At 61.3% G+C, this 56,823-nt stretch carries 50 protein-coding genes and 1 pseudogene; 29 read left to right on the top strand and 22 right to left on the bottom strand.

From position 1 onward, the window contains the following. Positions 1-204 precede the first annotated feature (204 nt). A complete protein-coding gene (locus tag ACIOMR_RS24275; RefSeq protein ID WP_087694809.1) occupies positions 205-1,065 on the bottom strand; it encodes a Dyp-type peroxidase in 861 nt (286 codons plus the stop codon). Between the two features lie 159 nt (positions 1,066-1,224). On the opposite strand from ACIOMR_RS24275, the gene ACIOMR_RS24270 reads away from it, so the two are divergent. Both ACIOMR_RS24270 and ACIOMR_RS24265 read left to right on the top strand, forming a co-directional pair. Next, complete coding sequence (locus ACIOMR_RS24270; protein ID WP_102369501.1) at positions 1,225-2,850, top strand: NADP-dependent glyceraldehyde-3-phosphate dehydrogenase; 1,626 nt, start codon at positions 1,225-1,227, stop codon at positions 2,848-2,850. A 154-nt stretch (positions 2,851-3,004) separates the two neighbouring features. Beyond that, complete coding sequence (locus ACIOMR_RS24265) at positions 3,005-4,066, top strand: FUSC family protein (RefSeq protein WP_401196806.1); 1,062 nt, start codon at positions 3,005-3,007, stop codon at positions 4,064-4,066. Here the strand turns inward: ACIOMR_RS24265 and ACIOMR_RS24260 are convergent, their stop codons facing one another. Beyond that, a complete protein-coding gene (locus tag ACIOMR_RS24260) occupies positions 4,067-4,666 on the bottom strand; it encodes a LysR family transcriptional regulator substrate-binding protein (RefSeq protein ID WP_256579503.1) in 600 nt (199 codons plus the stop codon). It lies immediately after the preceding gene. A gap of 394 nt (positions 4,667-5,060) precedes the next feature. Further along, a complete protein-coding gene (locus ACIOMR_RS24255) occupies positions 5,061-5,813 on the bottom strand; it encodes a TetR/AcrR family transcriptional regulator (RefSeq protein WP_003211721.1) in 753 nt (250 codons plus the stop codon). Positions 5,814-6,176: 363 nt separating this feature from the next. On the opposite strand from ACIOMR_RS24255, the gene ACIOMR_RS24250 reads away from it, so the two are divergent. From ACIOMR_RS24250 to ACIOMR_RS24235, 4 genes are read left to right on the top strand one after another with little or no spacing between them, the layout of a single operon-like run. Further along, positions 6,177-6,884 (top strand): ABC transporter ATP-binding protein, encoded by a 708-nt coding sequence (locus ACIOMR_RS24250; protein WP_023658970.1) that lies wholly within the window; start codon positions 6,177-6,179, stop codon positions 6,882-6,884. After that, positions 6,881-8,080 carry an ABC transporter permease gene (locus tag ACIOMR_RS24245; protein WP_401196801.1) on the top strand — a complete coding sequence of 400 codons (1,200 nt, stop codon included), beginning with the start codon at positions 6,881-6,883 and terminating at the stop codon, positions 8,078-8,080. Before ACIOMR_RS24250 ends, ACIOMR_RS24245 begins: the two co-directional genes overlap by 4 nt. Further along, a complete protein-coding gene (locus ACIOMR_RS24240; RefSeq protein ID WP_008432459.1) occupies positions 8,073-9,554 on the top strand; it encodes a TolC family protein in 1,482 nt (493 codons plus the stop codon). The genes ACIOMR_RS24245 and ACIOMR_RS24240 overlap by 8 nt, the downstream gene beginning before the upstream one ends. Further along, complete coding sequence (locus ACIOMR_RS24235) at positions 9,544-10,809, top strand: efflux RND transporter periplasmic adaptor subunit (protein ID WP_177068897.1); 1,266 nt, start codon at positions 9,544-9,546, stop codon at positions 10,807-10,809. Before ACIOMR_RS24240 ends, ACIOMR_RS24235 begins: the two co-directional genes overlap by 11 nt. 103 nt (positions 10,810-10,912) lie before the next feature. Here ACIOMR_RS24235 and ACIOMR_RS24230 read toward each other — a convergent pair whose 3' ends face one another. The 7 genes from ACIOMR_RS24230 to ACIOMR_RS24200 form a co-directional block, all read right to left on the bottom strand. Then, positions 10,913-12,331, bottom strand: coding sequence for an FAD/NAD(P)-binding protein (locus ACIOMR_RS24230; protein WP_003211731.1), 1,419 nt, complete (start codon positions 12,329-12,331; stop codon positions 10,913-10,915). An 86-nt stretch (positions 12,332-12,417) separates the two neighbouring features. Beyond that, the gene (locus ACIOMR_RS24225) at positions 12,418-13,005 is read right to left on the bottom strand and encodes an AMP-binding protein (RefSeq protein WP_003211733.1); all 588 of its coding nucleotides are present in this window, start codon (positions 13,003-13,005) and stop codon (positions 12,418-12,420) included. 124 nt (positions 13,006-13,129) lie between these two features. After that, positions 13,130-14,545, bottom strand: a complete 1,416-nt coding sequence (locus ACIOMR_RS24220; RefSeq protein WP_003211735.1) for an LLM class flavin-dependent oxidoreductase — start codon at positions 14,543-14,545, stop codon at positions 13,130-13,132. Further along, positions 14,545-14,886 (bottom strand): hypothetical protein, encoded by a 342-nt coding sequence (locus tag ACIOMR_RS24215; protein WP_003211737.1) that lies wholly within the window; start codon positions 14,884-14,886, stop codon positions 14,545-14,547. Before ACIOMR_RS24215 ends, ACIOMR_RS24220 begins: the two co-directional genes overlap by 1 nt. Before the next feature lie 12 nt (positions 14,887-14,898). Continuing rightward, positions 14,899-16,095, bottom strand: a complete 1,197-nt coding sequence (locus tag ACIOMR_RS24210) for an SfnB family sulfur acquisition oxidoreductase (RefSeq protein ID WP_401196796.1) — start codon at positions 16,093-16,095, stop codon at positions 14,899-14,901. Between the two features lie 237 nt (positions 16,096-16,332). After that, positions 16,333-16,698 carry a hypothetical protein gene (locus ACIOMR_RS24205; protein ID WP_177080514.1) on the bottom strand — a complete coding sequence of 122 codons (366 nt, stop codon included), beginning with the start codon at positions 16,696-16,698 and terminating at the stop codon, positions 16,333-16,335. Positions 16,699-16,850: 152 nt separating this feature from the next. Continuing rightward, a complete protein-coding gene (locus ACIOMR_RS24200; protein ID WP_003211741.1) occupies positions 16,851-17,414 on the bottom strand; it encodes a helix-turn-helix domain-containing protein in 564 nt (187 codons plus the stop codon). Positions 17,415-17,506: 92 nt separating this feature from the next. Here ACIOMR_RS24200 and ACIOMR_RS24195 point away from each other — a divergent pair, with 92 nt between their 5' ends. Further along, positions 17,507-18,427 carry a DMT family transporter gene (locus ACIOMR_RS24195; RefSeq protein ID WP_008432448.1) on the top strand — a complete coding sequence of 307 codons (921 nt, stop codon included), beginning with the start codon at positions 17,507-17,509 and terminating at the stop codon, positions 18,425-18,427. 6 nt (positions 18,428-18,433) lie between these two features. Here ACIOMR_RS24195 and ACIOMR_RS24190 read toward each other — a convergent pair whose 3' ends face one another. Beyond that, on the bottom strand, positions 18,434-20,011 hold the full coding sequence (locus tag ACIOMR_RS24190) for an ABC-F family ATP-binding cassette domain-containing protein (RefSeq protein WP_401196791.1): 1,578 nt from the start codon (positions 20,009-20,011) through the stop codon (positions 18,434-18,436). 186 nt (positions 20,012-20,197) lie between these two features. Between ACIOMR_RS24190 and ACIOMR_RS24185 the strand changes: the two genes are divergently transcribed. From ACIOMR_RS24185 to ACIOMR_RS24140, 10 genes are all read left to right on the top strand, one after another. After that, entirely contained in the window at positions 20,198-23,119 is a 2,922-nt protein-coding gene (locus ACIOMR_RS24185; RefSeq protein WP_003211746.1) for a monovalent cation/H+ antiporter subunit A, read from the top strand. Next, positions 23,119-23,463, top strand: coding sequence for a Na+/H+ antiporter subunit C (locus ACIOMR_RS24180; RefSeq protein WP_003192163.1), 345 nt, complete (start codon positions 23,119-23,121; stop codon positions 23,461-23,463). Before ACIOMR_RS24185 ends, ACIOMR_RS24180 begins: the two co-directional genes overlap by 1 nt. Next, positions 23,460-25,142, top strand: coding sequence for a monovalent cation/H+ antiporter subunit D (locus ACIOMR_RS24175; RefSeq protein WP_177071034.1), 1,683 nt, complete (start codon positions 23,460-23,462; stop codon positions 25,140-25,142). Before ACIOMR_RS24180 ends, ACIOMR_RS24175 begins: the two co-directional genes overlap by 4 nt. Continuing rightward, on the top strand, positions 25,139-25,627 hold the full coding sequence (locus ACIOMR_RS24170) for a Na+/H+ antiporter subunit E (RefSeq protein ID WP_003211750.1): 489 nt from the start codon (positions 25,139-25,141) through the stop codon (positions 25,625-25,627). The genes ACIOMR_RS24175 and ACIOMR_RS24170 overlap by 4 nt, the downstream gene beginning before the upstream one ends. Continuing rightward, positions 25,624-25,902, top strand: a complete 279-nt coding sequence (locus ACIOMR_RS24165; protein ID WP_003211751.1) for a K+/H+ antiporter subunit F — start codon at positions 25,624-25,626, stop codon at positions 25,900-25,902. Before ACIOMR_RS24170 ends, ACIOMR_RS24165 begins: the two co-directional genes overlap by 4 nt. Next, positions 25,899-26,267: a Na+/H+ antiporter subunit G gene (locus ACIOMR_RS24160; RefSeq protein WP_003211753.1), complete on the top strand. Its 369-nt coding sequence runs from the start codon at positions 25,899-25,901 to the stop codon at positions 26,265-26,267. Before ACIOMR_RS24165 ends, ACIOMR_RS24160 begins: the two co-directional genes overlap by 4 nt. 106 nt (positions 26,268-26,373) lie before the next feature. Next, on the top strand, positions 26,374-27,309 hold the full coding sequence (locus ACIOMR_RS24155; RefSeq protein WP_401196786.1) for an alpha/beta hydrolase: 936 nt from the start codon (positions 26,374-26,376) through the stop codon (positions 27,307-27,309). A gap of 115 nt (positions 27,310-27,424) precedes the next feature. Beyond that, complete coding sequence (locus tag ACIOMR_RS24150) at positions 27,425-28,354, top strand: sel1 repeat family protein (RefSeq protein WP_177037196.1); 930 nt, start codon at positions 27,425-27,427, stop codon at positions 28,352-28,354. Between the two features lie 134 nt (positions 28,355-28,488). Further along, positions 28,489-29,241 (top strand): 3-oxoacyl-ACP reductase family protein, encoded by a 753-nt coding sequence (locus tag ACIOMR_RS24145; protein WP_003211759.1) that lies wholly within the window; start codon positions 28,489-28,491, stop codon positions 29,239-29,241. Between the two features lie 31 nt (positions 29,242-29,272). Beyond that, on the top strand, positions 29,273-29,860 hold the full coding sequence (locus ACIOMR_RS24140) for a TetR/AcrR family transcriptional regulator (protein ID WP_023658972.1): 588 nt from the start codon (positions 29,273-29,275) through the stop codon (positions 29,858-29,860). Positions 29,861-29,868: 8 nt separating this feature from the next. Here ACIOMR_RS24140 and lepB read toward each other — a convergent pair whose 3' ends face one another. Continuing rightward, positions 29,869-30,537 (bottom strand): signal peptidase I, encoded by a 669-nt coding sequence (lepB, locus tag ACIOMR_RS24135; protein ID WP_008432435.1) that lies wholly within the window; start codon positions 30,535-30,537, stop codon positions 29,869-29,871. 160 nt (positions 30,538-30,697) lie between these two features. Between lepB and ACIOMR_RS24130 the strand changes: the two genes are divergently transcribed. The 5 genes from ACIOMR_RS24130 to ACIOMR_RS24110 all read left to right on the top strand — a co-directional run bounded on the left by ACIOMR_RS24130 (position 30,698) and on the right by ACIOMR_RS24110 (position 33,337). Then, the gene (locus tag ACIOMR_RS24130; protein WP_401196782.1) at positions 30,698-31,249 is read left to right on the top strand and encodes a dihydrofolate reductase family protein; all 552 of its coding nucleotides are present in this window, start codon (positions 30,698-30,700) and stop codon (positions 31,247-31,249) included. Positions 31,250-31,560: 311 nt separating this feature from the next. Further along, positions 31,561-31,902: a DUF6124 family protein gene (locus ACIOMR_RS24125; protein WP_401196780.1), complete on the top strand. Its 342-nt coding sequence runs from the start codon at positions 31,561-31,563 to the stop codon at positions 31,900-31,902. Positions 31,903-32,066: 164 nt separating this feature from the next. Beyond that, positions 32,067-32,555, top strand: coding sequence for an Hcp family type VI secretion system effector (locus ACIOMR_RS24120; protein WP_003211770.1), 489 nt, complete (start codon positions 32,067-32,069; stop codon positions 32,553-32,555). A gap of 174 nt (positions 32,556-32,729) precedes the next feature. Then, entirely contained in the window at positions 32,730-33,017 is a 288-nt protein-coding gene (locus tag ACIOMR_RS24115) for a DUF4225 domain-containing protein (protein WP_238544216.1), read from the top strand. Continuing rightward, a complete protein-coding gene (locus ACIOMR_RS24110; protein ID WP_003211775.1) occupies positions 33,014-33,337 on the top strand; it encodes a hypothetical protein in 324 nt (107 codons plus the stop codon). Before ACIOMR_RS24115 ends, ACIOMR_RS24110 begins: the two co-directional genes overlap by 4 nt. A 608-nt stretch (positions 33,338-33,945) precedes the next feature. Here the strand turns inward: ACIOMR_RS24110 and cysS are convergent. Next, positions 33,946-35,334, bottom strand: coding sequence for a cysteine--tRNA ligase (gene cysS, locus ACIOMR_RS24105; RefSeq protein ID WP_008432427.1), 1,389 nt, complete (start codon positions 35,332-35,334; stop codon positions 33,946-33,948). A gap of 20 nt (positions 35,335-35,354) precedes the next feature. Continuing rightward, positions 35,355-37,055: pseudogene (locus ACIOMR_RS24100) on the bottom strand (glutamine--tRNA ligase/YqeY domain fusion protein). Between the two features lie 246 nt (positions 37,056-37,301). On the opposite strand from ACIOMR_RS24100, the gene ACIOMR_RS24095 reads away from it, so the two are divergent. Together ACIOMR_RS24095 and lpxH are read left to right on the top strand one after the other, a co-directional pair. Further along, on the top strand, positions 37,302-37,805 hold the full coding sequence (locus ACIOMR_RS24095; protein ID WP_003211783.1) for a peptidylprolyl isomerase: 504 nt from the start codon (positions 37,302-37,304) through the stop codon (positions 37,803-37,805). After that, the gene (lpxH, locus tag ACIOMR_RS24090; protein WP_177028448.1) at positions 37,802-38,551 is read left to right on the top strand and encodes a UDP-2,3-diacylglucosamine diphosphatase; all 750 of its coding nucleotides are present in this window, start codon (positions 37,802-37,804) and stop codon (positions 38,549-38,551) included. The genes ACIOMR_RS24095 and lpxH overlap by 4 nt, the downstream gene beginning before the upstream one ends. Positions 38,552-38,719: 168 nt before the next feature. Here the strand turns inward: lpxH and ACIOMR_RS24085 are convergent, their stop codons facing one another. The 7 genes from ACIOMR_RS24085 to ACIOMR_RS24055 form a co-directional block, all read right to left on the bottom strand. Then, a complete protein-coding gene (locus ACIOMR_RS24085) occupies positions 38,720-40,252 on the bottom strand; it encodes a DHA2 family efflux MFS transporter permease subunit (protein WP_003211786.1) in 1,533 nt (510 codons plus the stop codon). Positions 40,253-40,316: 64 nt separating this feature from the next. Further along, a complete protein-coding gene (locus ACIOMR_RS24080) occupies positions 40,317-41,534 on the bottom strand; it encodes an efflux RND transporter periplasmic adaptor subunit (protein WP_087694799.1) in 1,218 nt (405 codons plus the stop codon). A 15-nt stretch (positions 41,535-41,549) separates the two neighbouring features. After that, entirely contained in the window at positions 41,550-43,013 is a 1,464-nt protein-coding gene (locus ACIOMR_RS24075; protein WP_008432421.1) for an efflux transporter outer membrane subunit, read from the bottom strand. Beyond that, positions 43,010-43,483, bottom strand: a complete 474-nt coding sequence (locus ACIOMR_RS24070) for a MarR family winged helix-turn-helix transcriptional regulator (RefSeq protein ID WP_003211792.1) — start codon at positions 43,481-43,483, stop codon at positions 43,010-43,012. Before ACIOMR_RS24070 ends, ACIOMR_RS24075 begins: the two co-directional genes overlap by 4 nt. 145 nt (positions 43,484-43,628) lie before the next feature. Further along, positions 43,629-47,312 (bottom strand): translocation/assembly module TamB domain-containing protein, encoded by a 3,684-nt coding sequence (locus tag ACIOMR_RS24065; RefSeq protein ID WP_401196772.1) that lies wholly within the window; start codon positions 47,310-47,312, stop codon positions 43,629-43,631. After that, the gene (locus ACIOMR_RS24060) at positions 47,312-49,039 is read right to left on the bottom strand and encodes an autotransporter assembly complex family protein (RefSeq protein WP_023658973.1); all 1,728 of its coding nucleotides are present in this window, start codon (positions 49,037-49,039) and stop codon (positions 47,312-47,314) included. The genes ACIOMR_RS24065 and ACIOMR_RS24060 overlap by 1 nt, the downstream gene beginning before the upstream one ends. A 64-nt stretch (positions 49,040-49,103) precedes the next feature. After that, positions 49,104-49,754 carry an N-acetyltransferase gene (locus ACIOMR_RS24055; RefSeq protein ID WP_003211798.1) on the bottom strand — a complete coding sequence of 217 codons (651 nt, stop codon included), beginning with the start codon at positions 49,752-49,754 and terminating at the stop codon, positions 49,104-49,106. Between the two features lie 203 nt (positions 49,755-49,957). On the opposite strand from ACIOMR_RS24055, the gene xthA reads away from it, so the two are divergent. Continuing rightward, the gene (gene xthA / locus ACIOMR_RS24050; protein WP_102369515.1) at positions 49,958-50,770 is read left to right on the top strand and encodes an exodeoxyribonuclease III; all 813 of its coding nucleotides are present in this window, start codon (positions 49,958-49,960) and stop codon (positions 50,768-50,770) included. A 201-nt stretch (positions 50,771-50,971) separates the two neighbouring features. Beyond that, complete coding sequence (locus tag ACIOMR_RS24045) at positions 50,972-52,312, top strand: substrate-binding domain-containing protein (RefSeq protein ID WP_003211801.1); 1,341 nt, start codon at positions 50,972-50,974, stop codon at positions 52,310-52,312. Between the two features lie 139 nt (positions 52,313-52,451). On the opposite strand, the gene ACIOMR_RS24040 is transcribed toward ACIOMR_RS24045, so the two are convergent. Then, positions 52,452-53,681 (bottom strand): acyl-CoA dehydrogenase, encoded by a 1,230-nt coding sequence (locus tag ACIOMR_RS24040; protein ID WP_003211803.1) that lies wholly within the window; start codon positions 53,679-53,681, stop codon positions 52,452-52,454. Between the two features lie 150 nt (positions 53,682-53,831). Between ACIOMR_RS24040 and ACIOMR_RS24035 the strand changes: the two genes are divergently transcribed. The 3 genes from ACIOMR_RS24035 to ACIOMR_RS24025 all read left to right on the top strand — a co-directional run bounded on the left by ACIOMR_RS24035 (position 53,832) and on the right by ACIOMR_RS24025 (position 56,139). After that, on the top strand, positions 53,832-54,761 hold the full coding sequence (locus ACIOMR_RS24035; protein ID WP_003211805.1) for a LysR family transcriptional regulator: 930 nt from the start codon (positions 53,832-53,834) through the stop codon (positions 54,759-54,761). A gap of 67 nt (positions 54,762-54,828) precedes the next feature. Next, a complete protein-coding gene (locus ACIOMR_RS24030; protein WP_003211806.1) occupies positions 54,829-55,227 on the top strand; it encodes a MerR family DNA-binding transcriptional regulator in 399 nt (132 codons plus the stop codon). Between the two features lie 12 nt (positions 55,228-55,239). Beyond that, positions 55,240-56,139 carry a hydroxymethylglutaryl-CoA lyase gene (locus ACIOMR_RS24025; RefSeq protein WP_003211808.1) on the top strand — a complete coding sequence of 300 codons (900 nt, stop codon included), beginning with the start codon at positions 55,240-55,242 and terminating at the stop codon, positions 56,137-56,139. Positions 56,140-56,823 lie beyond the last annotated feature (684 nt).

Here is a 56,823-nt window from a genome sequence, read left to right as displayed (position 1 = left end):
ATGGCCCGTCGCGGCGGCCCGCGGAACCGGGCCGGAGTGCGGGCATGCCGAGCCTAAGCGAGGCACCGAGTGGTGGGGCAGAGACCTTTTGGTTAATTTTGGCTGGGCCGGCATTCCGGGCGTTTGCCAAAAGTGACCCGCTGTAAGAGCGGAACCATAGGCGGCCGTTACCTAAATAATGGATATGTACCCCGAACAAAAACCTCAGAGCACCAAGCTAAAATCCAACCGCCCATCACGCACCGGCGGACACCAGTAATACCCCCCAGTCAACGGCTTGCTAATGCGATACAACCCATCAACAATCCCATCCTCAAGCCCACTCATCCGCCGCAGTTGGGCTTCAAACGCATCAAACGAATGCCCAAACGCCAGGAACATCAACCCCGCCTGACCATTCTCGGCCCATGGCATCGACCGCCGCACCACAAACGCCTCCGGGGTAAAACTCTCCTGAGCCGTACGCTTGGTGTGCGCCGACTCCGGCGCGTCCTCCAGCTCCTCGTTATCACCATGGCGCCGACCAATAATGTGGTCCCGCTCCAGAGCAGGCAACGCCGCAAACCCATCCAGATCATGCTGCCACTGCTGGATCGCCGCAAAACTCGCACCACCCTGCGCCACCGCAGCCTCCACCGCCGCATCATCATGCGGATTCTCAGTGCCATCCTCATAGTCGGTCAGATCAAACCCGGTCTTGTAGCGAAACCCCTCGGTCATCTGCACCAGACCAAACCCCGGCGCCAGGGCCTTCTCGAACGCCCGGCTGCGCAACAGCAACTCACCGCGATCCACACCGTGCAACCAGACCCACAGCGCCTGCTGGGTCGACGGATTCTCCGCCCCCGGCCCGCTCACATGAGGGAACGCCCGCAACCCGTCAATCCGGGCGCCAAGGGCATTGACCAGCGGCTCACCAAAACCGACCACCGCACTGGCGTCCACCAACTGCACCAGCGCATCCAGTGCGGCAGGCACGGCATCCAGCGACTCAATGGCAAAAAACAGATGGCGTGCCTGCAACGGCACCGGTGCGGCAAGAATGCCCGGCTGGTACTGACTCATGTGAACTCCTTCAAGAAAGCCGCGCAGTTTACCCGGCGAGCTCACGGTTGTGCTCAAGGTTTTCCAAGGTTCGCGGGTTAATGCGTCTAGCCCTTGCCACACGGGCCGTTGATGGGTGAATCTCTAGTCACGTTTTGCAACCATTCCAGGGGTAGCGACATGACCACCGACAACCTGCTCGCCCAGCTGTTTCCCACTGCCGCCGAGATTCCCGAGCAATTCCGGCTCGCGGCGCCCATCGAACAACGTGATTACCTGGTCGGCGGCCAGTTGCATGTTTGGAACGGCCCCTTGGCCGAAGTGCGCAGCCCGGTGCAGTTGCGCGGCACCGACGGTGACACGCCGGTGATCATCGGCAGCACCCCGCTGCTGGACGCCGACACCGCCTTGACCGCCCTCGACGCTGCCGTGGCCGCCTACGACCGTGGCCAGGGCGCGTGGCCGACCATGCGCGTGGTGGATCGCATCCAGCATGTCGAAGCGTTTTTGCGGCGTATGCGCGAACAGCGTGACGCAGTGGTCAAGCTGCTGATGTGGGAGATTGGCAAGAACCTCAAGGACTCGCAGAAAGAGTTCGACCGCACTTGCGACTACATCACCGACACCATCAACGCCCTCAAGGAACTCGACCGCCGCTCCAGCCGCTTCGAGCTGGAACAGGACACCCTGGGGCAGATCCGCCGGGTGCCGCTGGGCGTGGCACTGTGCATGGGCCCCTACAACTACCCGCTGAACGAGACCTTCACCACGCTGATCCCGGCGCTGATCATGGGCAACACCGTGGTGTTCAAGCCCGCCAAGCTCGGCGTGCTGCTGATTCGCCCGTTGCTGGAGGCGTTCCGCGACAGCTTCCCGGCCGGCGTGATCAACGTGATCTACGGCAGCGGTCGCGAGACGGTCAGCGCGCTGATGGCCAGCGGCAAGATCGATATTTTTGCGTTTATCGGCACCAACAAGGCCGCCAGTGATTTGAAGAAACTGCACCCGAAACCGCACCGCCTACGCGCGGCGTTGGGCCTGGATGCAAAGAATCCCGGGATCGTGCTGCCGCAGGTCGACCTGGACAATGCGGTCAACGAAGCCGTCACCGGTTCGCTCTCGTTCAACGGCCAGCGTTGCACCGCGTTGAAGATCCTGTTTGTGCATGAGGATGTGGTCGACAGCTTTATCGAGAAATTCAACCGCAAGCTGGCGACCCTCAAGCCTGGCATGCCGTGGGAAGACGGTGTGTCGCTGACGCCACTGCCCGAGCAGGGCAAGGTGGATTACCTCGGCGGCCTGGTGACCGACGCACTGGCCCATGGCGCCAAGGTGGTGAACGAGAATGGCGGCGCCAGCCGTGGCTCGTTTTTCTACCCGGCGGTGCTGTACCCGGTGAACCCGCAGATGCGCGTGTACCACGAGGAGCAGTTCGGCCCGGTGGTGCCGATCGTGCCTTACCGCGACCTGGAGACGGTGATCGACTACGTGCTGGAGTCGGACTTCGGCCAGCAACTGAGTATCTTCGGCACCAGCCCGAGGGAAGTCGGGCGCCTGGTGGACGCGTTCGCCAACCAGGTGGGCCGGATCAACATCAATGCCCAGTGCCAGCGCGGGCCGGACAGTTTCCCGTTCAACGGGCGCAAGAACTCGGCCGAGGGCACGCTGTCGGTACATGATGCGTTGCGGGTGTTTTCGATCCGTACCCTGGTGGCGACCAAGTTCCAGGCGAGCAACAAGGAACTGGTCAGTGACATCCTGCAGGAACGCACGTCGAGCTTTCTGACCACTGACTATATTTTCTGAGCCCGACACCGATCTAAAAATGTGGGAGTGGGCTTGCTCGCGAAAGCGGTGGTTCAGTCACCGGATGTATTGACTGACACGCCGCCTTCGCGAGCAAGCCCGCTCCCACATTGGAACTGAGTGAAGCCTGAACAACGAGGTTACCCTGATACCAATGAATCTCCCTCTCTTCGCCCGCCGCTTGCTGCGTCCGTTGCTGGACCCGTACCGGCGCTACCGTCACGCCAAGTTGATCCACGCGGTGCGGGTTTCCATTGGGTTGCTCGCAACGATCCTGCTCACCACCGGCATCAACCTGCCCCATGGTGAGTGGGCCTCGGTGACGATGCTGATCGTGATCGGCGGTTTGCAGCACCACGGCAATATCGGCAAGAAAGCCGTCGAGCGCGCCTACGGCACGTTGATCGGCGCCAGCGTCGGTTTGCTGCTGGTGCTGCAACAGGCGTATCTGGGGCAGCCACTTTTGACCTATTTGCTGATGTCGGTGGTGTGCGGGTTCTTTTCCTATCACGCCATCGGCAAGGGCGGATACATCGCGTTGCTGTCGGCCATCACCGTATTTATCGTTGCGGGCCATGGCGATAATCCGATATCGGACGGGTTGTGGCGCACGGTCGACATCCTGATCGGCATCGTCCTGGCCCTGGCGTTTTCCTTCGCCCTGCCGCTGTATGCGGTGTATTCCTGGCGCTACAACCTGGCCAGTGCCTTGCGCGATTGCGCGGCGATTTATAGCCGGATCATCAGCGGCCAATCGGTCACCGATGATGAACACCTCAAGCTGCTGAATCGCCTGAACGCCGCGATGCTGCAACTACGCTCGCTGATGCCATCGGTGTCCAAGGAAGTGCGGATTTCCATGACCGAGCTGGACACCCTGCAGCGGCATTTGCGGATGTGCATCAGCACCCTGGAGATCCTCGGCAACACCCGCCCCGACCCACGGGACAAGGAAGCCCTGGCGCGCATGCAGGTGGCGTTGAAAGCCGAGCACCGGCAGATTCGGGTGCAGTTGATCGGGATGGCGCGGGCGTTGCAATCCGGGGCCACCGACCGGCTGGAACGTCCGAGCACCACGCCGACCCACGAACAGACCTTTGAAGTGCCGGTGGTCAACGCGTTGGACGGTTACCGGTTATTGACCCTGCAACTGGCAGCCAATATTGACGCCATGCGCCAGCGCCTGGCCAAGATCGCCAGCCACTGGAAAATCTGATCAGCCCCGGTGCAGCGCCTGTATCAACAGCTGCTGCAACGCCTGTAACCGAGGCGCGGGGCTGTCCTCGGCAAAGCGCAACACGTTCGCCACTTCGGGCAGCGGCATCCGCTGGTCGAAGGGGCGATACACTTCCACGCGCTTGTCGAGATGGTCACTGCTGAGCAGGCCGATGCCCAACCCGGCGGCGATGGCCGATACCACACCCTCCACCGACCCACATTCCACCACCACCTGCCAGCGAATGCCCAAGGCGCTCAGGCGTTCCTGGGCCAGTTGCCGGTAAAAACAGCCGGGGCCGAAGGTGATCAGCCGCACGCATTCGTCAGGCGCAGGCTGCCAGCCTGGCCGGGCGCACCAGTGCACCTGTTCGGTCCACAGCAATTGGTCCCGCGCTTCGATACGCGGGATGAAATCCTGGTGCAGCGCCAGGTCCAGCTCACGGTCCACCAGGGCCTGGCGAAGCACGTGGCTCTGCTCCACCACAATTCGCACATCCAGCTGGCGGTGTTGCCGGGAAAACTGGCCGAGCAAGTTCGACAACTCGGCCATCGGCACCTGTTCGGTGGCGCCCAGGCGGATGGAACCTTGTAACTGCACCGGATTGAAATGCAGCGCCGCGTCGTGGGCGCCTGCGCAACGACATCCGTGGGGCCGTGCTGCAGGTGGTGCAAAACGCCGGGCACTTTCTGATGGAGGATGCGCCGGAACGGGTGAGTGAGTACCTTGTAGACTTTATCGGCCAGGTTCACAGTAAACGCTGACTGCCATTTGTCGGGATTACACAAGCCAATAGACTTCACACTTTCTCTTACATATTTTTCACGTTTTATTCACATCCAGAGACGTAGGGTAAAGCCTCATCCGTTACAAACGTTGTAGTTAAAAACCCGCCGCCCCAGCGGGTTTTTTTTGCCCGGGATTTGAGTGGCCACACGGTTTCTGGGGAGAGGAGTCGAAGCAAACCGGCTCATTGCGAGCCGGTCTTGATGGGTCAACGAGCCACCTTGTTGACAGGCGACGCCGCTTGCTCACGTATCGCGCGCTGGGTATCGAGCACCCGCGCCAGGGCCGTTTCGGCTTCAGGACTTTGCTGCGGCACACGAATCGCCGCCGACACCAGGGTAATCAGCTTGGCCATGACCTCGGCATCCGTGGCCGGGCGTCCCAGGCTCATGGAGTTCATCAGCAAACGCAGCTCGGTACCGGCCATCACCCCGGAGATCGCCTTGAGGGCAAATTGCAGGCGTACCCCCAGCTCGTTGCGCGGCAAGTCCGGAAGCGCCAGTGCGAAGGCTTCGAAGAAGCGCTGGAACACCGGCTGGTAATGCACCTTGAGGTATTCCTGGATAAACGGCGACGTGTCGCTGTACACCCGCCCCAGGAACCGGATGAATGAACGCCCTTCCCCGCTGGCCGGGTCGCTGCGTTCCAGGCCCATGGCCGGGGCGAACAGCACCCCGAGCAAGGTGTCGCAATCCAGCGGGCCGTCGGATTCGGCTTCGCACCGGGCGAGCAACTCCAGGCGCTGCTCGTTGAGCGGCTCCAGGCGCTGCATCAGCAGGGTTTTCATCAGGGAGTCCTTGTCCCCGAAGTGGTAATTCACCGCAGCGAGATTGACCTGGGCCCTCTCGGTTATCTGCCGCAACAAAACAGCGTCATAGCCGTATTTGATGAAAAGAGCCTCTGTCGCATCCAGCAATCGGGTCTTGGTAACGTTTGGAGCGCTGAGTTTCTTCGCGACCATAGGGATTGGGGTTCCACTGCGGAAATATTGTTTTAAAAATTAATTTGATTTTTTATACCGGGGCCGCTGCCTGAAAGCAAGTAGTGACACAGCGCCATACTATTCAAAGCCAACAGCAACGGGCTCATTGAGGGTAGCTGATGGATTTTTTCAGCGCCGGAAACGTCCCTTTGAAGAATCGTTTCAAAGGGTAAAACCGCTCTATATCCATGGCTGGCGGAACGGCTGGATCGCGGTTAGTATTCAAACAATATTTTAAAAACAAGAAATAAAACCAGTCCGTGACGTGTACCAGGCAGCTCCTGAACTTGTTACAAGGATTTTCGGGGGAAGCACGGCGCTGTCGAGGCTGCAGGCGTAGTCATGATGACAGATACCCCCGCGCACCCAGGCTTTATCTCCTTGCAAGGCATCGGCAAAAGCTATCAGCTGGCCGGTCAACACCTGTCGATTCTCAATGATGTATGCCTGGCCATCGAAACCGGTGACAGCTGCGGCATCCTCGGCGCCTCCGGCTCCGGCAAAAGTACCCTGCTCAATATTCTCGGCCTGCTGGATTTGCCCGACTGCGGCCAGTACCGCTTTGCCGGCCATGACATCTTCAGCGCCAGCCCCGATCAACTGGCGGCGATCCGCAATCAGCAGATCGGTTTCGTCTTCCAGAGTTTCAACCTGCTGCCACGCCTCAGTGCCCTGGACAACGTCGCCCTGCCCCTGAGCTACCGCGGCGTGTCACGCCACGACTCGGTGGAACAGGCCCTGCGCATGCTCGACCAGGTGGGCCTGGCCGAGCGCGCCCACCATCGCCCGGCCGACCTTTCCGGCGGCCAGCGCCAACGGGTCGCCATCGCCCGGGCATTGGTCGGCAACCCGTCGGTGATCCTCGCCGACGAACCCACCGGCAACCTCGACAGCACCACCGCCCAGGAGATCATGGACCTGTTGCTGGCGCTCAATCGCGAGCAGCAGGTGACGCTGATCATCGTCACCCACGACCCGCACATTGCCGAACGCCTGAATCGCAAGATCCTGGTGCGCAATGGCGTGGTGCAAGAGGCCGGGCGCCTATGAGCCTGCGGGTCGAACAAAGCCTGAGCCAATTGCTGCACGAGGCGTTTGTCAGCCTGCGCACCCTGGGCAAGCGCTCGATCCTGGCCTTGCTGGGCATCGTCATCGGCAGTTCCTCGGTGGTGGCGCTGATCAATATCGGGCACAACGCCGCCGAAGACGCGGCGATGATTTTCAAGGACATGGGCACCGACACCCTGGTGGCGCAATTCCCGCCCAGGGGTGCCAGCAGTGCGCAAATGCCCGCCAGCCTGGACTTGGAAGCCGTGCGCCGCAGCGTTCCCGGCATTGCCCATATCGGTGCGGTCTCGCTGTTCAGCGGGCCAGTGGTGTTCCATGGCCGTACCTGGAACGCAAGCCTCGTCGGCAGTACGCCAGACCTCAAGGATGCCATGCGCCTGTCGGTGCGCGACGGGCGCTTCCTGTCGAGTTTCGATGCTGGGGAAACCTATGCGGTCGTCGGTGACCAGGTCGTCCAGGCCTTGAGCGTGCCCGGCGACCCGCTGCAACTGGGCGACCGGGTACGTATCAACGATTACCTGTTCCTGATCGTGGGCATTCTGCACAGCCAGCCCCGGGCAATGCTGATTCCCGTACAGGCCAACGAATCGCTGTTCGTCCCCGCCCCGGGCATGCGCCGGATCTACGCCAGCCCGCAAATCGGCAACGTGATCATCCGTGCCACCCCCGGCCAGGATATGGAACGCCTCGCCCAGGACTCAGCCGTGGCACTGCGAGCCCAGCTCTCCGACCACGATGTCGACATTCAGGTGCCCCAGCAAATGATCGATGGCATGACCCGCCAAAGCCGGACCTTCGCCTACCTGCTGCTGGCCCTGGGCGCGATCTCCCTGGTGGGCGGCGGCGTCGGCGTGATGAACGTGATGCTGATGAACGTCTCGGAGCGGCGCCGGGAAATCGGGATTCGCATGGCCCTCGGGGCGCGCCAGCGCGACATTCGCAACCTGTTCCTGCTGGAAGCCGTGACCCTGACCGCCGTGGGTGCGGTATGCGGCGCGGTACTGGGCATGACCGCCGCGTACCTGTATGCCAGGCTGTCCGGCTGGCAGTTTTCCCTGGCGGTGGCCGCGCTGCCGCTCGGGGTCGGCAGCACGTTGCTGGTGGGGCTGTTTTTCGGGATCTATCCGGCGGTGTCGGCCTCGCGGCTGCAGCCGGTGGAGGCCCTGCGCGATGAATAAACGGCTGCTGTTGTTGACCGCCTTGGTAAGCCTGCACAGCGTGGCCGCCGACGTGGTGATTCGCCCCTCCGCGCCCAGTACCACCCGCAGTGGCTATGAACGCAGCGTGTCGCTGAATGCCCAGTCCACCACCCTGACCCTGGGGGATGCGGTGTACCTGGGCCTGCGCAACAACCCGGCGATTCGCAGCGCGTACCTGCAACGGGTGGCGCAGAAATTCGACCTGCGGGTAGCTGAAGACACGTTCAACCCCAAGCTGACCCTGAACAGCTACTACCGCACGACTAAAGGCACTGAAGACAGCTCCCGCAACGCTAACCTCGCGCCTAATGCCACCTTGCTCGGTGAGTACGGCACGCGCCTGAGCATGAACTGGACCCAACAACTGAACAACGCCGATCGCGCCGGACGCTACCGCAGCGACGGCCTCGACCTGTCACTGATCCAACCGCTGATGCGCGGTGCCGGCTGGGACGCCACCACCGCCCCGCTGCGCCTGTCACGCCTGTCGGAACAGGCCAACCGCCTGAACCTCAAGGCCAACGTGGCGCAAACCATCAGCAACATCATCGCCACCTACCGCGAGTTGCTGCGGGCCCAGGAACAACTGAGCATCGTGCAGGACGCCCTCAAGCGCTCCGGCACCTTGCTTGAAGTGAACAAGGCACTGATCAGTGCCGGGCGCATGGCCGAGTTCGAGATTGTGCAGACCGAAGCCGATATCGCCACCCAGCAACTGGGGGTGGAAGAAGCCCAGAACCAACTGGACACCAGCCGCCTGGCCCTGCTGCGCCTGCTGGCCCTCGACCTGTCGACACCGATCCGCGCCACCGAGGCCCTTGAAGCCAGGCCCATGGACATCGATAAACGCCAGGCTTTCGTGCTGGCGCAGAACCAGCAGCCGGAATACCTCGCCACCCTGCTCGGCAGCCAGCAGGCCGACCTCAACCTGGTGATCGCCAAGGACTCCGGCCGCTGGCAAGTGGACCTGGTGGCCGGTGCCAACCAGATTCGGGCCGCCACCAATGACGATAACGGCTACAACAGCAACCGGCGCTGGGACAGCTACGCGGGCGTGCAGGTGCAGATTCCCATCGGCGACATTAGCACTCGCCAGGCCGAGGTGCACGCGCGGGTCGATGTGGAAAACCAGGAGATCATCATCGCCGACGCCCGCCAGCAACTGGAGCGCGACGTCAACGATGTGGTGCGCGACCTGGGCACTCGCTGGCGCCAGTATGAAATTTCCCAGCGGGCGGTAGAGTTGTCCAAGCGCAAGATCGAAATCGAACGGGAAAAACTCAGCGCCGGGCGCTCCACGAACTTCCAGGTATTGAGTTTCGAAACCGACCTGCGCAACGCCGAGAACTCGCGGCTCAATGCGCTGATTGCCTATTTGAACGCCCAGACTCAGCTCGACTTGACCTTGGGCATGACGCTGGAAAGTTGGGAAATCGCCCTCAATGACTACTAATAAGAAGCGCCTGTTGGGCGCCGTGTTGATTGTGCTGGTGGCTGGCGTCGGCATTTCGCTGCTCAGCCGTCAAAGCCCGGCCGCCAACCAGCCCGGCAACGCCGAGCAGTGGCTGGCGGTGAAGGTCGACCCGCTGGTGCATCAGATCGGCCTGGTGGGCAAGATCGAGCCTGACACCACCATCACCCTCACCGCGCCGTTCGACGGTAATGTGCAGGCCAACCTGGTGGAACAGGGCCAGCGGGTCGAGGCCGGGCAGGTGCTGCTGCGCATGGACCCGGCCACCCTCGAAGTGCAACTGCGCGACGCCCTCTCCGCCCAGCTCAAGGCCCGGCGCACGGTGCAGGAAATGCAGGACTGGGACAGCGGCCAGCAAGTCGGGCGCGCCCGCCGCACCCTGCGCACTGCCGAAATGACCGCCAGCAACACCCAGCGCAAACTCACCGAAAGCGAAAACCTGTTCAAGCGCGGCATCATCCCGCGCAACGAACTCGACGACCTGAAACAACAGGCCACCCAGCAACAACTCGACCTGACGGCCGCCCGCGCTGAGCTGCAACAGGCCGTTGAACAAGGCAAGGGCGAATACCGGCAGATCGCCGATATGGAGCTGACCAACGCCACCGTGAAATATGAAGCCCTGCGCACCCTGCTAGATGGCAAGGAAGTCAAGGCCCCGTTCTCCGGCATTGTGGTGCCGGCGCCGGGCAGTAATTCATCGACCCAGGGCGGCGGGGGCAATAACGCGCCGGTGCAGGCCGGGAGCAAGGTCAGCCAGGGCCAGGTGCTGTTTGGACTGGCGAATATCGAGAAACTGAAAATCGTCGCCAAGGTGTCGGAGCTGGACATCAACCAGTTGCACCAAGGGCAGGCGGTGGAGGTGATGGGCGACGGGTTTGATGGGGAACGGCTGACGGGATCGGTCAGCGTGGTCAGTGGCTTGGCGATTGCCAGCGACAGCCAGGGTAGCGCGCAGTTTCCGGTGACCCTGTCGATTCCCAAGCTGACCCCGCAACAGTTGCAACGGGTAAGGTTGGGGATGAGTGCGCGGTTGACCATTGTGACCTACAACAATGACCAGGCGATTGTCGTACCGGCCCAGGCGATCAGTCGCGGGGATGGGGTGATGACGGTGGAATATCGGGCAGCGATGGATAAACCGGTGGAGCGGGTGACGGTGACCACCGGGCAGTCGACGGCCCAGGGGGTTGAAGTGTTTGGGTTGAAGCCTGGGTTTGTGAAGGTCGGTCCATGAACCCGACCTGTAGGAGCTGGCTTGCCTGCGATAGCAATCTCTCAGCTGATAAAGATGCAGCTGACCCACCGCTATCGCAGGCAAGCCAGCTCCCACATTAGATTCAGAGGTGTGCCAACCTCGCGGCCAGCGCCTTGGCCTGAATCGCGACATCCGTCACTGCGGTACTTTCCCACCACATCCCGCGCAACGGCGGGCCCATGGCAAACAGCCGCCGGCTGACATTCCCGTGGGCATCCAGCACCGCCCCCGACACATCCGCCGCAATCCCCAACGCCAACGGCCCGGGCTGAATCAGCCCGCGCTTGAGCAACTGCCTGGGCAACGGCCGGGCCACGCGCCGCCAGTCATATTCAATCCCGCTGGAGTTGATCAGCGCTGCCCCTGACACCTGCACCACATCCTGCTCTCCACGATGACGCAGGCGGATCGTCACCTCACCTTGCGAAGGTACCAGCCCCTTGTACGAAGCCGCCCGGATCCGCAGCCGCCCTTCCCCATGCAACCGCGCCACCAACTCGGCACTCAACGGCGGCGAACGGTGGTGGTGGCTTTCCCACCAGGGCCGCACATGCCGCACGAACTGACGTTTCTCGCCCTCGCTGGCCTGGCTCCACAACCGCCCGATGTTGGCACGCACGGTGTCCAGCGGCGCTTGCCAGTCAATCCCCTGCTCCAGCGCGAGCCGGCATTGGCGCCGCACCTCCCGCAGCAATTGCCGGGGGCTGCGCAGGCTGTGGTCTTCTCCCAGGAAGTCGACCCAGGCCGGCGGCTGCCGACGGACATGGGGCAACAGGCCGTGGCGCGAAAAAATCTCGATGGGCCCGCGATGGCCGGCCTGTTCCAGGGACACCACGGCGTCCACCATGGTCAGCCCGGAACCGATGATCAGCACGGTGGATTGGGGGTCCAGTTGGGTCATGGCCGGTACATCCCACGGATCGACGGCAGCGGCATTCAAGCCGCTGGATTCGGTCTGTGGCGTGCGTGCCGCCGGGAACATGCCGGTGGCCAATACCGCACAGGCACCGCGCAGTTGCTGGCCGTCGCTCAAGGTCAGCCGTGTGGCGTGTTCATCCACCTCAAGGTCTGTCACCTCGGCGCGAATGTGCTCGACGGTCGACGCGGAAATCGCCTTGGCCTCGGCCAGCCGCTGCTGCGCGTACAGGCCAAAAATCCCGCGGGGCGGAAACAGTTCGCTGATGGGCACGTGCTGCTGGTCCGACTCGGGCCAGCCGCCGCCGGCGATGTAGGCGGTCAGCCACTGGGTCAGGTCATCGGCGTTGTCCGGGTCGACGCTCATGCGCGCGGCGTTGCCGTTCAAGGTGTGCCCAAGCTCTACCGCACTGTAGGCCTCGCCGCGCCCCAGTTCCTGGCGCGGCTCGATCACCAGGATCTGCCGCGTGCCCGGCAGGCGCAGCAACTGCACCGCCAGCATCGTCCCGCTCAGGCCGCCGCCGACAATCAGCACATCGGCGTTGCGAATGGCGCTCGTCGCCTGTCCGCGTTCGGTTTCACTCATGAAATTGCGCCCTTACTGTCTGCCTGAATGGTTGTGGTAAAAATCGCCCCGTGCAGTATCCAGCACATCCACCCGGGACGCCTAGTTCAGCCCGACTGCGGGAAGCCCAGGCTCTGGCCGCTAATCAGCCATTGCTCCAGCACCGTCGCCAGGCCGCCTTGCCAATGGGTGCTTTCCCCGCTCCACAATTCGGTCTTGCCCGAAGGCTGCCACCAGCGACAGAGCCGTTGTGAGGTGTCCACAGGGTCGATCCGTCGCACCATCGCCAACGTCTGGAACCCAGGGGCATACGCGTGGGTAGGCCGGATGCGCCACACTTGTTGCTGCAGGGCAGCGGGCTCGAGGTCATCCGCCAGGGTCAGGATCTGGCCACCGATCACCTGGGCGGCCAGGGCCAGCAGCAATAGGCCGGGTTCGAAGGCACCGCTGAGGGCCAGCCGCGACTGCTCGGTAAAGCCCTGCTGACGCAAGCCATCAGCCAGGCGCTCGACATCCCGCAACGCATCGATCCAGCGCCAGGCATACCACTGGCCGTCACGCTTGTGGCGCAGGGCGCTGTGCAACGGGGTCACCTGTGCCCAATGGCGCAACTGCGCCAACGCCTCGGGCAACACCGTAACCCGTTCGGCGGGCCATTCCACATCCAGCGCAAGTTCAAGTTCATGCACGCTCATAGGGTGATGCTCCTATTGGTGAAACAAGCATGCGGTGGTCCGCTGGCCGGATTTATGTGGGCGGCGGTGGGACGGCTCGACTCGCTCGCGAAAACGGTGCTTCAGGCAACATCAATGCTGAATGTCAGTCCGCATTCGCGAGCAAGCCCGCTCCCACATTTGTTTTATGTACACCCGACAAATCACGATAGCTGGCCCCCGGATGGTTGTCCGCCAACCGCGCGCCGTCCCCAAACAATTTCTCCCGCAGGGTGCCCTGGGCATATTCGGTCTTGTACACGCCGCGCTTCTGCAACTCCGGCACCAGTAACTCGACCGCGTCGATAAAGGTCTCGTGGGTCAGTGCATAGGCCAGGTTGAAGCCGTCCACATCGGTCTCTTCAACCCATTCCTGCAACAGATCGGCCACGGTTTCCGGGCCGCCGACGAACAACGGGCCGAAGCCGCCGATGCCGACCCAGTCTGCCAGTTCATTCGGGGTCCAGACCTTGTTCGGGTCGGCAGTGGAGAAGGCTTCCACCGCCGATTGAATGGCGTTGGTATGCACATGCTTGAGGGGTTCATCGGGCTTGAACTGGCTGAAGTCGATGCCGGTCCAGCCGGAGATCAGGGCCATCGCGCCTTCGTAGCTGACATAGGATTTGTATTCGTCGAACTTGGCCTTGGCCTTGGCATCGGTCTCGCCAACGATCACGGTCTGCAAGTTGAAGATCAGGATTTTCTTCGGGTCACGCCCCGCCTCGGCCGCACGGCGGCGGATATCGGCAACGGTTTTCTTCAGCAGCACTTTCGACGGTGCGGCAACGAACACGCATTCGGCCTGTTCGGCGGCGAACTGTTTGCCACGGCTCGACGCCCCGGCCTGGTACAGCACCGGCGTGCGTTGTGGCGACGGTTCGCACAGGTGAATGCCGGGCACCTGAAAGTGTTTGCCGACGTGGCGGATCTCGTGGATCTTGCTCGGGTCGCTGAAGATCCGCCGTTCGCGGTCGCGTAACACCGCGCCCTCTTCCCAGCTGCCTTCCCAGAGCTTGTAGCAAACCTCCAGGTATTCCTCGGCGTAGTCGTAGCGCGCATCGTGTTCGGTCTGGGCTTTCTGGCCGAGGTTCTTCGCGCCGCTTTCCAGGTACGAGGTGACGATGTTCCAGCCGACGCGGCCCTTGGTCAGGTGGTCGAGGGTGGAAAGGCGCCGGGCGAACGGGTACGGGTGTTCGAAGGACAGTGAAGCGGTGAGGCCAAAACCCAGGTGTTCGGTGACCAGCGCCATGGGTGCGATCAGCGACAGCGGGTCGTTGACCGGCACCTGGGTCGCCTGGCGAATCGCTGCGTCACCGTTGCCGTTATAGACGTCGTAGATGCCCAGCACGTCGGCGATGAACAGGCCGTCGAACTTGCCGCGCTCGAGAATTTTTGCCAGGTCGGTCCAATATTCCAGGTCCTTGTACTGCCATGAGCGGTCACGCGGGTGGGCCCACAGGCCCGGCGACTGGTGGCCGACACAGTTCATGTCGAAGGCATTCAAACGGATTTCACGAGGCATTAAACGTTACTCCGGGGGGCGACACCGTTGAGGTGGTAGTTGCCGACAATCTGGTATTTCCAGCGCAGGGGATCATCAAGGGTCGGCGGCAGCGCAGTACGCTGGCCGGTGAGTTCGAATTCGGCGTTGCTGACAGCGATGAGGGCCTCGGCAGCCGCTATCTGGGCTTCTGTGAGGGCCACCGGGCCTGGGTGGGTTTCGGCACGCTCAAACAAAGCAGCCGCTACCTCCACGCGAATCTGCAAATCGCCAAAGCGGCTGATCACGTAGGGGTCATCACTTTTCTCGACAAAGCGCCGGGTGCTTTCCAGCAGTTGGCGCGCCTGATTCAGTGCGGTCATGGATGCAGCTCCTCAGTTCCAGGCATGGCGTGCGGGCTTGACGCCGTTGAGCACGAAGTTGCCGATCAGGTGGTATTTCCAGCGGGCCGGGTCGTGCAGGGTGTGGGTACGTGCGTTGCGCCAGAAGCGGTCGAGGTTGTGCTTGCCGGACACCGAGCGGGTGCCGGCCAGTTCGAAGAGTTTGCTGCTGGCGAGCAAGGCGGTTTCCGCCGACAGCACTTTGGCCTGGGCGACGACCAACGAGGCATTGGCCACGGTGTCTTCGTTGGGGTTGGCCAGGGCCTGGTCGACGGCAATGCCGGCCTTGGCGAGGATCGCTTCGGTGCCGTGGACCCGCCATTCCAGGTCGCCGATGGCGGCGATGGTGAACGGGTCTTGCCAGCCGTGATCCTGCTGGCTGTCGATCCAGGGCCGGGCCTGGCGTGCATAAATCTTGGCTTGTTCCAGGGCCCCGAGGGCGATGCCGGTGTCGACGGCCGCCTGGATGATCTGCGAAATCGGGCCGTTGGCGGTGGGTTGGTCGAAGGCCTGGTGCGCGGGGATCACCGCACTCAGCGGCACCTTCACACCGTCGAGGGTCACGCCGCCGCTGGCGGTGGTGCGCTGGCCGAAGCCGTCCCAGCTGTCGATCACTTGCAGGCCCGGCGCGTCCCGTTCGACAAAGGCGATGAACGCCTGGTCCTTTTCGTTGACGCCCACCGTCGGCACGATATGGGCGAACAGTGCGCCGGTGCAGTAGAACTTCTCGCCGTTGATGTACGCACTGTCGCCGTCAAAGCGCACTTGTGTGTCAAACGTGCCGGCGTTCTTGCTCTTGGCTTCGGAGAAGGCATTGCCGAACCGATAGCCCTGCAGGACCTTGGCGAAGTAGTGCTGCTTTTGCTCCTCGCTGGCGGTTTGCAGGAGGATGTCGACGACGCCCAGGTGGTTCTGCGGAATCTGCCCCAGGGACGGGTCGGCAGCGGAGATCAGCTTGATCACCTCGGCCACCGTCACATAGGACACTCCCGCGCCGCCGTAGGCCTTGGGAATGGTGATGCCCCACAGGCCACTGGCAGAGAATTCGTCCAGCTCGGCCACCGGCAGGCGTCGCTCGCGGTCGCGCACGCCGGCGTCCACGGCAAAACGCTTGGCCAACTCGGTGGCAACCGCAATGGCCTCGGCGTCCGAACGGATGATGTGGGCAGGTTGTAGGGGTTGGGCTGACATGGGCCGACTCCAGGCTCCAGAGAGATACTGGAGTGATTGCAGGAGTCGTGCCCGAATGCAATGTGCAATGAAATCAGCGGGTTGCCGGTATATCAGGGAAGTCGTTGGCGGTTCAAAACAGCAAAGTGTCCAACCACTGTTGCGCTGCCAACAGTTGATCATCCGGGAGCAAGGCCCCGTGGTGGCTTTCAATACCGGCGACACTGACTTCGGTATTGAAAGCCAACTCACTACCACTCAGGCGTCGGTAGGACGGTCGTCCACGATATAAAAACTATGGTCAGAAAGGCGCTCGTCATGTCCATCTTGACGCACGCCATATTTTGCCTCCACCACCTCACGGCGGAAGACAATACCGTTCACAACATCTTTGTATTGGTGCTCCAGCGACTTTACCTCGATGTGACCAAACAGCAAGCCGTTCCCCCTGACCGTCCACCTGATTGTTTGCCCAATGGCCAGTCCCGGATACGCGGGAATAATGATCGAGGCTTGCCCACCCTGCATCTCGGGATAATTCACATGGTTCCCGTGAGAGGGATTAATGCGTGGACGGGGAAGCAAGTCACTACTCTTGATGTGCTTTGAGTCTTGCGCTGTCATCAGTGTGCTCTCCATTTAGTGAAGCCAACTGCCCCTTCCGCCCGCGCTCCGATTGAGCCAGTTCTCTGAGCAGTAACTCCCACACTAGATTCAATCCAACGCTGATGTAAGCTGTGAAATCTGACAGTTGACAACACTCAAAGCCAAGAGTCTTAAATCACCACGTTGCGCACAAACCGCACCGCCACGTCGCCGTCATTGCGATAGGCGTGAAGGTAGCGGCTGGCGAACATCAGGAACTCACCGGTGGCGACGTTTTTTTCCTCATCCCCCAGCACCAGCGTCAGGGTGCCTTCGAACACAAACAACTGCACGCTCCAACCCTCGGGGTCCGGTTCAGGCATGTAGCGATCGCCGGGCTCCAGGCGCATCTCCCATAGTTCCACTTCGCGACGCGCGGTGGCCTTGGCCAGCAGCACGGCTTTGCTGCCGGGGATGTCACCGGCCCAGGCCAGTTCGTTGATACGGCTGTGATCAGCGGCATCCGGGGCCTGGATCAAGTCGCTGAAGGCCACGTCCAGGGCTTCGGCCACCCGGTCGAGGGTCGACAGGCTGACGTTTTTCTCCCCCGCCTCGATTGCCACCAGCATGCGCCGGCTGACGCCGGATTTTTCGGACAGCGCCGTCTGGCTCAACTCAGCCGCATGGCGCAGGCGCCGAACGTTCTGGCTGACGTGTTGCAGGACCGAGGCCCGTTGCGGATTTTCTTTGTGCACTATATTGCTCACAGGGTGGGGTTGCGCAGTATACTGCCCAGCTTGCGGCGCATTGTGCGGTCCGCGCCCTTCCTGTGCAAGACCGAGCCGCCATGACCACCTCCCCGTTGTTTTCCCGTTTCAGCAAAGCCGAATGTGTATTGGTGGTGATCACCATGTTTTGGGGCGGCACCTTTTTGCTGGTGCAGCACGCCATGGCGGTCAGCGGCCCGATGTTTTTCGTCGGCCTGCGTTTTGCTGCAGCGGCGCTCATCGTCGGGGCGTTCTCATTCCGCAGCCTGCGGAACCTGACGCTGTTTGAATTGAAGGCTGGCTGCTTTATCGGTGTGGCGATCATGTTCGGCTACGGTTTGCAGACCATTGGCTTGCAGACGATCCTGAGCAGCCAGTCGGCATTTATTACTGCGCTGTATGTGCCATTCGTGCCGCTGCTGCAATGGCTGGTACTGGGACGGCGGCCGGGGTTGATGCCGAGCATCGGCATCATGCTCGCGTTTACCGGGCTGATGCTGCTGACCGGCCCGGCCGGGGCATCATTGAATTTCAGCCCCGGTGAAATCGCCACGTTGATCGGTGCGGTAGCAATTGCCGCCGAGATCATCCTGATCAGCGCCTTTGCCGGGCAGGTGGATGTACGCCGGGTAACGGTGGTGCAACTGGCCACGGCGTCGGTGCTGTCGTTCCTGATGGTGGTGCCGATGGGCGAGGCGCTGCCGGGGTTTTCCTGGTTGCTGCTGTTCAGCGCGGTGGGCCTGGGGCTGACCAGCGCGGTGATTCAGGTGGCGATGAACTGGGCGCAGAAAAGCGTCTCGCCGACTCGCGCCACGCTGATTTATGCCGGGGAGCCGGTGTGGGCCGGCGTAGTCGGGCGGATTGCCGGGGAGCGCTTCCCGCCGATTGCCATGGTGGGCGCGGCGTTGATCGTGGCGGCGGTGATTGTCAGTGAGATGAAAACCCGCCGGCAGCGGCTCGCCGAGCCCCAGGCCGAACTGGAACATGAAAACCAGGGTTAAGCGGCCTCAGAGGCGCAACTCACCGTCCAGGTTGATGGCCTGCAGGAACGCCTCGTCATGGGACACCACGATCAGCGCGCCCTGGTACTGATTGAGCATTTGCTCCAGGGCAATCCGGCTGGGCAAGTCCAGATGGTTGTCGGGTTCGTCCAGCAACAACAATTGCGGCGGATGCTCGGCGTAGAGCTGTGCGGCCAGGGCAATTTTCAGACGCTCGCCGCCGCTCAGTTGGCGCGTATCGAGGACCGCCCGGTCGGCATCGATGCCCATTTGCGCCAGCCGGGTACGCGCTTCGCTTTCCGCCAGTAGCGGATTACTTTCGTAAAGCCATTGCACCGCCGTGCGCTCGGGGTGCTCCAGCCCGGCGTGTTGGTCCAGCCAGCCGATATGGCAACTGCGCGCCAACTCACCGGCAGCCACCGGCAACTGGCCGGCAATCACCCGCAGCAGGGTCGACTTGCCACTGCCATTGGCTCCCAGGATCGACATGCGCATCGGGCCGGTCAGGGTCAGATTGATCGGTGCCGGGCTGCCAAACGGCAACACCACGTCGTTCAACTGCAGCACCAGCTTGCCCTGGGGCACCACGCTTTCCGGCGACAGCATCATGCGCTGGATCTCGGGCGCACACCGCGCACGCGCCTCGGCGATCCGTTGCTGTTGCTGCTCACGCGCCAGCTGCTGGTTGAGGCGCAACTTGCCCTGGCTGTTTTCACTGCGCTCTTTCTGGGCGTTGGTGATCAGTTTGGTCTGGTTGCCATCCCGGGCCTGGCGGTCGCCCCGGGCATTGCGGCGCTGCTGACGCTCCATCTGGATGACCGCTTCACGCTGCTCACGTTTGGCGTGCGCGCGCTCCCCCTGCAACGCCGACTGGAACGCCTGCTGCTCCTGCTCCCGTGTCGCCGCATAGTGGCTGTAATTACCGCCGTAGACCGCCAAGCCCTTGGGCGACAGTTCGACAATCTCGTCCATGTGCTCCAGCAGCCCGCGATCATGGCTGATCAGCACCAGGCCGCCGGGCCAGCGATCAATCTGCTGGGCAAGCTTGTGCTGCTGATCAATGTCCAGGTGGTTGCTGGGCTCATCGAGGATCAACCAGTCTGCCCTCGACAACCAGGCGCCCAGCAAAGCGACGCGCTGGCGTTCGCCGCCACTGAGGGCCGCGGTTGGCGAGTCGGCAGTCAAGTGCCCCAGGCCGATTTGCTCCAGGGCCGCCGCCAGTCGAGGCGCGCAATCCCATTGATCAACAGCCAGTGCATGGTCCTGTTCGTCCACGCTGCCCTCGGCGATGCGCGCCAACGCTGCCAGCACTTGGTCGACACCTGCCAGCGCCGCCACGCTGGGATAGCGTTCGGGCTCCAACAGTTGCGTCACCGCGTACACACTACCCTCGCGGCGCACATGCCCGCGGGTGGGCTGCAGGGTGCCTGCGAGCATTGCGCCCAACAAGGACTTGCCAGTCCCGTTGGCCCCCACGAGGCCGGTCGCCCGGGCGCTGAAGGCATGGTTCAGGTTGTCGAACAGGCTGCGTCCATCCGGCAGGCTGCAGGCGACATGGTCAAGGTGGAGCAATCGCTGGGTCATCACACGTCCTTATGCAACAGGCTGAAAAAAACCTCTGAACAGCATACCTGCCCTGGATACGGGCATTGAAACAATGCCAAACAGCCTTTTTCAGCCTACCTTGTAGGATCCTGCCACATCTTGCCGTTTGGTGATCAAGATTCCGGCACGTATGATGCATCCCAAACTCCCGCAGATTAGAAGCCTATGTCCCTGATAGTTCTACTGCTTCTGCCTTTTATCGGCAGCTGTCTGGCGGCCTTGCTGCCGCACAACGCACGCAACACAGAGTCCCTGCTGGCCGGCCTTGTGGCCCTGGTCGGGACGGTTCAAGTCGCCCTGCTCTACCCCCAGATCGCCCATGGTGGCGTGATACGTGAAGAATTCATGTGGTTGCCCAGCCTCGGGCTGAACTTCGTATTGCGCATGGACGGTTTTGCCTGGTTGTTCTCGATGCTGGTGCTGGGCATCGGGACCCTGGTGTCGCTGTACGCCCGGTATTACATGTCGCCGGAAGACCCGGTGCCGCGCTTCTTCGCGTTTTTCCTGGCCTTCATGGGTGCGATGCTCGGCCTGGTGATCTCCGGCAACCTGATCCAGATCGTGTTTTTCTGGGAGCTCACCAGCCTGTTCTCGTTCCTGCTGATCGGCTACTGGCACCACCGCGCCGATGCCCGGCGTGGAGCCTATATGGCGCTGATGGTCACCGGCGCGGGCGGCTTGTGCCTGCTGGCGGGGGTGATGCTGCTCGGGCATATCGTCGGCAGCTACGACCTGGACCAGGTCCTGGCTGCCGGTGATCAGATCCGTGCCCATTCGTTGTACCCGATCATGCTCGCCCTGGTGCTGATCGGCGCCCTGAGCAAAAGCGCGCAATTCCCCTTCCACTTCTGGCTGCCCCACGCCATGGCTGCACCGACGCCGGTGTCGGCCTACCTGCACTCGGCAACGATGGTGAAGGCCGGCGTGTTCCTGCTGGCCCGCCTGTGGCCGTCGCTGTCCGGCAGCGAAGAGTGGTTCTGGATTGTCGGCGGTGCCGGTGCCATTACCCTGCTGCTCGGCGCTTATTGCGCCATGTTCCAGAACGATCTCAAGGGCCTGCTGGCCTACTCCACCATCAGCCACCTCGGGCTGATCACCTTGCTGCTGGGCCTCAACAGCCCGCTGGCCGCTGTCGCCGCCGTATTCCATATCCTTAACCACGCCACTTTCAAGGCGTCGCTGTTCATGGCGGCGGGGATCATCGACCACGAAAGCGGCACCCGTGACATCCGCAAGCTCAGCGGCCTGTTCAAGCTGATTCCGTTTACCGCCACCCTGGCGATGGTCGCCAGTGCGTCCATGGCCGGCGTGCCGCTGCTCAACGGTTTCCTGTCCAAGGAAATGTTCTTCGCCGAGACCGTGTTCATCTCCGCCACCGCCTGGGTGGAAATCGCCCTGCCGGTCATCGCCACCATCGCCGGTACCTTCAGCGTGGCCTATGCCCTGCGCTTTACCGTGGATGTGTTCTTCGGCCCTAAAGCCACCAACTTGCCTCACACCCCGCACGAGCCGCCACGCTGGATGCGCGCGCCGGTGGAGTTGCTGGTGTTTACCTGCCTGCTGGTGGGGATTTTCCCCGCCCAGGTGGTCGGTTCGATCCTCGCCGCAGCGGCCCTGCCAGTAGTCGGCGGCGAACTGCCGGAATACAGCCTCGCCATCTGGCACGGCTGGAACGCGCCGATGATCATGAGCCTGGTGGCCATGTCCGGCGGCGTGGTGCTCTATCTGCTGCTGCGCAAGCAACTCAAGTTGGGCCGCTTCAAATACCCGCCGATCATCAGCTACTTCAACGGCAAGCGCGGCTTCGAGCGCTGCCTGGTGGTGATGATGCGCGGGGTGCGCAAGATCGAAAAACGCATCAGCACCAAACGCCTGCAAACCCAGCTGTTCCTGCTGGTGCTGGCGGCGGTGATCGCCGGGTTGATCCCGATGCTCTACAGCGGCATCAGTTGGGGCGACCGGCCGAAGATCCCGGGCTCCATCGTGTTCGTCACCCTGTGGCTGCTGGCAATCGCCTGCGCCCTGGGCGCCGCCTGGCAAGCCAAGTACCACCGGCTGGCAGCCCTGACCATGGTCAGCGTGTGCGGGATGGTGACCTGCGTGACCTTCGTCTGGTTCTCGGCGCCAGACCTGGCGCTGACGCAACTGGTGGTGGAAGTGGTCACCACCGTGCTGATCCTGCTGGGCCTGCGCTGGCTGCCACGGCGGATCGAAGAAGTTTCCCCACTGCCCAGCTCGCTGCGCAAGGCACGCATCCGCCGCCTGCGGGACTTCCTGCTGTCCACCGTGGTCGGTGGCGGCATGGCGCTGCTCTCCTACGCGATGCTGACCCGCCAGACGCCCAACGACATCTCCTCCTTCTACCTCAGCCGTGCCCTGCCAGAAGGCGGTGGCAGCAATGTGGTGAACGTGATGCTGGTGGACTTCCGGGGCTTCGACACCCTGGGAGAAATCACCGTGCTCGGCGCCGTGGCGCTGACCGTCTACGCCCTGCTGCGCCGCTTCCGCCCGTCGAAGGAAAGCATGGAACTGCCCGCGCAACAGCGCCAACTGGCACCCGACGTGGCCACCGACCTGATCAACCCGCGCCAGGCCAGCGACACCGCCCTGGGCTTCATGATGGTGCCGGCGGTGCTGGTGCGCCTGCTGCTGCCGATTGCGCTGGTTGTCTCGTTCTACCTGTTCATGCGTGGGCACAACCAACCGGGCGGCGGGTTTGTCGCCGGCCTGGTGATGTCCGTCGCGTTCATCCTGCAATACATGGTCGCCGGTACCCAGTGGGTCGAGGCGCAGATGAGCCTGCGGCCGATGCGCTGGATGGGTTTTGGCTTGTTGTCGGCAACCCTGACCGGGCTGGGCGCACTGCTCGCCGGCTACCCGTTCCTCACCACGCACACCTGGCACTTTAGCCTGCCGGTGCTGGGGGACATCCACGTCGCCAGCGCGCTGTTCTTCGACGTCGGTGTGTACGCCATGGTGGTCGGCTCGACCTTGCTGATGCTCACCGCCCTCGGCCACCAATCGGTGCGCGCCCATAAACCCAGTAACCAGGCGAAAGCCGTTGCCAGCCCAGGAGGAGCCGCCTGATGGAAGAAGTCATCGCAATTGCCATTGGGGTCCTGGCGGCCTCCGGCGTCTGGCTGATCCTGCGGCCACGGACGTTCCAGGTGGTGATGGGCCTGTGCCTGCTCTCCTACGGGGTCAACCTGTTCATCTTCAGCATGGGCAGCCTGTTCATCGGCAAGGAGCCGATCATCAAGGATGGCGTGCCGCAAGACTTGCTCAACTACACCGATCCGCTGCCCCAGGCCCTGGTGCTGACGGCAATCGTGATCAGCTTCGCCATGACCGCACTGTTCCTGGTGGTGCTGCTGGCATCCCGGGGCCTGACCGGCACTGACCATGTGGACGGCCGGGAGCCCAAGGAATGACCTGGATGAATCAACTGATCATCGCGCCGATCCTGCTGCCGTTGCTGACCGCCGCGCTGATGCTGATGCTCGGCGAGAAGCACCGCCCGCTCAAGGCGCGGATCAACCTGTTCTCCAGCATGGTGGGCCTGGGCATCGCCGTGCTGTTGCTGTACTGGACCCAGAAAGGCGGCCCCGGCTCCATCGGTGTGTACCTGCCGGGCAACTGGCAGGTGCCGTTCGGCATCGTGCTGGTGGTGGACCAACTCTCGGCGATGATGCTGGTGCTCACCGGGATCATCGGCGTCAGCGCGCTGTTGTTTGCCATGGCCCGTTGGGACCGCGCCGGCACCAGCTTCCATGCACTGTTCCAGATTCAGTTGATGGGCCTGTATGGCGCCTTTCTGACCGCCGACCTGTTCAACCTGTTCGTGTTTTTCGAAGTGCTGCTGGCGGCGTCCTACGGCCTGATGCTCCACGGTTCCGGCCGGGCGCGGGTGTCGGCGGGGCTGCATTACATCTCGATCAACCTGCTGGCCTCGACCTTGTTCCTGATTGGCGCGGCGCTGATCTATGGCGTCACCGGTACCCTGAACTTTGCCGATCTGGCACTGAAAATCCCCCTGGTGCCGGAAGCCGATCGCGGCCTGCTGCATGCCGGTGCGGGCATCCTCGCCGTCGCCTTCCTGGCCAAGGCCGGGATGTGGCCGCTGAACTTCTGGCTGGCGCCTGCCTACTCCTCGGCCAGTGCGCCAGTGGCGGCGATGTTTGCGATCATGACCAAGGTCGGCGTGTACACCGTGCTGCGCCTGTGGAACCTGCTGTTCTCCGGCCAGGCGGGTGCCTCGGCACTGTTTGGCGGCGACTGGCTGATCTACGGCGGCATGGCAACCATCGTCTGCGCGGCGCTGGCGATGATTGCGGCGCAACGCCTGGAACGCATGGCCAGCCTGAGCATTCTGGTGTCCGCCGGGATCCTGCTGTCGGCGGTGGGGTTTGCCCAGCCAAGCCTGACGGCCGGGGCGCTGTTTTATCTGGTCAGCTCCACCCTGGCGCTGAGCGCGCTGTTCCTGCTGGCCGAATTGATCGAACGTTCGCGCTCGGCCAACGACATGCCCCTGGACGATGAAATCGAAGCCCTGCCCAAGGCCATGGAATCCCTGCATCCGCCGCCCGGCACCAACCTCGACGACGAACAGAAAGCCGTGGTCGGCCAGGTGATTCCCTGGACGGTGGCGTTCCTCGGCCTGAGCTTTATCGCCTGCGCCCTGCTGATCATCGGCATGCCGCCGCTGTCCGGGTTTATCGGCAAGCTCAGCCTGCTCAGCGCCTTGATCAACCCGATGGGCCTGGGCAATGCCATCGACGAACCGGTGCGTCCGGCCGCCTGGGGCCTGGTGGCACTGCTGATCTTCTCCGGCCTGGCTTCGCTGATCGCCTTCGCCCGCCTCGGCATCCAGCGTTTCTGGACCCCGGAAGAACGTCCATCGCCGCTGCTGCGCCGCTTCGAATGCGTGCCGATTTTCTTCCTGCTGGGCCTGAGCATCGCCCTGACGTTCAAGGCCGAGCCGCTGATGCGCTATACCCAGGCGGCCGCCGAGAGCCTGAACAACCCGGAACACTATGTGATGGCGGTCATGGCGACGCGTCCGGTGCCGAGCCCTGAAGCCAAGGCCGCCGCATTGGAGATGCAGCCATGAAGCGCCTGTTCCCTGCCCCGTGGCTGTCATTGGCATTGTGGTTGTTGTGGCTGGTGCTGAACCTGTCCGTCAGCCCCGGCAACCTGCTGCTGGGGGCGATCCTCGGCTTTGCGGCACCGCTGATGATGGCGCCGTTGCGCCCGCTGCCGATCCGCATCCGCCGCCCGGGGGTGATCATCCGTTTGTTCTTCCTGGTGGGGCGTGACGTGATCATCTCCAACCTCGCCGTGGCCTGGGGCATCCTGACCTGCGGCTCGCGCCCACCGCGTTCGCGCTTTATCAAGATCCCCCTGGACCTGCGGGATGCCAACGGCCTGGCCGTGCTTGCGATGATCACCAGCGTGACGCCGGGCACCGTATGGTCGGAACTGGCCCTGGACCGCAGCGTCCTGCTGATCCACGTGTTCGACCTGGATGACGAAGCGCAGTTTATCGAGCACTTCAAACACGCCTACGAACGGCCCCTGATGGAGATCTTCGAATGAGCGCCCTGCTCTCCAATGCGATCCTGTTCAGCCTGTTCCTGTTCTCCCTGGCCATGGTGCTAACCCTGGTGCGCCTGTTCAAAGGCCCGTCGGCCCAGGACCGGGTCCTGGCGCTGGATTACCTGTACATCCTGGCCATGCTGATGATGCTGGTGCTGGGTATTCGGTATGCCAGTGACACGTATTTTGAAGCGGCGTTGTTGATTGCGCTGTTTGGCTTTGTGGGGTCGTTTGCCCTGGCGAAATTCCTGCTGCGTGGGGAGGTGATCGAATGATCAATGTCGATGTGTTGCCGCTGTGGGTTGAAGTGATCGTCGCGGTATTGTTGGTGCTTAGCAGCCTGTTTGCGCTGATTGGGGCGATTGGGTTGTTGCGGATGAAAGACTTCTTCCAGCGCATGCACCCGCCGGCGTTGGCTTCGACCTTGGGCGCCTGGTGTGTGGCGCTGGCCTCGATCATCTACTTTTCGGTGCTCAAGTCCGGGCCGGTGTTGCACGGTTGGTTGATCCCGATCCTGCTGTCGATCACAGTGCCGGTGACCACGTTATTGCTGGCACGCACCGCGTTGTTCCGCAAGCGCATGGCCGGGGATGATGTGCCGGCTGAAGTCAGCAGCCGTCGCACTGACAGCGGCAGCTGATCCCCACAGGCGCCGCAGTGGTGAAATTCGTTCTCCAATAGAATCCATAAAATAGAACCTCAATCGCTAATCCCGGTATCGGGATCACTTTATGAGGTTCTCCCCCATGTCATTCACTCCCATTGTCCAGGCCCATCTCGACGCGTGGGTTGCCTGCGCCGCTGACTTCGGCCCATTTCTCACGGGCCAGGAAACCACCCTCACCCTCAATGAGCAGCGCAAGGCTTATGAGCAGGTGCTTTGTTCCCATCCGATTCCCGCCGGTGTCAGCTTTTGTGACGTCGATATGGGTGGCGTACCGGGCATGATGGTCGTGCCTGATGGGTTTGAGGGTGACCGGGTGCTGCTTTACATCCACGGCGGTGGTTATGTCGGCGGCAGCCCGCGGGGCTACCTGGGCCTTGCTGGCCACTTCGCAAAACTGCTGGGTGCAAAAGTCTACCTGCCCGACTACCGCCTGGCGCCCGAGCATCCGTTCCCCGTACCTATTGATGACACGTTGCAGGCTTATCGCTGGCTGCTCGACCAGGGCAATGACCCCAGGTCCATAGTGTTCTCGGGCGATTCGGCCGGCGGCGCAATGGTGGTGTCGGTGATGGTCAAGGCCCGCAACGCAGGCCTGCCACTGCCCGCCGGGGGCGCCGCCTTGTCGCCGTGGGCCAACCTGGAACACACCGGCGCCTCCATCGACAACCGTGACGGCCTCGACCCGCAAGCCTCCCGCCTGGGGCTGACGCTGCTTGCAAAAGCGTTTCTCAACGGCGCGCTGCCGAATGATCCCGATGCATCGCCGGTGTTCGCGGACGTCCGGGGATTGCCGCCCATTCTGGTGCAGATCGGCGAAAACGAAGTCATGCTCAGCGACGCCATGCGCCTGGCCACCCACCTGGGGGAAAACCGGGTACGCGTGTCGCTGGAGGTTTGGCCCGGGATGTTTCATGTCTGGCATTTGTTTGCGGCAATCTTGCCCGAAGGCATGCAGGCCGTGGCGAATGCGGCGTTGTTTCTGGACCAGGCAATACGTGGCAGCCGTAGCGCTTGAGGGGTTGCCCAGAGCGCGGGAAAGGCGGCGCTCCTGCCGATAACTATCTGTCACCTGGGGCCCCACCGCCCCACCTACCTTTATCGGACAACGTATCCCGATACAGGTAATGATCATGTATACCCATTCCGATGCACTGACCACGCTGTTTGATTTGCTCAACGCGCTGAACGCGCTGATTTCACATTTGACGAGCCAGCAACAGGCAGCCAAGCAGCGGGGTCTCGAGTTGTATCAACTCGGTGAATTCGAAGAGTGCGAAATCCACCTGACCATCTCCGCCTCGGCCGGCGATGCGCCGTCCCAATACGCCCTGGGCGAAGCCATCCGGCGCCGGGTCGGCAGTGTCGACCCCGAGGCCCAGGCGTGGTACCGCCTGGCCGCTGCCCAGGATCATGTGTACGCCCTGATGCGCCTGGGTGGCGAAACCAACCTGGCCAAGGCGAAGACCCTCGCCCAGGCAGGTGCCGATGCTGGCGACGGCGCAGCGATGCTGCAGCTGTATGAACTGACCAAAGATCGCTCGTGGCTGAGAAAGGCAGGTGATGCCGGCTGCGCCGAGGCCTATTACATTGCGGCGCTGTTGTACGACAAAAACCCGGAGGCCAGTGACAACCGCGACTCCATGCTCAGGTATGCAGCCTTCAAGGGCTTCCCGCCAGCGATGAAGTGGCTGGCCAACATGCAGACCTACTACCGCAACCTCTCCTACCAGCGCATACACCTGGAAAAACGGCTGGCGCTGAATGACCTTGATGGCGTCATGACCTATGCCGGTGCGCTCGGCGGGTTCGATATCGATGAAAGTGGCACCAACCGCTATCACTACCCCGAGAACAAAATCCACGCCTATGGGCTCTACTGGCTGGTCATGGACAGTACCCGGCAAAACCCACGGCACGCCGATGCCGCAGGCTACCTGCAACAACTGGCCAGCGCGCTGACTGCCGAAGAAATGGAAACAGCCAAGGCGTATGGCCGCCAGTGGAAAACCGAGCACCCGGCGCTGTCGGAGTTCAGGTTGACCTACAGCGACCTGAAATGACCGGCGTCTGATGAAGGATTCGAGAGCACATCCGGCAGTTAAAGATTAATTAATCCAAAAACAGCTTGGCTAAGTATTTCCAGGCTGGTACGGTTTAGTGGATTATTTAATCCACTAAACCTCAGGCCTCCCCCATGACAGCTCACACCCCTCGCTTCAACCACAAAGTCGCCCTGGTCACCGGCGGTTCCCGCGGTATCGGCGAAGCGATTGTCCGCCGGCTTGCAGCTGAAGGTGCAGCGGTCGCGTTTACCTATTCCTCCTCTGCCGACAAGGCGCAAGCGCTGGTTGGCCTGATCGAAAGCAAGGGCGGAAAAGCCTTGGCGATTCAGGCCGACAGCGCCGATGTGGCGGCAATAGAACGGGCGGTCGCGGCCACTGTCGAGCATTTCGGCGCCTTGAATATCCTGGTCAACAACGCCGGGATCCTGCTGATGGGCACCGTCGACACCTTCAGCCTGGAAGACTTCGACCGAATGTTTGCGGTCAATGTGCGGGCCACGTTTGCGGCGGCCAAGGCCAGCTCGGCGGTGATGCACACGGGTGACCGAATAATCACCGTCGGCAGCGTGGTCGCCCAACGTTCGGGCTTCCCGGGCTCCAGCGTCTATAGCATGACGAAGTCGGCGATCGCCGGTATGATCCGCGGCCTGGCGATTGATTTCGCCCCGCGCGGCATCACCGTCAACAACGTGCAGCCGGGCCCCACCAGCACCGACATGAACCCGGCAGACGGGCCCCATGCGGACATGATCAAAAGCCTGATCCCCTTGGGCCGCGTGGGCACCGCCGACGATGTTGCCGGCATGGTTGCTTATCTCGCGTCCGAAGAAGCGGCATTTGTCACCGGCGCCAGCATGACCATCGACGGCGGCTACCTGGCCTGAGCCTTCATCTGCAATTTCCTCCGAGGTAACCATGGCAAGACCCAGAGCATTCGACCGCGACCAGGTGCTGCGCGAGGCCATCCGGGTTTTCTGCGACAAGGGTTTTGCCGCGGCCTCGACTGAAGAACTGATGCAGGCCATGGGACTGAGCCGCCAGAGCATGTACAACACCTTTGGCGACAAACGTCAGTTGTACCTGCTGGCGATGGCCGAGTATCAGCGCACCGGCGTCGATGACTTGATCGAGCGCCTGAACCAGGGCCCGACCCCGCTGCAGGCACTGCACGACACCCTGCAATCCTTCGCCACCCGCGCCCTGCGGGAAGGGACGGCGGGTTGCATGGGCGTCAATGCCATCTGCGAGTTCGGCCTGGAAGATGATGAGATCAATCAACTCACCGCCCACAGCGCCGAACGCTTGCGCAATGCATTCGAACAGACGCTGGAGCGTGCGCAGGAACAAGGCGAATTGACCGTCGGCACCGATCGCTCGGGCGCGTGTGATTTTCTGATGGCCACCCTCAGCGGCATGAAAGTCGCCAGCAAGGGCGGCGCCACCACTGAGCAGCTGGAGCGCATTGCGGGTTTTGCACTGCGGGCGCTCAGCGCAAACGCGTGATCAGCCCACTACAGGATCGGCGCGCCAAATCGACCCAATCGTGGCATCCAATGGTCCAGGATCTGCGCTGACGCCAGGATATGGTGCGCATGCCCGATCAACAGCCGACGCGGCACAAACCCGATATAGCGGGAGTCATCGCTGTTATCGCGATTGTCGCCCAGCATGAAGTAACTGTCGGCAGGCACCACCACCGGGCCGAAATCGCGCAGCGCCCGTACTGTCGGCATGAACTGCACCGTGCGCTGGCTGCTGTTCGCACGCTCCGTCACCTTGATCCCCGGAACTGTTTGGCCAGGCGCGATAGGCTCGCTGATGTCCTGCCCATTACTGTAGGTGGCCGGCGTACCGTTGACCCACAACACCTCGTCGCGCATTTCCAGGGTATCGCCGGGGATACCGACAATGCGTTTGATCAAGCGCGTGCCGTCCTTGGGCGAGGAGAACGTGACGACATCTCCGCGCTGGGGGTTATCCAGTCTCGCCAGGGAAATATCAGTGAGGGGCAATTTGAGGTCGTACGCGACGCGGTTGACCAGCACCACATCGCCCTCAAGTAACGTCGGGCGCATGGAACCGGACGGGATGGGATTCCAGTCAGCCAGGGAGGTGCGGAAAACCCCGAAGCACAGCCAGAAAATGATCGCGTAACGGTAGCGGATTAACCAACGGCGCATAGATCCTCGCAATACGAAAAGGCACACCGGCCTGCGCCGGGTACCCACGGTGATTTTTGGCAATGCTCGCTTATTGCATCGGAAGATTAAATTAACATTAGCGTTGCCGACCCATGACAGTCGATATTTTCAAGCACACAGAAAAGGAGTTTCACGCCCCATGGATAGCAAATGTTCGGTCTTTATCGCAGCCAGCGTCGACGGCTTTATTGCCAGGCCAGACGGTGATATCGAGTGGCTTCATCGCCCTGAGTACGAAGGCGCCGAATTGAACGGCGTGACCTATGAACACTTCATCGCCAGCGTGGATGCGCTGGTGATGGGCCGCAAGACCCTGGAAAAAGTGTTGTCCTTTCCGGAGTGGCCCTATGAGGGTTTTCCGGTGTTTGCGCTCTCTCATCAGCCGCTTGAGCTACCTGCACATTTGAAGGGCAAGGTTGAGGTCGTGAGCCAGGATGTGAACGCCCTCGTGGCCGAGTTAGCCGAGCGCGGGATGAAACACCTGTATATCGACGGCGGCCAGACGATTCAGGCGTTTCTTGAGGCGGGTTTGATCGACGAGATGATCATCACGCGTATTCCGGTTGTGCTGGGCCAGGGGATCCCCTTGTTCAGCCAGTTGGGTGGCGAGCATGAGCTTCGGCATATCGGCACGTATGCGTCGGATAACGGGTTTGTTCAAAGCCGGTATGAGGTGAGTGGCAAGCGCTGATGGTCGCGGGTTAACACCCGGAAATTTCCGACAGCTTTTTAGGGTTGTCGCTCAGAAGATGGCTCCCTACTCTTCGGTGGTCGCTGCAAATTCAGCGACCGGGTTTCGCAGCCCGGGTAAACTCTAGACGCACAGCGTCCACCACAAGATAGCGGGCGCTTTTTTATGCCTGATGTTATGGCGGCTGTGCGCGGGATACCTTCGGGTATGCCGGGTGCCTAGAGTCCCGGTCTGCGAACCTGCGTACAGCTGCCACCCGATTGTCGTTTCGCAGCGATGGGTGGCGGCTCCATTACTCTAGGAGCGTCGTCATGATCAAAGACAGTCCAAACCCGCCACTCGATTCACCCTCGCTTCACGCGGCTGCTCATCGGGCGATTAATCATTATCTGAATCCCTCTTCTGAACCTGATTCGCCTGACGAGAGCTCCAGGCTCTTTGTCGTGCGTGAAGGGTTGGACGCGGAGACGTTGTTGGTCAATGCATCGGAGGACTTGGCGTCGGTGCAGGTGTTAGCTACGAATCTGGCATTTGAAATCGATGGGCCGTCCCGGAGTGTGGCGTTGGGGATTTGCCGGATGTTGGAGGGGATTCAGTTATTGGTCGATAGCACCCTTGATCAATACGGCGCAACACACAACCAACTACGTTAAAGAGGAAAAACACAACGGGGTGGATCTATTCGATTTCAACTAGACCCGCCCCTCCATTAGAGAAAAATCCTACATATTGCTCACACACTTCAAAGAGAATCTTCCGATATTTCCTATTTGCCATTTTTTGTATTCTGAAAACCAATAGATCAGGATGCTTCTTTATGGCTAACCACGGTTACATGACTATCAACGGAAAAACCCAGGGTCTTATTTCCGCAGGCTGCTCTACACAAGACTCTATCGGTAACAAATGCCAGGAAGGGCATCGCGACGAAATAATGGTGATGTCCTATAACCACAACATGCTCAATGAAGGGAATGTCAGAGCTGCGACTCATGGGCCAGTGGTCATTACAAAAAACGTCGATAAAGCTTCACCTCTGTTGGCGATGGCACTTTCCAAAAGAGAAGAGCTTAACTGCATCATCCATTTCTACCGTATTTCTCAGTTTGGCCAACACCAGAAGTACTACACCGTCGACCTACGGGGTTGCATCATCGCGGACCTTTCCCTTGACGTGCCCCACGCAGTACTGATGCACGATATAGATGCACAAGAGCATCTCTCCATCCGGTATCGGGAAATCATCTGGACTCACCATCTGGCCGGTACCAGTGGCTACAGTTCATGGCCCGAGACCGATCTATGAAACTAAATCAAGAACCATCGACGCCAACGTTTCATGAACTGTGGGAAGTTAGTCAAGCCGCAGCAAAGCTGACGAATCACGCCTGTGCGATCAGTGCGCGGCATCTCAAGGATGGAATAACACGGTCCATATTCAACCGGGAGGTTGCTTATTACGCGCGCAGTATTGTCAGGGATGTTGAACAAGGTAAGAAGACTATTGCGCAAGGGGTATCACTCGGCGTTATCTGCGATGGGATATGGCGAGCGTGAAGCGAATATGGCATATGGCTCTGTTGATATTGGGCTTTCTGCCTACAGCGTTACAAGGCACGTGTTAAAACCAGATGCCTGGCGTTTATTTAGGTATCTCAATACGGACAAAATACGAGCATACAAGACCATGGGGCCAACTTCATTGGCATTTGAAGCAGGCGCAGACGTCTTAACGCTAAAGAATTTGTATCAAGAGACAAAAAATTGATTATTTTAGCTTTCTTGATTTTTTCGGTATTCGGCATTCTATTTGCGTACAGCCTCAAAGTGATCCTTTCCAGCAAAAATATTGGTTACACCAAGCTCCTGCTAGGCCTGGGGGTAAACATGCTTTTTATGAGCGTACACATGGACATCGTTAAATTTGATAATTTCTTGTACTTCGGGCATCACCCGGAAATCATTAATAACTACGAGTCGGTTGGTTGGCTCGCATTTATCTGTCTTTTCCTGCATGCGTTAGCACTTCCTGTCAAACGTGACTTGAAGTGGTGGTGGCAGCGCTTACCCGGAAAGTCCCAAAGATGATCACCTGGACGTTTGATTGTTCCCATGCTCTGCGTAGGAATGCATACCGTGACACCCCGCATCAACTCGTGCAGAACTTCAACCTCACATTGGCGGCGGGACGCAGAGCGTCCGGGGCGGCATTCCCACGCGGAACATGGGAACAATCGATAACGCTCTTGCCCCACCACTCGGCACCTCGCTTAGGCTCGGCGTGCCCTCACTACGGCCAGCGTGGTTTAACGGGGCGCCTAAGATCAAGATCAAAAGCAGATCAAGAGCACAGCGGCCTACCGGCCGGCTTGAGTGTGGTGAAGCAACAGCAAAATCAGAAGCAGGCACGGTTTAAATGTGGGAGCGGGCTTGCTCGCGAAGGTCGTTAACGATGACGTGGGCGTCCTGATTCAACGCGGCGCCCTCATGTTCTTCGCGAGCAAGCCCGCTCCCACATTAAGCAGCTCTGCGTTTGATCTTGAGATGGCTTGCTCGCCCCTCGATGCGTCAACCATGTCCCCGCACAGGTGTCCCGTCCAAGACATGCTGTAAGAACCGCCACCCGAATAACGGATAGATAGGCCAAAAAAAACGCCCCGAACCAGTCGGGGCGTTTTTTATTCAGCAATCACCGATCAAGCCTGATCAGCCAACCGCCACGTCGTACCGCCCTTCCCGTCTTCCAACACCACACCCATCGCGGTCAGTTGGTCACGGATACGGTCAGACTCCGCCCAGTCCTTGTTGGCCCGGGCAGTCAAACGTGCCTGGATCAGCGCATCAACTTCAGCGGCATCCACACGCCCTTCAGCGCCCGCCTGCAGGAAGTCATCGGCTTCCATCTGCAATACGCCCAGCACGCTCGCCAGCTCTTTCAAACGTGCGGCAAGCCCCGCCGCTGCGTCGAGATCGCTCTCGCGCAGGCGGTTGATCTCACGCACCATTTCAAACAGCACCGCGCAGGCTTCAGGCGTACCGAAGTCGTCGTTCATCACTTCGGTGAACCGCGCAACAAACGCTTCGCCGCCCGCAGGCGCCACGGAGGGCAGGCCTTTCAACGCGTGGTAGAAACGCTCCAGGGCGCCCTTGGCGTCCTTGAGGTTGTCTTCCGAGTAGTTGATCGCGCTGCGGTAATGGCTCGACACCAACAGGTAGCGCACCACTTCCGGGTGGTACTTTTCCAGCACGTCGCGAATGGTGAAGAAGTTGTTCAAGGACTTGGACATCTTCTCGCCATTGATGCGAATCATGCCGCAGTGCATCCACGCGTTGGCGTAGGTCTTGCCGGTGGCCGCTTCGCTTTGGGCGATTTCGTTTTCGTGGTGCGGGAACTCAAGGTCGCTGCCGCCGCCATGAATGTCGAAGGTCTCCCCCAGGCAGCAGGTGGACATCACCGAGCATTCGATGTGCCAGCCCGGGCGCCCGGCGCCCCATGGCGACTCCCAGCTCGGCTCGCCGGGCTTGGTGCCTTTCCACAGCACGAAGTCCAGCGGGTCTTGCTTGGCTTCGTCGACTTCGATCCGCGCACCGATGCGCAGGTCTTCGATTTTCTTGCGCGACAGCTTGCCGTAGCCCATGAACTTGGCGACGCGGTAGTACACGTCGCCATTGCCCGGAGCGTAGGCGTAACCCTTGTCGATCAGGGTCTGGATCATCGCGTGCATGCCCGGGATATGGTCCGTGGCGCGCGGTTCCATGTCCGGCTTGAGGATGTTGAGGCGTGCCTCGTCCTCGTGCATCGCAGCAATCATGCGCTCGGTCAGCGCGTCGAACGACTCGCCGTTTTCGTTGGCGCGATTGATGATCTTGTCGTCGATGTCGGTGATGTTGCGCACATACGTCAGGTCATAACCGCTGAAACGCAACCAGCGGGTCACCAGGTCGAAGGCAACCATGCTGCGGCCGTGGCCGATGTGGCAGTAGTCGTACACGGTCATGCCGCACACGTACATGCGCACCTTGTTGCCATCCAGCGGCTTGAAGACTTCTTTGGTCTTGCTGAGTGTGTTGTAGATCGTTAGCACGACAGTTCCTTAAAACAGAATCACTGGCCCCACGAATCACGCAAGGTCACGGTACGGTTGAATACCGGAGCACCGGGTTTCGAGTCCTTGATATCCGCGCAGAAGTAACCTTCGCGCTCGAACTGGAAACGGTCTTCCGGCTGTGCGTCGCCAAGCGATGGCTCGGCACGACAACCCGTGAGAACTTGCAGCGAGTCAGGGTTGATGTTGTCCAGGAAACTGGCACTGTCTTCGGCCTTCTCGGGATTCGGCGAGCGGAACAGGCGATCGTACAGGCGCACTTCGCACTCGACGCTGGCCGCCGCCGGCACCCAGTGCACCACACCTTTGACCTTGCGGCCTTCCGGGTTCTTGCCCAGGGTGTCCGGGTCGTAGGAGCAACGCAGTTCGACGATGTTGCCATCGGCGTCCTTGATCGCTTCGTCGGCACGGATCACGTAGCTGCCGCGCAGGCGCACTTCGCCGTTCGGCTCCAGGCGCTTGTAGCCTTTTGGCGGCTCTTCCATGAAGTCATCGCGGTCGATGTAGATTTCACGGGCGAACGGCAGCTTGCGCACGCCGAGTTCTTCTTTCTGCGGATGACGTGGCAGTTCGAGGTTTTCGACCTGGCCTTCCGGGTAGTTGGTGATCACCACCTTCAACGGACGCAGCACGCACATGGCGCGCGGGGCGTTCGCGTCGAGGTCCTGACGGATGCTGAATTCGAGCATGCCGTAATCGACCACGCCGTCGGAGCGGTTGGTGCCGACCATTTCGCAGAAATTGCGGATCGATGCCGGGGTGTAGCCACGGCGGCGGAAGCCCGACAGCGTCGACATGCGCGGGTCGTCCCAGCCAAACACGTGCTTTTCATCGACCAGTTGCTTGAGCTTGCGCTTGCTGGTGATGGTGTAGTTCAGGTTCAGGCGGCTGAACTCGTACTGACGCGGGTGCGCCGGTACCGGCAGGCTGTCGAGGAACCATTCGTACAGAGGACGGTGGCTTTCGAACTCCAGGGTGCAGATGGAGTGGGTGATGCCTTCGATGGCGTCCGACTGACCGTGGGTGAAGTCGTAGTTCGGGTAGATGCACCACTTGTCACCGGTCTGGTGGTGATGGGCGTGGCGGATGCGGTACATGATCGGGTCGCGCAGGTTCATGTTCGGCGAGGCCATGTCGATCTTGGCACGCAGTACGCGGGCGCCGTCCGGGAACTCGCCGGCGCGCATGCGGTTGAACCAGTCCAGGTTCTCTTCCACCGAACGGTCGCGGAACGGGCTGTTCTTGCCCGGCTCGGTCAGGGTGCCACGGTATTCCTTGGCTTGCTCCGGGGTCAGGTCGTCAACGTAGGCCTTGCCGGCCTTGATCAACTCGACGGCCCAGTCGAACAGCTGGTCGAAATACTTGGAGGCATAGCGCACTTCACCGGACCATTCGAAGCCCAGCCACTTGATGTCGCTCTCGATGGCGTCGATTTATTAAAGGTCATCCTTCGCCGGGTTGGTGTCGTCGAAACGCAGGTGCGTGACGCCACCGAACTCCTGGGCCAGGCCGAAGTTCACACAGATCGATTTGGCGTGGCCGATGTGCAGGTAACCGTTGGGCTCAGGCGGGAAGCGGGTGACGATCTGCGTGTGCTTGCCCGAATCCAGGTCCGCCTGGATGATCGGGCGCAGGAAATTGACCGGGACGGCAGGTCCGGCCTTGGAATTCGAGGTAGGGTCGACAGTGGGCTTGCTCATAGGATCCTTGAACAGACGAAGTACTTGGCCGGGTGAGGCCGACAAACAAAGGGCTTATCATAGCCGATGCTGTCAAGGCCCTGACAGAGCGTGGCCAAAAACTGCTGCATTTATTGCACGGGCGGTAAAAAACCACCTCGAAATTCCCGCAGGTCACGCTAAACTGCGCGCCTTGGCTGCCGTTTTTGCCAAGCAGGTAAGGCGCAAAACGCCCAAACCCACGAATTCCTTGAAAGAGTAGTGAACATGACTCAAGTCAAACTGACCACCAACCACGGTGACATCGTCATCGAGCTGAACGCCGAGAAAGCGCCGATCACCGTCGCCAACTTCATCGAGTACGTTAAAGCCGGCCACTACGAAAACACTGTTTTCCACCGTGTCATCGGCAACTTCATGGTCCAGGGCGGCGGTTTCGAGCCTGGCATGAAAGAAAAGAAAGACAAGCGTCCAAGCATCCAGAACGAAGCGGACAACGGCCTTTCCAACGACAAGTACACCGTCGCCATGGCCCGTACCATGGAGCCGCATTCGGCCTCCGCGCAGTTCTTCATCAACGTCGCCGACAACACCTTCCTGAACCACAGCGGCAAGAACGTGCAGGGCTGGGGCTACGCGGTATTCGGTAAAGTCACCGAAGGCCAGGACGTTGTCGACAAGATCAAGGGTGTGCAAACCACCGGCAAGGCAGGTCACCAGGACGTTCCGGTAGAAGACGTTATCGTCGAGAAAGCCGAGATCGTTGAGTGATATTGCTGATTTCAGATTTGCATCTGGAAGAGGAGCGCCCGGACATAACCCGGGCGTTTCTGGATTTACTGCACGGCCGCGCCCGTTCTGCCCAGGCGTTGTACATTCTGGGGGACTTCTTCGAAGCCTGGATTGGCGACGATGGGATGACGCCCTTCCAGCGTTCGATTTGCCTGGCCCTGCGCGAGCTGAGCGACAGCGGCACCCAGATTTTCATCATGCATGGCAACCGGGATTTCCTGATCGGCAAGGCGTTCTGCAAAGCCGCAGGCGCAACCTTGCTCAAGGACCCGAGTGTGGTGCAACTCGCAGGCGAGCCCGTGCTGTTGATGCACGGCGACAGCCTGTGTACCCGCGACCTTGGCTATATGAAGCTGCGGCGCATCCTGCGTAACCCCATCACGCTGTTCATCCTGCGCCACCTGCCCTTGCGCACGCGGCACAAGCTGGCGCGCAAGCTGCGCAGTGAAAGCCGCGCGCAGACGCGGATGAAGACCAACGACATTGTCGATGTAACGCCCGAGGAAGTGCCGAGGGTGATGCAGCAGTTCGGCGTGCGTACGTTGGTGCATGGCCACACCCACCGCCCGGCGATTCACAAGTTGCAGATTGGCGAGCAAGCGGCCAAGCGCATTGTGCTGGGGGATTGGGACAAGCAAGGGTGGGCATTGCAGGTGGATGAGCAAGGGTTTCAACTGGCGGCGTTTGACTTCGTCAACCCGCAGTTGGCACTGCCCGGCGCTTGACCCAGATCGTTCCCACGCTCTGCGCGGGAATGCATCCTGTGACGCTCTGCGTCACGACCTTCAAAAGCGGACGCAGAGCGTCCAAAGCGGCGTTCCCACGCAGAGCGTGGGAACGATCATCAAAGCGGCATTCCCACGCGGAGCGTGGGAATGATCATGGATTGAGGCTTAGTGGCCAGAAGCCTCCGGCCCCGCCTTCGCTGCAAACGGCGGTTTCGCCAGCCATACAATCACGATCAACGCCATGAACATCCACCCCAGCAACGTGAAGTAATCCACGGTGGACATCATGTACGCCTGGCTCGTCAGTATCTGGTCCAACTGCGCATACGCCTTGTGCCCTGCCCCGCCGAGCGCCTGCAAGGCGTCCCGGGTGGCCGAGTCGTAGGTGGTCATGTTTTCGCTCATGTAGGCATGGTGCTGGTCCGCCCGGCGAATCCAGATCCAGGTGGTCAACGAGGCCGCAAAGCTGCCGCCCAGGGTCCGCAGGAAGGTCGCCAGGCCAGCGCCGTCGGCGATTTGCGCCGGCGGCAGGTCGGACATCAGGATGCTCAAGGTCGGCATGAAGAACAGCGCTACGCCGATCCCCATGAACAACTGCACCAGGGCGATGTGCGTGAAGTCCACTTCATTGGTAAACCCGGCGCGCATGAAGCAACTCAAGCCAATCGCCAGGAACGCCAGCCCGGCCAGCAGGCGCAGGTCGAACTTGTGCGCATATTTGCCCACGAACGGCGACATCAACACCGGCAGAATCCCGATCGGCGCCACCGCCAGGCCCGCCCAGGTGGCGGTGTAGCCCATCTGGGTTTGCAGCCATTGCGGCAGGATCAGGTTGATCCCGAAGAAACCCGCGTACCCGAGTACCAACACAATCGTGCCGATGCGAAAGTTGCGATAGGCGAACAGCCGCAGGTTGACCACCGGGTGCTCGTCGGTCATTTCCCAGATCACGAACACCGCCAGGGCGACAGCCGAGATCACCGCGCCGATGATGATGAAGTTCGACTCGAACCAGTCCAGGTCGTTGCCCTTGTCGAGGATGATCTGCAAGGCGCCGACGCCGACGATCAGGCTCAGCAAGCCGACGTAGTCCATCGGTTGGTAGCTGGTGACCACCGGGCGTTTCTTCAGTTGCGAGCGCACCACCATCACGGCAAAGATGCCGATGGGTACGTTGATAAAGAAGATCCACGGCCAGCTGTAGCTGTCGGTAATCCAGCCGCCGAGGATCGGCCCGGCAATCGGCGCCACCACCGTGACCATCGCCAGCAACGCTAGGGCCATGCCACGCCTGGCGGGGGGATAGACCGCGATGAGCAGCGTCTGGGTCATCGGGTACAACGGGCCGGCAACCAGGCCTTGCAATACCCGAAAGCCGATCAGCTCGGGCATCGAGGTGGAAATACCGCAGAGAAACGAGGCCAGCACAAACAGGATGGTGGCCCACAGAAACAGCTTCACCTCGCCGAAGCGACGGCTCAGCCAGCCGGTGAGCGGCAGCGCGATGGCGTTGCTCACGGCAAACGAGGTGATGACCCAGGTGCCCTGCTCCGAACTCACGCCGAGGTTGCCGGAAATCGTCGGCAGCGCCACGTTGGCGATGGTGGTGTCGAGCACCTGCATGAAGGTCGCCAGGGACAGGCCGATGGTGGCCATCAGCAAGCTGGGCGGCGTGAAGGAGGCGTTAGCGTTACTCATCGCGAATCCTGTGCAACATGATTGGCGCTACGGCCGCCGGGGCCGCAGCTGATGGATTGGCGAATCAGCGCTGGGCAGCCTTGGGAGCGGCGACGCTGTTGTCATGGATCAGTTGGGTGATCATCGCGTCGGCTTCGGCCAACTGGCGGTCGTAAACGTTGGTGGTGAACGACGCCTTCTGCGGCGCCTGCTGGGCCAGTACCGGGCCGCTCTGGTCGTGCAGGTCGACGTTGACCACGGTGGACAAGCCCACCCGCAGCGGGTGCTTGGCCAACTCATCGGCGTTCACATGGATACGCACCGGCACCCGTTGCACGATCTTGATCCAGTTACCGGTGGCGTTCTGCGCCGGCAGCAAGGCAAATGCACTGCCGGTCCCCGCGCCGAGGCTGTCGACGGTGCCGCTGAATTTCACGTCGCTGCCGTAGATGTCGGATTCGATATCCACCGGCTGGCCGATACGCATATTGCGCAGCTGGGTTTCCTTGAAGTTGGCGTCGATCCACAGTTGATCCAGCGGAATCACGGCCATCAGTGCAGTACCCGGCTGGACCCGCTGGCCCAGTTGCACGGTACGCTTGGCCACATAGCCGGTCACCGGTGCGATCAGGGTGCTACGGGCGTTGGTCAGGTAAGCCTGGCGCAACTGTGCGGCGGCAGCCTGCACGTCCGGGTGGGACGAAATCACGGTGTCATCCACCAGGGCGCTGCTGGTCTTGAACTGTTGCTGCACGTTGGCCAAGGCGTTTTGCGCCGAGGTCAGGTCGTCACGGGCGTGGGACAGTTCTTCCTGGGAAATCGCCCCGCCGGCAGCGAGGTTCTTGCGTCGGTTGTAGTTGTCCTGGGCCTTTTGCACGTTGGCTTGTTGCGCCAGCACCTGGGCTTTCATGCCATCGACGTTGCTGTACAAACCACGCACCTGGCGCACGGTGCGGGCCAGGTTGGCCTGGGCACTTTGCAGGCCGACGGCCGCGTCGTTGGGGTCGAAGTTGATCAGCACCTGGCCTTCATGCACCAGGTCGCCGTCGTCGGCGCCGATGCTCACCACGGTGCCGGTCACCAGCGGGGTGATTTCCACCACGTTGCCATTGACGTAGGCGTCGTCGGTGCTTTCGCTGAAGCGGCCATACAATTCGTACCAACCCCACACGCCCAGGGCGCCGAGGATGACGATCAGCGCCAGCACAAACAGCATGACTTTGCGTTTGCGCGGGTTGCTGTTGTTGGGTTGTTCAGCCTTGTTTGTTTCAGGAGCGTTGTTGCTGGTTTCGGCAGTGGCCATGACAAGTACCTTGAATTATTCAGTGCGCGTGGCTGGGGTGGTCGAGGCCACGTTATCGGCGTGGAAACCGCCGCCCAGGGCCTGCATCAGTTGAATCGAAAGATCGATTTGCTCGGCATTCAGGGTGGCCAACTGACGCTGGGCCTGGAGCAGTTGCTGTTCGATGCTGAGCACGTCCAGGTAATTGCCGATACCTGAGCTGTAACGCTGGACGCCGGTGTCGTAGGACTGCTGGGCAATGTCAGCGGCGTGTTGCTGGGCCTGGATCTGCCGGCCGGTCTCGCGCAATTGCGAGAGTGTGTTGCCGATATCGCCCAAGGCTTGCACCAGGGTTTTGTTGTACTGGGCCACGGCCAGGTCGTAGTCGGCGTCGCGAGCGTCGAGGTCGGCGCGCAGGCGGCCGCCGTCGAAGATCGGCAGCGAGACGGTCGGCGCAATGCTGAAGAAGCGGCTGGCCGAACCAAACATCGCATCCCCCAGCAACGACTCGGCCCCGGCGCTCGCGCTCAGGTTGAGGTTGGGGTAGAAACGGGTCTTGCTGGCCGCGATGTTCTTGCTCGCCGCCTCCACCCGCCAGCGTGCGGCGATCAGGTCCGGGCGACGGCCCACCAGCTCGGCAGGCAACACCGAAGGCACCGCAACCGCGCTCGGCTTGAGCACGTTGGGGCGTACCAGTTCGCTGCCACGGTCCGGGCCTTTGCCGAGCAACACCGCGAGGGCGATCTTCGCGCTCTGCAGTTGTTTTTCCGCATCGATCAGTTGCGACTGGGAGCTGGCTTCCAGGCTTTCGGTTTGCTGGTACTGGTACTGGCTGTCGATCCCGGAGTTCAGGCGACGCTGGCCCAGGTCGAGCATCTGCCGGGTGCGCTTGAGGTCATCATTGGCCAGGTCACGTACGATATGGGCCTGGCCCAGGTCGCTGTAGGCCTTGGCGACGTTGGCCGCGAGGGTCAGGCGCGCGGCCTGTTGGTCGACTTCGGCAGCGCGGGCCTGGCCCAGCGCGGCTTCCCAGGCGGCGCGCTGGCCACCCCACAGGTCGAAGTTGTAATTGAAGCTGGCACCGATGTTACGCACGGTGGCGTAGGCATCGCCCTGGCCCAACGGGTCCTGGTCCTTGGCCAGGCGCGAACGGCTGACACCGGCGCTGGCATCCAGGGTTGGCATGCGCTCGGCGTCGGCGGCATAGGCAGCGGCTTCGGCCTGGTGGGCACGGGCGCTGGCCACTTGCATGTCGGGGCTGTTCTGCAGGGCTTCCTGGATCAGGCCGTCGAGCTGTGGGTCGCCAAGGCCTTTCCACCAGTCGGCGGTGGGCCAGGCAGCGGTGGACAGGGTCACGCCGCTGAGGGATTTGCCGGTTTGCAGGTTATTGGCTTCGAGGCGTTTGCCTTCTGTGTCCAAGCCGCTGAAATTGGCACAACCGGCCATAGTCATGGCCACCAGCACAAGGCTGAGGCCGGCACGCAAGGAGCGATTGTTCATGCACTACCTACCCGCTGGATGGTGATGGGGTCACCCGCAGCTATCAGAATTTTCTTCAGGATTTTTTCCAGGGTTTGCAATTCACCCGGCTCCAGGGCGCCCGCCAACTGGTTCAAGGCCTGGGCACCGATGTGCGGCAGCATGTCGGCCACGCGCTGGCCTTCGGCGGTCAGCACCAACTGCACCTGGCGCCGGTCCTGCTCGGAACGCTTGCGCGCCAGCAGGTCCTTTTGTTCCAGGCGGTCGAGCATGCGGGTCATGGAGCCGCTGTCCAACGACAGGTTGCGGCACAGCTCGGCCGGGGTGTCGACGCCGTACTGGGCCATGATGATCAACACCTTGAACTGCGCGGCCGTGATGCCGTGGGGTTCCATGTGGGTGTCGATGATCTTGTCTTTGAGCAGCGCAGCCCGGCCCAGCAGCAGGCCGAGGTGGCAGTTGTGGAAGTTTTCGGGGGTGAAGTGCTTCATCGTGACCAGCCTATTAACTGCCTAAGCAGTGAATGTGTGACACGATGTTACTGCCTAGGCAGCGAATGTCAAACGAATAGTTAGGTTGCTTGCTAATTAGCGGATAAATGGTGGGAGCCAGGCTCCCACCATTACCGTGGACGGATCAGAAATCGCGCTTGTAGAAAATATCCAGGGAGCTGGCCACGCCGCTGGCCACTTCCAGGTACACCTTCTTGCTCAGCAAATAGCGCAAGGCGATGGTGTTGGCCGGCTCGAACACCCCCACGCCATAACGCAGGCTGAGCTTCTCGGAGATCTTGCCGCTGGCCACCACGGCGGTGTTGTTGCCACTGCCCTGGGTGTCCAGTTCAAAGTCCTGGATGCCCAGGTTCTTGGCGATGTCCGACGTGACCCCGGCACTGCCCATCAACCCAAGACCCAGTGCCGCTTCGGCCAGCATGTTGTTGTCCTCACCGTTGGTGGTGCGCGAACGCCCCAACACCAGGTACGACAATGCATCCTCTTGGGCCATGGCCGGCTCCGAGAAAATTTGCGTAGTCGGTTGCTCGGCACTGCCGCTCAGACGAATACCGGCGGTGACGGTCCGGGACGGCTCGGTGGTGATCCGCACGGCCTCGATATCCAGGAACGGCTGGTCGATCGGCCCGGCAAACAGCAATCGCGCGCGGCGCACAGTCAGGCGTTGGCCGTAGGCCCGGTAGCGGCCGTCGTTGAGCCACAGTTCACCACGGGTGTCCATGTTGTCGCCGATGTGCACATGGCCTTGCAGGTTGGCGGTAAAGCCAAACCCGGCGAAGCTCAGCTTGTCCTTGCCTACCTCCACATCGATGTCCATCGCCATGGCCATCGGCGGCTTGCCCTCTTCGGTCTGGCTGCCGACGATCACCGTGTCATCCGAGACCTTGACCGTCGATGGGGGCAATTCCCGCACGGTGATCTCGCCCTTGGGAATCTGCACCTTGCCGGAGATCGCCAGCTTGTCGTTCTTCATGCTGATCTTCAGGTCAGGCGCCACCTCCAGGGCCGCGTACGGTTCCACGGTGACCGGCAGTTGCGTGCCTTGCAGCGCGATATCCACCGCCAGGGCCTGGCCCCAGTCGATCTGCCCCTTGATAGTGCCCTGCCCGGCCTTGCCGCTGCGCCAGCCGCCATTGAGCTGCACGCTTTCGCCGGCAATCAACGCCTGGATATTCAGGCCTTCAATGCTGGTGGGCAGTTCCGGGCCGGAGATTTCACCCCCCACCAGGTTGATGCTGCCGTTGACCTGAGGCGCCAGCAGGCTGCCGCCAATTCGCCCGTTACCGTTGAGCTTGCCGTTGAGCTTCTCGACCATGGGTACAAAGGGGCGGGCCACCGCGAGGTCGAGGCCGGTCAGGGTGAAGTTGCCGGTGATCGGCTTGTTCTTTGCCAGCGGATTGAGCTGCGCCTGCAACAGCAACTCGCCGAGCTTGCCGCCACGGAAATTGAGCTGGGTGTCGATGCGCGTGGGGTTGAGGGTGGTTTCCAGCTTCAGCGTGTCGTAGGGGAAATCCAGCCACTGGTCCTTGTCCTTGACCCGCAGGGTACCGCCGCTGGCGTCCACCGAGACCACGCCTTTGGGGCCGCTGGCCGGCAGGTCGAGCTGCACGTCGGCATTGAGCTTGCCCTGCCAGGCGAAATCCTTGGGCAACCACTGCGCCAAGCTATCGATCGGGAACTGCTTGAGGTGGTAACGCAGCTTCGGCTCGGGCATCAGGCGCTGGTCTTCGCCGCACAGGCTCGCCGGGCCGGAGACCCAGCAGTGCGCCGCAAAGGTCAGCTTGCCATCGGCCAGGCGCTCGATCTTCGCCGGCGCTTGCAGCTTCCAGTCCTGGCCACCGGCTTGCACATCGCCGCTGGCCAGGCGCCCGCGCCAGTTGTCTTTGTCGAGGTTGCCGTCCAGGGCCAGGGCCAGCTTGAGCAACGGGCCGGCCAGGTCGAGCTGGACTTTCTGGCTTTTGATATCGCCCTGGGCGCTGGCACTGAAGGTGCCGAGCTGGGTTTCACCGGCCTGGATGCCACTGCCTTTCAGGTCGACTTTGGCGCGCTGGGCATTATCCAGGTTCGCGTCCAGGGTCAGGTTTTGCAGGCGGTTATCTTCAAACGCCAGTTGCTGGCCAACCAGGTTGAGCTTGCCTTGCGGCGCTTTCAGGGTGCCGGCGACGTCGAGGCGACCATTCATCTGCCCGCGCAGTTGCGGCCAGAGCTGGGCGAGGCGCGTCAGCTTGATGTCGATCTGCCCGGCAAGGCGCTGTTGCAGGCTGCCGCTGCCATAGATGCGGTTGTCGCCGAGGCGAATGTCCAGGGTGCCGAGGGTCCATTGCTCGCCTGCGCCTTCGGCCTTGGCCTGGAGCACGGCAGGTTGGCCACGCAGACGGCCCTTGAGGTCGAGGTCGGCATTGAGCTTGAGTTGCTCGTTCTTCATTTCACCCTTGCTGCGCAACGGGCCCGCGAGGGTGCCGGGCAACTCCGCGACCCAATACGCCGGGTTGATCGCCGACAGGTCCAGCGCCGTGTCCCAGGCGATGCCATCGGCAAATTGCAGGTTCAGGTGGCCTTCGGCCTTGCCCTGACCAGCCGCGAGTTTCAACTCGGGGAGGAACACTTGCTTGAGGTCGCCACTGAACGGGCTGGCCAGGCTGAACTTGCCCGCAGGGCCGTCGAGGTCGGCCTTGAAGTTGCCCAGATAGTTGCCGTCCTTGTAGGAAACTTCACCATTGAAGGTACGCAAGGCCACCTGGGGTTCGTCGATCACGGGGTACAGGCGATGCCACGGGAAATCCAGCCAGTCGATTTTCGCGTCGGCGCTGAAGCCTTGCTGCCAGTCCAGATTGGCACTGAGCTTGAGGCTTTGCTTGTCACCGGCATTCAAATCCAGCCCGGCGATCTGCGCGCCCTTGGCGTCGACCTTGCCTTGCAGCAGCAGGTCCACCGGGCCTTTTTCCGCGGGCAGTACGGCTTTGCCCAGCAACTGGTAACCGTTGCTCAGGTCGCCCTTGGCGGTCAGGTCCAGCTGATTGAGTTGCAGGGTATCGGGCAAATCGGCGCTGGGTTTGAAGCCGTCGGCGGTGATGTGCAACTGCGCCGGCAGGTTTTCCACCAGCGGTTGCAATTCGCCGCTGAGCTTGGCCGGCAGGTAGCCGCTGCTGTCGGCGTCGAGCTTGAGGGTCTTGAGCAAATCGCCATCGACCTTGAGCGCCAGCGTCCAGGGCGCACCGCCCGGCGCGTAAGGCAGGCTCAGGTTGCCGCTGGCGGCCAGCGGCCAATTGCCGGTGGGTTGCAGCAGGCCGGACAGGTCAAGGACCAAACCGTCCCGTTGCAGGTGCACCGAATCGATCTGCATCCCGGCGGCAGTCCAGTGCGCCGCCAGCTGCAGGCCCTGGAGCTCTTCGCTGCCATTGAACAGCAGGCTGCCAACGCGGATGTCACCCAACTGAAGGGCGACCGGCAGTTTCAGGTCCGGCAGGGTAATCGGGCCGCTGCTTTCTTCGGTGCCGGGTGGAAATTGCAGGCTCACCTGCTCCACATCCAGTTGGTTGATGCACAAGGTCATGCGCATCAAACACGCGGGCGACCAGTCGAACTTCGGCGCCTGAAGCTCCACGCGGCTGCTGTCCTGCTGCCATAACAGATGGTCGGCACTCCACTGCCCGCCCAGGCGACCCTGGAAATTTTCCACGGTCAAACCCGGCACCTGGCCCAGCACCCACCGGCTGCCGACCTGGGTACCCAGCACCGTCCACAGTGCCAGCACTATCACCGCGAGGACCGCCAGAATGGCCAGCCCCGCTATTTTCAAACCACGCATCACAGCTCAGGCCCCATGGAAAAGTGCAAACGAATGCCGCCCGGATCTTCGAGGGCATGGGCCAGGTCGAGGCGGATCGGGCCAACCGGCGACACCCAGCGCACACCCACACCCACGCCGGTTTTCAGGCTCGGCATTTCCAGGGTGTTGAACGAGTTGCCTTGGTCGATAAAGGTCGCGATCCGCCATTTTTCGGCGATGGAATATTGGTACTCGGCGCTCAGGGCCACCATGTAGCGGCCGCCGATGCGGTCGCCACGATCGTTTTCCGGGGACAGGGTCTGGTACTCGTAACCCCGTACGCTCTGGTCGCCACCGGCAAAAAAGCGCAACGACGGCGGCACGGATTTGTAGCCATTGGTGGCACTGCCGCCAAACTGCGCCCGTGCCAGGAAACGGTGGTTGTCCCACAGGGTGGTCAAGCCCTTGATGGTCGCCGTGCCGTAAAGCAGGTTGGTGTCGGAACCCAGGCCTTCCTTGGCGACCTTGGCGTCGAACAGCAGGCGATAGCCATTGTGCGGGTCGATGCGGTTGTCGCTGCGCAGGTAGGAATAACTGATGCCGGGCATCAGCAGCGTACTCAGGCCCGAGTCGTTGCCCAGGCGATATTCTTCGCGCTGCCATTTGAGCGAGATCACCCGCGTCCAGCCGCTGGGCAACTTGCTGTGCCACTCGGGGCCGAGGGTGAGCAGTTTACTCAGGGTGTCGGTGTTGGCGATTTCTTCATTCTGGTAGCCGCCGGCAAAGCGCAATTTGTCGGTCAGTGGCGGGTCCATGGGAATGTCGTACCACAACCCGACGTTCTGCCGAGGCGCGGAAAGCTCGGCTTCCCAGCCATAACTGTGGCCCTGGGGGTTGACCCAGTGGCGCGTCCAGTTGGCCTTGCCCCGCGGGCCGACATCGGTCGAGTAACCGAGGCCCAGGCCCATGGTGCGCGGCTTGCGGGTTTCCAGTTGCACGGCCACCGGGATCACGTCATTGGTCGAGGCCGCCGGGGCGGCGTCCACGCGCACGCCTTCGAAAAAGCCGCTGGATTGCAGGTTCTGGTTGAGTTCGGCGATCAGTTCGGAGTCGTAAGGCGCGCCGCTCTTGAACGGCACCATGCGTTGCAGCAGGTCTTCATCAAACGGCGTGTCGCCGGCAAAGCTGACCTTGCCCAAGGTGTAGCGTGGGCCACTGTCGTAAATGAGTTCGATATCGGCCACCCCCGCCTTGGGGTCGACCGAGAGTTTCTGGCTGGTAAAGCGCCCGCTGAAAAAGCCGTAGCGTGACGCCTGGTTCTGGATGACGCGCTTGGCGTCTTCGTAGTTGCCGTGGTTGAGCACGGCGCCGGATTTGAGTTGGTCGCTGGCGGGCACGCGAAAGGCTTTGAGGTCGGCGGCCTGGCCATCGACCCGAATCGTCACATTGCGCAAATGCACCGGTTCGCCGGGGTCGATGGTGAGGATCAGGCGCGGGTTCTTGCCGCCCTTCACATCGCTGGCAATCTGCGGTTGATAGTAGCCCAACGCCTGGGCAGCCTTGCGGGCCTGCTCCTCGGCGCCACGGCTGAACCGCAGCAGGGCTTCTTCGTCACGATCGCCGACCCCGCCGATATAGCCTTCGATGTTGGCTTTCAACGCGTCGTTTGAAGGCTTGATGCGCACATCCAATTCGCTTTGCGCCAAGGCGCCGCAGCTCGTGAACAGCAGAATCAAGCCGCTGGTAAATCTTCCTGGAAACTTCATAGGCCGGGATGCTACACGAGCTTGGGAGCGAGTTAGAACCCGGATTTGTCTGAATAATTCTGTCTTAAACCGTTGCAGCCTGTAACACCTGCGGATTTGCGTGAAAGAACACGTGTTCCAGTACCGGTCCTACAGCGACCTCGCCGATCTCTTCATAGCCCTGGCGCTTATAGAATTCCAGATAGCGAGAATTCCCCGTGTCCAGCACCACGCCCGAGGAATGCGGGTCTTCGGCGCACCAGTTGTGCACCGCTTCCAGCAGTTGCTCACCGTAGTGCTTGCCCTGGAATTGCGGGTGAATCCCCAGCAACGGCAGCACATGCACCGAATCCGAGGGCAGGCACGCCAGCACTGCCTGATGGTATTCCAGGTAACGCCGGGTACCGCGCACACCGGTACTCAGCCACATGCGCAACTGCCAGGCCCAGCTTTCGGTGATGCCCAGGCGGCGGGTCGGTGGCGCGATCAGGGCGATGCCGATCAGCCGGTCGTTGACCAATAGGCCAATCGCCGGGAGTTTCTGGAAGAAGTGCTGCTTGACCAGTTCACGCACCGTGGCGCGCACCCGCTGTTCGTAACCGGGACGTTCGGCTTCGAAGATGTAGGCGAACGTCGGCTCATGGCGATAGGCCTGGTACAACAGCGAACGGGCTTCGCGGGAATAGCCGCTGTCGAGCATGTGGATCTGGGCGATGGCAGTCGAGGTGTCAGGCATAACAGTGAATCTCCCCTGGGCGCTGACTCAAAAGGTCGCGCTCTTGTTATTACGAACGTCTGCGGCACTGTTTCGTTCAGTGTAGCCACCGGACGCCGCTTCGTAGCCCAACGCAGCCTTGTGCCTCGGCAGCTGCTACAAGGCTGGCTCCCGTCCTACATTGTCGGCTAGCATCGCCCTTTTGCCAGACTGGACCGCCGACCATGAAAATCGTGTCTTTCAATATCAACGGGCTGCGCGCCCGCCCTCATCAGCTGGCGGCACTGATCGAGAAACACCAGCCGGACGTGATCGGCCTGCAGGAAACCAAGGTCCACGACGACCAGTTCCCGCTGGATGAGATCAAGGCCCTCGGCTATCACGTGTATTACCACGGGCAGAAAGGCCACTACGGTGTTGCCCTGCTCTCGCGCCAGGAACCGCTGGCGCTGCACAAAGGCTTTGCCAGTGACGAAGAAGACGCCCAGCGCCGGTTTATCTGGGGCACCTTCGCCGACGCCAACGGCAACCCGATTACCATCATGAACGGCTATTTCCCACAGGGCGAAAGCCGCGACCACCCCACCAAGTTCCCGGCCAAGCAGCGCTTCTACGAGGACCTGCAAACCCTCCTGGAGTCGCAGTTCAGCAATGAACAGGCCGTGGTGGTAATGGGGGATGTGAATATTTCCCCGGAAGACTGCGACATCGGCATCGGTGCCGACAACGCCAAGCGCTGGCTGAAGACCGGCAAGTGCAGCTTCCTCCCGGAAGAACGCGAGTGGATGGCCCGCCTGAAGAACTGGGGCCTGGTGGACAGCTTCCGCCACCTCAACCCGGATGTGGCAGACCGCTTCAGCTGGTTCGATTACCGCAGCCGTGGTTTTGAAGACGAGCCAAAGCGCGGGCTGCGAATCGACGTGATCCTGGCTTCCCAAGGCTTGTTGCCCCGGGTGAAGGATGCCGGTGTGGACTACGACCTGCGCGGCATGGAAAAACCCTCCGATCATGCACCGATATGGCTGGAATTGAGCTGATTTCTTAACAGCAGCGCCGTTAAATGTGGGAGCGGGCTTGCTCGCGAATACGGTGTGTCAGTCACCGGATACGTCGACTGACACACCGTATTCGCGAGCAAGCCCGCTCCCACACTTTTTGACGGCGTGATGCCGGTCATATTGCTGAAACCTCTCTGACTTAATCTCGCGGCACTCCCTTTGGCTTGAGAAGGTGCCGGCATGATGCTGCGCGTTCTATCCCTGCTGGCCCTGCTCAGCGCATTTCCCCTCGCCGCTTTTTCCACCCCTCTGCCCTTCCCCGAACATGGCCCGGCCTTGCGCATCCAGGGTTCCAACACCATCGGCGCGGCACTTGGCCCGGCGCTGGTCAAGGGGCTGATGGAGCAACAGGGGTTGCAAGCGGTGCACAGCGAGCCATCTGACCAGGCCAACGAACAGCACATCGTCGGCAAGACTCGCCAGGGCCAGAAGGTGACGGTGGAAGTGGCGGCCCATGGTTCCAGCACCGGGTTCGCAGCCCTGAAAAACGCCAGCGCCGACCTCGCAGCGTCTTCCCGGCCGATCAAGGACAGCGAACTGGTGGACCTCGAAGCCCTCGGCGACCTGAAAAGCCCCGACGCCGAACAGGTCATCGCCATTGACGGGCTGGCGATCATCCTCAACCCACGCAACCCGCTGGGGACGCTGAACACCGCGCAACTGGCGCAGATCTTCAGCGGCGAAGTCTCGACCTGGGAACAACTGGGCGGCATCGGTGGCCAGATTCACCTGTACGCGCGGGATGATCAATCCGGCACCTATGACACCTTCAAGGAACTGGTGCTCAGCCGGCGCGGCAAGTCGTTGGATGGCAGCGCCAAGCGCTTCGAATCCAGCGAGCAGTTGTCGGATGCTGTCAGCCATGACCCCCAGGGCATCGGTTTTATCGGATTGCCCTATGTGCGCCAGGCCAAGGCGGTGGCCATCGTCGATGGCGACTCGCAGCCAATGCTGCCGCTGAACAGTTTGATCGCCACCGAGGACTACCCACTGTCACGCCGGTTGTTCTTCTACCTGCCACCTGTTGCACAAAACCCCTGGGCCAAGGCCCTGGTGGACTTTGCGCAAAGCAGCAAAGGCCAGGCGATCGTCGCCGCCAACGGTTTTATCGCACAGCAGGTGCAGGCCATGGCGGTGGAACCACGGGCGCCGATGCCCGGGGATTACCAGGCGATTGCCCGACAAGCGCAGCGCCTGACGGTGAATTTCCGGTTTGAGGAAGGCAGTGCCAGCCTCGACAACAAGGCGCGCCAGGACCTGATGCGGGTAGTGGCTTATATAAAGAGCCACGGCAAGCTGGACAAGCAGGTGACGCTGGTGGGGTTTGGGGATGCCAAGAGTGATGCGCAGCGGGCGGCGCTATTGTCGAAGTTGCGGGCGATGGCGGTGCGCCGGGAATTGGTTAAAAGCGGCGTGGTGCTGAGGGACATTCAGGGGTTCGGTGCCGAGATGCCGGTGGCGGCAAATACGGCAGATGAGGGACGGATCAAGAATCGGCGGGTAGAGGTTTGGGTGTATTGAGGACGCGGAGCGTCCGGGGCAGCATTCCCACGCAGAGCGTGGGAACGATCAACTGGCCTCATCGCGGCAAGCCCGGCTCCCACAGTTGACTGCATTCCCCTGTGGGAGCTGGCTTGCCTGCGATGAAGACACCTCGGTTTTACTGCCCGCTGCGCATCATTTCCCGCGGCACATACTTGCCGATCTCGAACTTGCCGATTGCTGCGCGGTGCACTTCGTCCGGGCCATCGGCCAGGCGCAGGGTGCGCTGCATGGCGTACATGTAGGCCAGCGGGAAGTCATTGGATACGCCGGCGCCACCGTGGATCTGGATGGCGCGGTCGATCACCCTCAACGCCACGTTCGGCGCCACCACCTTGATCTGGGCGATTTCGCTTTTCGCGACCTTGTTACCCACGGTGTCCATCATGTAGGCAGCTTTCAGGGTCAGCAGGCGCGCCATGTCGATTTCCATCCGCGAGTCGGCGATCTTGTCGATATTGCCACCCAGGCGGGCCAGCGGCTTGCCGAAGGCGGTACGGCTGACGGAACGCTTGCACATCAGTTCCAGCGCGCGCTCGGCCATGCCGATGGAACGCATGCAGTGGTGAATACGGCCCGGACCAAGGCGCCCCTGGGCAATTTCAAAGCCCCGGCCTTCGCCCAGCAGGACGTTTTCGTACGGCACGCGGACGTTTTCAAACAGCACTTCGGCGTGGCCATGGGGTGCGTCGTCGTAGCCGAACACCGGCAGCGGGCGCACGATCTTCACACCGGGCGCATCCACCGGTACCAGGATCATCGAGTGCTGCTGGTGACGCGGCGCATCCGGGTTGCTCAGGCCCATGAAGATCAGGATCTTGCAGCGCGGGTCACAGGCGCCGGAGGTCCACCATTTTTTACCGTTGATCACCCACTCGTCGCCGTCGCGTTCTGCACGGGCGGCCATGTTGGTGGCGTCGGAGGAAGCCACGTCCGGCTCGGTCATGGCAAATGCCGAGCGGATTTCGCCGCGCAGCAGCGGTTCGAGCCAGCGCTGTTTTTGCTCTTCGTTGGCGTAGCGCACCAGCACTTCCATGTTGCCGGTATCCGGTGCCGAGCAATTGAACGGCTCCGGCCCCAGCAAGGAGCGGCCCATGATTTCGGCCAGGGGTGCGTATTCCAGGTTGGTGAGGCCGGCGCCCAATTCGGATTCCGGCAGGAACAGGTTCCACAGGCCTTCGGCTTTAGCCTTGAGCTTCAACTCTTCCATGATGGCGGTGGGCTGCCAGCGGTCACCTTCGGCAACCTGGCGTTCGAACACAGGCTCGGCCGGGTAGACGTAGGCATCCATGAACGCGGTGACGCGTTCACGCAGTTCCTGAACCTTGGGCGAATAGGCGAAATCCATGGGCAGCACCTTCTCAATGGAGGTTGTTGAGGTCATGAATCGATGCTAGAACAGCGTTGATAATTTACCTAGCCTATTCTCGGCGTGTATTAACATTCATCACCGATATATGATCGGCGTATGGACACCTAACAATAAGAGCGCAGCGAAATGAATCTGAGCAAGGTCGACCTCAACCTCTTCATCGTCTTTGACGCGATCTACACCGAAGCCAACCTGACCCGCGCCGGGCAGATTGTCGGGATTACTCAACCTGCGGTGTCGAACGCTCTGGCCCGCCTGCGGGAGACCTTCAACGACCCGCTGTTCGTGCGCACAGCCCAAGGCATGGTGCCCACACCCATGGCCCAGAACATCATTGGCCCGGTGCGTAACGCGCTGTCGCTGCTGCGGGTGTCGGTACAGGAAAGCCGGATCTTCAACCCGCAACAGGCGGCCAAGACCTACCGCATCAGCATGACCGACCTCACCGAAGCGGTGATTCTGCCGCCGCTGTTCCAGCGTCTGCGCCGCCTGGCACCTACGGTGGTAATCGAGAGCTTCCTGTCCAAGCGCCGGGAAACCACCAAGGAACTGGCGGCCGGTCGCCTGGACTTTGCCGTGGATGCGCCGCTTAACACCGACCCGCAAGTGCGCCACGTCAAGCTCATGGAAGACCGCTACGTGTGCGCCATGCGCAAGGGCCATCCGATGGCGGGCAAGGACAAACTGACGCTGGATGACTACCTGTCGCTGACCCACATTCATATCTCCAGCCGGCGCAACGGCCTGGGCCATGTCGACCTGGCGCTGGGCAAGATGGGCCTGCAACGCAAGATCGCCCTGCGCTCCCAGCACTACCTGATGGCCTCGCAGGTGCTGCAACAGACCGACATGGTAATGACCGTGCCGGAGCGCTTCGCACGGCGCCATGAACTGCACTGGTTCAACCTGCCGGTGAATGATGTGCCGATGGTGGAAACCCATCTGTACTGGCATGAAAGCACCGACCAGGATCCGGCCAACCGCTGGATGCGCGAGCAGATGATCGAGTTGTGCCAGCAGGTGACGGCCCATGAGAAGAAGCTGGACAAACTGTAGGAGCGAGCTTGACGTTAACGTCAACCAGCCATTAGCTTAACGCTCAAGACACTCCTTGAGCGCCCTCATGAGCACGACCTACAGCATCTCCGACCTCGCCCGCGAGCTCGACATCACCACCCGCGCCATTCGTTTCTATGAAGAACAAGGCCTGCTGTCCCCGGAACGCCGGGGCCAGGAGCGCATTTATTCGCCCCGCGACAAGGTCAGCCTGAAGCTGATCCTGCGGGGCAAGCGCATCGGTTTTTCCCTGGCCGAGTGCCGGGAACTGATCGAACTCTACGACCCTACCAGCGGCAACCAGAAACAGCTGCACAGCATGCTGGCGAAAATCGCCGAGCGCCGCGAGCAGCTGGAACAACAGTTGCTCGACATCGAACAGATGAAGCTCGAACTGGACACCGCCGAAGAGCGTTGCACCCAGGCGCTGGAACAGACCATTCAGGGCCAGGTTGGCCATTCATAAAAGGTAGCTGCCATGTCCCTCCCCTCTCATGTGCGCCTGGTGGAAGTGGGCCCCCGCGACGGCCTGCAGAATGAAGCGCAACCCATCAGCGTCGCCGACAAGGTGCAATTGGTGGACGCCCTGAGTGCCGCCGGCCTGGGTTACATCGAAGTCGGCAGTTTTGTGTCGCCCAAATGGGTACCGCAGATGGCCGGGTCGGCCGAGGTGTTTGCGCAGATCCAGCGCAAGCCGGGCGTGACCTATGGCGCGCTGGCGCCAAACCTGCGGGGTTTTGAAGATGCACTGGCGGCGGGCGTAAAAGAAGTGGCCGTATTTGCGGCGGCTTCCGAGGCGTTTTCCCAGCGCAATATCAACTGCTCCATCAGCGAAAGCCTGGAACGCTTCGTGCCGATCATGGACGCGGCCAGGCAGCACGGTGTGAGTGTGCGGGGTTATGTGTCGTGTGTGTTGGGTTGCCCTTATGAAGGTCAGGTCGCGCCGGAACAGGTCGCGGCAGTCGCTCGCGAGCTGTTCGCCATGGGCTGCTATGAGGTGTCCCTGGGCGACACGATTGGCACCGGCACTGCAGGCGCAACACGCCGGATGTTCGAGGTGGTCGGCGCGCAGGTGCCACGGGACAAGCTGGCCGGGCACTTCCATGACACCTATGGCCAGGCCATCGCCAATATCTACGCCAGCCTTGAGGAAGGTATCCAGGTGTTCGACAGCTCTATTGCGGGCCTCGGCGGGTGCCCCTATGCCAAGGGGGCCAGCGGTAACGTTGCCACTGAAGATGTGTTGTACCTGCTCAATGGCTTGGGCATCGAGACGGGTATCGACATGGACAAGCTGATTCTGGCGGGTCAGCAAATTTGTACGGTACTCGGCCGCCCAACCGGTTCGCGCGTGGCGAAGGCTCGCAGCGCCGGTTGAGTAGTGCGCTTGTGACGATGTGTTACCTCGCGGCTACACATCGGGTAACACGGGAACATATTTTGTCGCATTTCCTGAAGGAAATTTCTCGCCAAAAAATCAAGGCATTGATTTTAAAGGACTTTATAAAGTTGGCACGGCTTCTGCTATCTCTATTGCATAACAAGAATAAAAAGCACCAAACCTAATAAAAATAAGACGTAACGACTCTGACATAACAAAAACAACACGGCAGAGACGCAGCTAACAGATTTTTTTGGAGAAGATGTGCTTCGCAGGGTACGGCTTGTCGAAACCCGCAACCGGATAGAGAAGAACAAAAAACTACCTCAAGGTAGCTACCCACTGGTTGGATCGCGTGCGAAGAAGCAGATCAGCGCTCAAAAAAATACGTTTGCTCTTGACCCCGGATGGGGGTTGCCAAAAACTGCGGTAAAGGGCCACGGTTGCCAAAAACAACAATAGACCGCCCCTCAATAATAAAAAAAGAGCACGCAACGACAAAATTAAAGGGGACCTTCGGGTCCCCTTTGTGCGTTCTCGGGGAAGGTGATTTGCGTGTATATCCGTTTTTTGGGTGATGGCTGAGATTGGTTCCGCTCTTACAGCGGCTCACTTTTGAACAGCGCAAAAGTAAGCAAAACGCTCTTGCCCCACCACTCGGCACCTCGCCTAGGCTCGGTG

The organism is Pseudomonas sp. NPDC087814, from assembly GCF_044742865.1.
Taxonomy (GTDB): Bacteria; Pseudomonadota; Gammaproteobacteria; order Pseudomonadales; family Pseudomonadaceae; genus Aquipseudomonas.
Note: the sequence above shows the minus strand (reverse complement) of the source record. Positions and strands in the feature narration are given on the sequence as shown.

Coding starts and splice junctions, on each gene's coding strand:
- ACIOMR_RS24130 (WP_401196782.1), top strand. CDS start 30,698: ATGGATAGCAAATGTTCGGTCTTTATCGCAGCCAGCGTCGACGGCTTT.
- ACIOMR_RS24265 (WP_401196806.1), top strand. CDS start 3,005: ATGAATCTCCCTCTCTTCGCCCGCCGCTTGCTGCGTCCGTTGCTGGAC.
- ACIOMR_RS24160 (WP_003211753.1), top strand. CDS start 25,899: ATGATCAATGTCGATGTGTTGCCGCTGTGGGTTGAAGTGATCGTCGCG.
- ACIOMR_RS24245 (WP_401196801.1), top strand. CDS start 6,881: ATGAGCCTGCGGGTCGAACAAAGCCTGAGCCAATTGCTGCACGAGGCG.
- ACIOMR_RS24025 (WP_003211808.1), top strand. CDS start 55,240: ATGTCCCTCCCCTCTCATGTGCGCCTGGTGGAAGTGGGCCCCCGCGAC.
- ACIOMR_RS24165 (WP_003211751.1), top strand. CDS start 25,624: ATGAGCGCCCTGCTCTCCAATGCGATCCTGTTCAGCCTGTTCCTGTTC.
- ACIOMR_RS24055 (WP_003211798.1), bottom strand. CDS start 49,754: ATGCCTGACACCTCGACTGCCATCGCCCAGATCCACATGCTCGACAGC.
- ACIOMR_RS24275 (WP_087694809.1), bottom strand. CDS start 1,065: ATGAGTCAGTACCAGCCGGGCATTCTTGCCGCACCGGTGCCGTTGCAG.
- ACIOMR_RS24195 (WP_008432448.1), top strand. CDS start 17,507: ATGACCACCTCCCCGTTGTTTTCCCGTTTCAGCAAAGCCGAATGTGTA.
- ACIOMR_RS24045 (WP_003211801.1), top strand. CDS start 50,972: ATGATGCTGCGCGTTCTATCCCTGCTGGCCCTGCTCAGCGCATTTCCC.
- ACIOMR_RS24085 (WP_003211786.1), bottom strand. CDS start 40,252: ATGAGTAACGCTAACGCCTCCTTCACGCCGCCCAGCTTGCTGATGGCC.
- ACIOMR_RS24075 (WP_008432421.1), bottom strand. CDS start 43,013: ATGAACAATCGCTCCTTGCGTGCCGGCCTCAGCCTTGTGCTGGTGGCC.
- ACIOMR_RS24145 (WP_003211759.1), top strand. CDS start 28,489: ATGACAGCTCACACCCCTCGCTTCAACCACAAAGTCGCCCTGGTCACC.
- ACIOMR_RS24095 (WP_003211783.1), top strand. CDS start 37,302: ATGACTCAAGTCAAACTGACCACCAACCACGGTGACATCGTCATCGAG.
- ACIOMR_RS24215 (WP_003211737.1), bottom strand. CDS start 14,886: ATGACCGCACTGAATCAGGCGCGCCAACTGCTGGAAAGCACCCGGCGC.
- ACIOMR_RS24035 (WP_003211805.1), top strand. CDS start 53,832: ATGAATCTGAGCAAGGTCGACCTCAACCTCTTCATCGTCTTTGACGCG.
- ACIOMR_RS24250 (WP_023658970.1), top strand. CDS start 6,177: ATGATGACAGATACCCCCGCGCACCCAGGCTTTATCTCCTTGCAAGGC.
- ACIOMR_RS24230 (WP_003211731.1), bottom strand. CDS start 12,331: ATGAGTGAAACCGAACGCGGACAGGCGACGAGCGCCATTCGCAACGCC.
- ACIOMR_RS24080 (WP_087694799.1), bottom strand. CDS start 41,534: ATGGCCACTGCCGAAACCAGCAACAACGCTCCTGAAACAAACAAGGCT.
- ACIOMR_RS24125 (WP_401196780.1), top strand. CDS start 31,561: ATGATCAAAGACAGTCCAAACCCGCCACTCGATTCACCCTCGCTTCAC.
- lepB (WP_008432435.1), bottom strand. CDS start 30,537: ATGCGCCGTTGGTTAATCCGCTACCGTTACGCGATCATTTTCTGGCTG.
- ACIOMR_RS24115 (WP_238544216.1), top strand. CDS start 32,730: ATGTTGAACAAGGTAAGAAGACTATTGCGCAAGGGGTATCACTCGGCG.
- ACIOMR_RS24225 (WP_003211733.1), bottom strand. CDS start 13,005: ATGAGCGTGCATGAACTTGAACTTGCGCTGGATGTGGAATGGCCCGCC.
- ACIOMR_RS24175 (WP_177071034.1), top strand. CDS start 23,460: ATGACCTGGATGAATCAACTGATCATCGCGCCGATCCTGCTGCCGTTG.
- ACIOMR_RS24220 (WP_003211735.1), bottom strand. CDS start 14,545: ATGCCTCGTGAAATCCGTTTGAATGCCTTCGACATGAACTGTGTCGGC.
- ACIOMR_RS24180 (WP_003192163.1), top strand. CDS start 23,119: ATGGAAGAAGTCATCGCAATTGCCATTGGGGTCCTGGCGGCCTCCGGC.
- ACIOMR_RS24120 (WP_003211770.1), top strand. CDS start 32,067: ATGGCTAACCACGGTTACATGACTATCAACGGAAAAACCCAGGGTCTT.
- ACIOMR_RS24030 (WP_003211806.1), top strand. CDS start 54,829: ATGAGCACGACCTACAGCATCTCCGACCTCGCCCGCGAGCTCGACATC.
- ACIOMR_RS24270 (WP_102369501.1), top strand. CDS start 1,225: ATGACCACCGACAACCTGCTCGCCCAGCTGTTTCCCACTGCCGCCGAG.
- ACIOMR_RS24150 (WP_177037196.1), top strand. CDS start 27,425: ATGTATACCCATTCCGATGCACTGACCACGCTGTTTGATTTGCTCAAC.
- ACIOMR_RS24170 (WP_003211750.1), top strand. CDS start 25,139: ATGAAGCGCCTGTTCCCTGCCCCGTGGCTGTCATTGGCATTGTGGTTG.
- ACIOMR_RS24060 (WP_023658973.1), bottom strand. CDS start 49,039: ATGAAGTTTCCAGGAAGATTTACCAGCGGCTTGATTCTGCTGTTCACG.
- ACIOMR_RS24210 (WP_401196796.1), bottom strand. CDS start 16,095: ATGTCAGCCCAACCCCTACAACCTGCCCACATCATCCGTTCGGACGCC.
- ACIOMR_RS24140 (WP_023658972.1), top strand. CDS start 29,273: ATGGCAAGACCCAGAGCATTCGACCGCGACCAGGTGCTGCGCGAGGCC.
- ACIOMR_RS24205 (WP_177080514.1), bottom strand. CDS start 16,698: ATGACAGCGCAAGACTCAAAGCACATCAAGAGTAGTGACTTGCTTCCC.
- ACIOMR_RS24070 (WP_003211792.1), bottom strand. CDS start 43,483: ATGAAGCACTTCACCCCCGAAAACTTCCACAACTGCCACCTCGGCCTG.
- ACIOMR_RS24255 (WP_003211721.1), bottom strand. CDS start 5,813: ATGGTCGCGAAGAAACTCAGCGCTCCAAACGTTACCAAGACCCGATTG.
- ACIOMR_RS24240 (WP_008432459.1), top strand. CDS start 8,073: ATGAATAAACGGCTGCTGTTGTTGACCGCCTTGGTAAGCCTGCACAGC.
- xthA (WP_102369515.1), top strand. CDS start 49,958: ATGAAAATCGTGTCTTTCAATATCAACGGGCTGCGCGCCCGCCCTCAT.
- ACIOMR_RS24065 (WP_401196772.1), bottom strand. CDS start 47,312: ATGCGTGGTTTGAAAATAGCGGGGCTGGCCATTCTGGCGGTCCTCGCG.
- ACIOMR_RS24235 (WP_177068897.1), top strand. CDS start 9,544: ATGACTACTAATAAGAAGCGCCTGTTGGGCGCCGTGTTGATTGTGCTG.
- ACIOMR_RS24040 (WP_003211803.1), bottom strand. CDS start 53,681: ATGGATTTCGCCTATTCGCCCAAGGTTCAGGAACTGCGTGAACGCGTC.
- ACIOMR_RS24155 (WP_401196786.1), top strand. CDS start 26,374: ATGTCATTCACTCCCATTGTCCAGGCCCATCTCGACGCGTGGGTTGCC.
- ACIOMR_RS24185 (WP_003211746.1), top strand. CDS start 20,198: ATGTCCCTGATAGTTCTACTGCTTCTGCCTTTTATCGGCAGCTGTCTG.
- ACIOMR_RS24190 (WP_401196791.1), bottom strand. CDS start 20,011: ATGACCCAGCGATTGCTCCACCTTGACCATGTCGCCTGCAGCCTGCCG.